Origin of the sequence: Virgibacillus sp. MSJ-26 (genome assembly GCF_018918075.1) — a bacterium.
Taxonomy (GTDB): domain Bacteria; phylum Bacillota; class Bacilli; order Bacillales; family Amphibacillaceae; genus MSJ-26.
Window position 1 is genome coordinate 1 of record NZ_JAHLPW010000024.1, and the last position, 53,589, is coordinate 53,589.

At 35.7% G+C, this 53,589-nt stretch carries 51 protein-coding genes; 32 read left to right on the top strand and 19 right to left on the bottom strand.

Going from position 1 to position 53,589, the window contains the following annotated elements:
* The first annotated feature begins 25 nt into the window (after positions 1 to 25).
* The 6 genes from KQI49_RS16615 to KQI49_RS16640 all read left to right on the top strand — a co-directional run bounded on the left by KQI49_RS16615 (position 26) and on the right by KQI49_RS16640 (position 6,463).
* Positions 26 to 676, top strand: a complete 651-nt coding sequence (locus KQI49_RS16615; protein ID WP_216490763.1) for a TetR/AcrR family transcriptional regulator — start codon at positions 26 to 28, stop codon at positions 674 to 676.
* Between the two features lie 36 nt (positions 677 to 712).
* Positions 713 to 1,399 (top strand): YqeB family protein, encoded by a 687-nt coding sequence (locus KQI49_RS16620; RefSeq protein WP_216490715.1) that lies wholly within the window; start codon positions 713 to 715, stop codon positions 1,397 to 1,399.
* A 563-nt stretch (positions 1,400 to 1,962) separates the two neighbouring features.
* A complete protein-coding gene (locus tag KQI49_RS16625) occupies positions 1,963 to 2,460 on the top strand; it encodes an MFS transporter (RefSeq protein ID WP_305852339.1) in 498 nt (165 codons plus the stop codon).
* A 250-nt stretch (positions 2,461 to 2,710) separates the two neighbouring features.
* A complete protein-coding gene (locus KQI49_RS16630; RefSeq protein ID WP_216490716.1) occupies positions 2,711 to 4,162 on the top strand; it encodes an Msr family ABC-F type ribosomal protection protein in 1,452 nt (483 codons plus the stop codon).
* A gap of 626 nt (positions 4,163 to 4,788) precedes the next feature.
* Complete coding sequence (locus KQI49_RS16635) at positions 4,789 to 5,817, top strand: alpha/beta fold hydrolase (protein WP_216490717.1); 1,029 nt, start codon at positions 4,789 to 4,791, stop codon at positions 5,815 to 5,817.
* Positions 5,818 to 5,875: 58 nt separating this feature from the next.
* Complete coding sequence (locus tag KQI49_RS16640) at positions 5,876 to 6,463, top strand: TetR/AcrR family transcriptional regulator (RefSeq protein WP_371817594.1); 588 nt, start codon at positions 5,876 to 5,878, stop codon at positions 6,461 to 6,463.
* Between the two features lie 389 nt (positions 6,464 to 6,852).
* Here KQI49_RS16640 and KQI49_RS16645 read toward each other — a convergent pair whose 3' ends face one another.
* On the bottom strand, positions 6,853 to 7,737 hold the full coding sequence (locus KQI49_RS16645; protein ID WP_216490719.1) for a helix-turn-helix domain-containing protein: 885 nt from the start codon (positions 7,735 to 7,737) through the stop codon (positions 6,853 to 6,855).
* Positions 7,738 to 7,839: 102 nt separating this feature from the next.
* On the opposite strand from KQI49_RS16645, the gene KQI49_RS16650 reads away from it, so the two are divergent.
* The 4 genes from KQI49_RS16650 to KQI49_RS16665 all read left to right on the top strand — a co-directional run bounded on the left by KQI49_RS16650 (position 7,840) and on the right by KQI49_RS16665 (position 11,795).
* Entirely contained in the window at positions 7,840 to 8,748 is a 909-nt protein-coding gene (locus KQI49_RS16650; RefSeq protein WP_216490720.1) for a DMT family transporter, read from the top strand.
* A 669-nt stretch (positions 8,749 to 9,417) separates the two neighbouring features.
* Positions 9,418 to 10,212, top strand: coding sequence for a nucleotidyltransferase domain-containing protein (locus KQI49_RS16655; protein WP_216490721.1), 795 nt, complete (start codon positions 9,418 to 9,420; stop codon positions 10,210 to 10,212).
* 33 nt (positions 10,213 to 10,245) lie between these two features.
* Positions 10,246 to 11,259, top strand: coding sequence for a S66 family peptidase (locus tag KQI49_RS16660; RefSeq protein ID WP_216490722.1), 1,014 nt, complete (start codon positions 10,246 to 10,248; stop codon positions 11,257 to 11,259).
* Between the two features lie 101 nt (positions 11,260 to 11,360).
* A complete protein-coding gene (locus tag KQI49_RS16665; RefSeq protein ID WP_216490723.1) occupies positions 11,361 to 11,795 on the top strand; it encodes an NUDIX hydrolase in 435 nt (144 codons plus the stop codon).
* A gap of 95 nt (positions 11,796 to 11,890) precedes the next feature.
* Here the strand turns inward: KQI49_RS16665 and KQI49_RS16670 are convergent, their stop codons facing one another.
* Positions 11,891 to 12,721: a CPBP family intramembrane glutamic endopeptidase gene (locus KQI49_RS16670; RefSeq protein WP_216490724.1), complete on the bottom strand. Its 831-nt coding sequence runs from the start codon at positions 12,719 to 12,721 to the stop codon at positions 11,891 to 11,893.
* A 174-nt stretch (positions 12,722 to 12,895) separates the two neighbouring features.
* Between KQI49_RS16670 and KQI49_RS16675 the strand changes: the two genes are divergently transcribed.
* The 3 genes from KQI49_RS16675 to KQI49_RS16685 all read left to right on the top strand — a co-directional run bounded on the left by KQI49_RS16675 (position 12,896) and on the right by KQI49_RS16685 (position 15,156).
* Positions 12,896 to 13,618: a response regulator transcription factor gene (locus tag KQI49_RS16675; RefSeq protein WP_216490725.1), complete on the top strand. Its 723-nt coding sequence runs from the start codon at positions 12,896 to 12,898 to the stop codon at positions 13,616 to 13,618.
* Positions 13,615 to 14,700 (top strand): sensor histidine kinase, encoded by a 1,086-nt coding sequence (locus tag KQI49_RS16680; RefSeq protein ID WP_216490726.1) that lies wholly within the window; start codon positions 13,615 to 13,617, stop codon positions 14,698 to 14,700. The genes KQI49_RS16675 and KQI49_RS16680 overlap by 4 nt, the downstream gene beginning before the upstream one ends.
* A 303-nt stretch (positions 14,701 to 15,003) precedes the next feature.
* Positions 15,004 to 15,156: a small acid-soluble spore protein P gene (locus KQI49_RS16685; RefSeq protein WP_216490727.1), complete on the top strand. Its 153-nt coding sequence runs from the start codon at positions 15,004 to 15,006 to the stop codon at positions 15,154 to 15,156.
* 97 nt (positions 15,157 to 15,253) lie between these two features.
* On the opposite strand, the gene KQI49_RS16690 is transcribed toward KQI49_RS16685, so the two are convergent.
* The gene (locus tag KQI49_RS16690) at positions 15,254 to 16,435 is read right to left on the bottom strand and encodes a DUF4317 domain-containing protein (protein ID WP_216490728.1); all 1,182 of its coding nucleotides are present in this window, start codon (positions 16,433 to 16,435) and stop codon (positions 15,254 to 15,256) included.
* A 138-nt stretch (positions 16,436 to 16,573) separates the two neighbouring features.
* Between KQI49_RS16690 and KQI49_RS16695 the strand changes: the two genes are divergently transcribed.
* The 6 genes from KQI49_RS16695 to KQI49_RS16720 all read left to right on the top strand — a co-directional run bounded on the left by KQI49_RS16695 (position 16,574) and on the right by KQI49_RS16720 (position 20,920).
* A complete protein-coding gene (locus tag KQI49_RS16695) occupies positions 16,574 to 17,614 on the top strand; it encodes an enoyl-CoA hydratase/isomerase family protein (RefSeq protein WP_216490729.1) in 1,041 nt (346 codons plus the stop codon).
* A gap of 164 nt (positions 17,615 to 17,778) precedes the next feature.
* Positions 17,779 to 18,705, top strand: a complete 927-nt coding sequence (locus KQI49_RS16700; protein ID WP_371817595.1) for an ABC transporter ATP-binding protein — start codon at positions 17,779 to 17,781, stop codon at positions 18,703 to 18,705.
* Positions 18,705 to 19,451, top strand: coding sequence for an ABC transporter permease (locus KQI49_RS16705; RefSeq protein ID WP_216490731.1), 747 nt, complete (start codon positions 18,705 to 18,707; stop codon positions 19,449 to 19,451). The genes KQI49_RS16700 and KQI49_RS16705 overlap by 1 nt, the downstream gene beginning before the upstream one ends.
* A gap of 23 nt (positions 19,452 to 19,474) precedes the next feature.
* Positions 19,475 to 19,933, top strand: a complete 459-nt coding sequence (locus KQI49_RS16710; RefSeq protein ID WP_216490732.1) for a LytTR family DNA-binding domain-containing protein — start codon at positions 19,475 to 19,477, stop codon at positions 19,931 to 19,933.
* A complete protein-coding gene (locus tag KQI49_RS16715; protein WP_216490733.1) occupies positions 19,926 to 20,336 on the top strand; it encodes a DUF3021 domain-containing protein in 411 nt (136 codons plus the stop codon). The genes KQI49_RS16710 and KQI49_RS16715 overlap by 8 nt, the downstream gene beginning before the upstream one ends.
* A gap of 80 nt (positions 20,337 to 20,416) precedes the next feature.
* A complete protein-coding gene (locus KQI49_RS16720) occupies positions 20,417 to 20,920 on the top strand; it encodes a type 1 glutamine amidotransferase domain-containing protein (protein WP_216490734.1) in 504 nt (167 codons plus the stop codon).
* A 471-nt stretch (positions 20,921 to 21,391) separates the two neighbouring features.
* On the opposite strand, the gene KQI49_RS16725 is transcribed toward KQI49_RS16720, so the two are convergent.
* Positions 21,392 to 21,631 (bottom strand): hexameric tyrosine-coordinated heme protein, encoded by a 240-nt coding sequence (locus KQI49_RS16725; protein ID WP_216490735.1) that lies wholly within the window; start codon positions 21,629 to 21,631, stop codon positions 21,392 to 21,394.
* 33 nt (positions 21,632 to 21,664) lie between these two features.
* Positions 21,665 to 22,228, bottom strand: coding sequence for a cupin domain-containing protein (locus KQI49_RS16730; RefSeq protein ID WP_216490736.1), 564 nt, complete (start codon positions 22,226 to 22,228; stop codon positions 21,665 to 21,667).
* A gap of 227 nt (positions 22,229 to 22,455) precedes the next feature.
* Between KQI49_RS16730 and KQI49_RS16735 the strand changes: the two genes are divergently transcribed.
* From KQI49_RS16735 to KQI49_RS16750, 4 genes are all read left to right on the top strand, one after another.
* Entirely contained in the window at positions 22,456 to 23,481 is a 1,026-nt protein-coding gene (locus KQI49_RS16735) for a DUF2332 domain-containing protein (RefSeq protein WP_216490737.1), read from the top strand.
* Positions 23,482 to 23,499: 18 nt separating this feature from the next.
* Positions 23,500 to 23,664: a hypothetical protein gene (locus KQI49_RS16740; protein ID WP_216490738.1), complete on the top strand. Its 165-nt coding sequence runs from the start codon at positions 23,500 to 23,502 to the stop codon at positions 23,662 to 23,664.
* A gap of 65 nt (positions 23,665 to 23,729) precedes the next feature.
* Positions 23,730 to 24,179: an NUDIX hydrolase gene (locus KQI49_RS16745; RefSeq protein WP_216490739.1), complete on the top strand. Its 450-nt coding sequence runs from the start codon at positions 23,730 to 23,732 to the stop codon at positions 24,177 to 24,179.
* A gap of 122 nt (positions 24,180 to 24,301) precedes the next feature.
* A complete protein-coding gene (locus KQI49_RS16750; RefSeq protein ID WP_216490740.1) occupies positions 24,302 to 26,113 on the top strand; it encodes a M3 family oligoendopeptidase in 1,812 nt (603 codons plus the stop codon).
* 45 nt (positions 26,114 to 26,158) lie between these two features.
* Here KQI49_RS16750 and KQI49_RS16755 read toward each other — a convergent pair whose 3' ends face one another.
* Both KQI49_RS16755 and KQI49_RS16760 read right to left on the bottom strand, forming a co-directional pair.
* On the bottom strand, positions 26,159 to 26,725 hold the full coding sequence (locus KQI49_RS16755; protein ID WP_216490741.1) for a Uma2 family endonuclease: 567 nt from the start codon (positions 26,723 to 26,725) through the stop codon (positions 26,159 to 26,161).
* 73 nt (positions 26,726 to 26,798) lie between these two features.
* Positions 26,799 to 27,425 (bottom strand): metal-dependent hydrolase, encoded by a 627-nt coding sequence (locus KQI49_RS16760; protein WP_216490742.1) that lies wholly within the window; start codon positions 27,423 to 27,425, stop codon positions 26,799 to 26,801.
* A gap of 201 nt (positions 27,426 to 27,626) precedes the next feature.
* Between KQI49_RS16760 and KQI49_RS16765 the strand changes: the two genes are divergently transcribed.
* The gene (locus KQI49_RS16765; RefSeq protein WP_216490743.1) at positions 27,627 to 28,796 is read left to right on the top strand and encodes a hypothetical protein; all 1,170 of its coding nucleotides are present in this window, start codon (positions 27,627 to 27,629) and stop codon (positions 28,794 to 28,796) included.
* Positions 28,797 to 28,877: 81 nt separating this feature from the next.
* Here the strand turns inward: KQI49_RS16765 and KQI49_RS16770 are convergent, their stop codons facing one another.
* On the bottom strand, positions 28,878 to 29,513 hold the full coding sequence (locus KQI49_RS16770; protein WP_216490744.1) for an NUDIX hydrolase: 636 nt from the start codon (positions 29,511 to 29,513) through the stop codon (positions 28,878 to 28,880).
* A gap of 172 nt (positions 29,514 to 29,685) precedes the next feature.
* Between KQI49_RS16770 and KQI49_RS16775 the strand changes: the two genes are divergently transcribed.
* Positions 29,686 to 30,066 (top strand): SLAP domain-containing protein, encoded by a 381-nt coding sequence (locus KQI49_RS16775; protein ID WP_216490745.1) that lies wholly within the window; start codon positions 29,686 to 29,688, stop codon positions 30,064 to 30,066.
* A gap of 203 nt (positions 30,067 to 30,269) precedes the next feature.
* On the opposite strand, the gene KQI49_RS16780 is transcribed toward KQI49_RS16775, so the two are convergent.
* The gene (locus tag KQI49_RS16780) at positions 30,270 to 30,632 is read right to left on the bottom strand and encodes a hypothetical protein (protein ID WP_216490746.1); all 363 of its coding nucleotides are present in this window, start codon (positions 30,630 to 30,632) and stop codon (positions 30,270 to 30,272) included.
* Between the two features lie 7 nt (positions 30,633 to 30,639).
* A complete protein-coding gene (locus tag KQI49_RS16785; RefSeq protein WP_216490747.1) occupies positions 30,640 to 31,167 on the bottom strand; it encodes an EndoU domain-containing protein in 528 nt (175 codons plus the stop codon).
* 177 nt (positions 31,168 to 31,344) lie between these two features.
* Between KQI49_RS16785 and KQI49_RS16790 the strand changes: the two genes are divergently transcribed.
* Both KQI49_RS16790 and KQI49_RS16795 read left to right on the top strand, forming a co-directional pair.
* On the top strand, positions 31,345 to 32,145 hold the full coding sequence (locus tag KQI49_RS16790) for a cytochrome c oxidase assembly protein (RefSeq protein WP_216490748.1): 801 nt from the start codon (positions 31,345 to 31,347) through the stop codon (positions 32,143 to 32,145).
* Between the two features lie 85 nt (positions 32,146 to 32,230).
* Positions 32,231 to 34,435 (top strand): heavy metal translocating P-type ATPase, encoded by a 2,205-nt coding sequence (locus KQI49_RS16795; RefSeq protein ID WP_253286903.1) that lies wholly within the window; start codon positions 32,231 to 32,233, stop codon positions 34,433 to 34,435.
* A 94-nt stretch (positions 34,436 to 34,529) separates the two neighbouring features.
* Here KQI49_RS16795 and tatA read toward each other — a convergent pair whose 3' ends face one another.
* The 3 genes from tatA to KQI49_RS16810 form a co-directional block, all read right to left on the bottom strand.
* Positions 34,530 to 34,709 carry a twin-arginine translocase TatA/TatE family subunit gene (tatA, locus tag KQI49_RS16800; RefSeq protein ID WP_216490750.1) on the bottom strand — a complete coding sequence of 60 codons (180 nt, stop codon included), beginning with the start codon at positions 34,707 to 34,709 and terminating at the stop codon, positions 34,530 to 34,532.
* Between the two features lie 62 nt (positions 34,710 to 34,771).
* On the bottom strand, positions 34,772 to 36,520 hold the full coding sequence (locus KQI49_RS16805; protein ID WP_216490751.1) for a GMC family oxidoreductase: 1,749 nt from the start codon (positions 36,518 to 36,520) through the stop codon (positions 34,772 to 34,774).
* A gap of 1 nt (position 36,521) precedes the next feature.
* The gene (locus tag KQI49_RS16810) at positions 36,522 to 37,355 is read right to left on the bottom strand and encodes a gluconate 2-dehydrogenase subunit 3 family protein (RefSeq protein ID WP_371817593.1); all 834 of its coding nucleotides are present in this window, start codon (positions 37,353 to 37,355) and stop codon (positions 36,522 to 36,524) included.
* A 186-nt stretch (positions 37,356 to 37,541) separates the two neighbouring features.
* On the opposite strand from KQI49_RS16810, the gene KQI49_RS16815 reads away from it, so the two are divergent.
* From KQI49_RS16815 to KQI49_RS16830, 4 genes are all read left to right on the top strand, one after another.
* On the top strand, positions 37,542 to 38,114 hold the full coding sequence (locus KQI49_RS16815) for a TetR/AcrR family transcriptional regulator (RefSeq protein WP_216490752.1): 573 nt from the start codon (positions 37,542 to 37,544) through the stop codon (positions 38,112 to 38,114).
* Between the two features lie 73 nt (positions 38,115 to 38,187).
* Positions 38,188 to 40,833, top strand: coding sequence for a YhgE/Pip domain-containing protein (locus tag KQI49_RS16820; RefSeq protein ID WP_216490753.1), 2,646 nt, complete (start codon positions 38,188 to 38,190; stop codon positions 40,831 to 40,833).
* Between the two features lie 252 nt (positions 40,834 to 41,085).
* Entirely contained in the window at positions 41,086 to 42,426 is a 1,341-nt protein-coding gene (locus KQI49_RS16825; protein ID WP_216490754.1) for a cyclic 2,3-diphosphoglycerate synthase, read from the top strand.
* A gap of 445 nt (positions 42,427 to 42,871) precedes the next feature.
* Entirely contained in the window at positions 42,872 to 44,587 is a 1,716-nt protein-coding gene (locus KQI49_RS16830; RefSeq protein WP_216490755.1) for a sulfate adenylyltransferase, read from the top strand.
* 187 nt (positions 44,588 to 44,774) lie between these two features.
* On the opposite strand, the gene KQI49_RS16835 is transcribed toward KQI49_RS16830, so the two are convergent.
* The 6 genes from KQI49_RS16835 to KQI49_RS16860 form a co-directional block, all read right to left on the bottom strand.
* Positions 44,775 to 45,167 carry a hypothetical protein gene (locus KQI49_RS16835; RefSeq protein WP_216490756.1) on the bottom strand — a complete coding sequence of 131 codons (393 nt, stop codon included), beginning with the start codon at positions 45,165 to 45,167 and terminating at the stop codon, positions 44,775 to 44,777.
* A 73-nt stretch (positions 45,168 to 45,240) separates the two neighbouring features.
* The gene (locus KQI49_RS16840; protein ID WP_216490757.1) at positions 45,241 to 45,630 is read right to left on the bottom strand and encodes a thiol-disulfide oxidoreductase DCC family protein; all 390 of its coding nucleotides are present in this window, start codon (positions 45,628 to 45,630) and stop codon (positions 45,241 to 45,243) included.
* 32 nt (positions 45,631 to 45,662) lie between these two features.
* The gene (locus KQI49_RS16845; RefSeq protein ID WP_216490758.1) at positions 45,663 to 46,571 is read right to left on the bottom strand and encodes an EamA family transporter; all 909 of its coding nucleotides are present in this window, start codon (positions 46,569 to 46,571) and stop codon (positions 45,663 to 45,665) included.
* Between the two features lie 716 nt (positions 46,572 to 47,287).
* Positions 47,288 to 47,836: a DUF488 domain-containing protein gene (locus tag KQI49_RS16850; protein WP_216490759.1), complete on the bottom strand. Its 549-nt coding sequence runs from the start codon at positions 47,834 to 47,836 to the stop codon at positions 47,288 to 47,290.
* Positions 47,837 to 47,961: 125 nt separating this feature from the next.
* On the bottom strand, positions 47,962 to 49,878 hold the full coding sequence (locus KQI49_RS16855) for a vWA domain-containing protein (RefSeq protein WP_216490760.1): 1,917 nt from the start codon (positions 49,876 to 49,878) through the stop codon (positions 47,962 to 47,964).
* An 11-nt stretch (positions 49,879 to 49,889) separates the two neighbouring features.
* Positions 49,890 to 50,768 (bottom strand): ATP-binding protein, encoded by an 879-nt coding sequence (locus tag KQI49_RS16860; RefSeq protein ID WP_216490761.1) that lies wholly within the window; start codon positions 50,766 to 50,768, stop codon positions 49,890 to 49,892.
* Positions 50,769 to 51,022: 254 nt separating this feature from the next.
* On the opposite strand from KQI49_RS16860, the gene helD reads away from it, so the two are divergent.
* The gene (gene helD / locus KQI49_RS16865) at positions 51,023 to 53,317 is read left to right on the top strand and encodes an RNA polymerase recycling motor HelD (RefSeq protein WP_216490762.1); all 2,295 of its coding nucleotides are present in this window, start codon (positions 51,023 to 51,025) and stop codon (positions 53,315 to 53,317) included.
* Positions 53,318 to 53,589: the final 272 nt, after the last annotated feature.

Here is a 53,589-nt window from a genome sequence, read left to right on the forward strand (position 1 = left end):
TCACTGCGTCCTCTCAACTAATAAAATGAAAGCCGAATTCCTTAGCGTAGGAAAAATCGGCTTTCTTTATGTCGAATTTTGCTTAGCGTATGTTTTCCGCGTTTTGTTGGTAGGACCCCGAGAACAAATAATAAAGGCTGCAATTGAGGTTTTGGGGGAAATTGGGTATGTAAGTACAAGTCTGGCTAAAATAGCAAAAAAGGCAAATATAAGTACCGGGCTCATTTCATATCATTTCTCTGGTAAAGAAGACTTGATGAACCATACATTAATGTATTTGGTTGAACAGGAGTGGGAATTTATTAATGAATGTGTGATACAAAAGGAGACTGCCACAGCAAAATTAAAAGCATTTATTGAAGCAAGTTTAGCCTATCAAATAACAAATAAAACAAATAATATTGCTTTGATTGAAATCATTTTCAATGCTCGTACACCTGATCACACACCCTATTATTTATTAGAGGATGAAGAAGAAGATTTAAAAACAAGTTTATTAGGAGAAATACTTCGCCAAGGGCAAGAGTTAAAGGAATTTGGAGATTTCCCACCTCTAGTAATTTCAACGATCATCCAGGGAGCTATTTCTGAATCTATGTTAACCTTTCAAAATAAATTAAGTGTAGAGGAATATAAAGAAGAATTGATAAAAAGTATATTAAAAGTAATTAAATAAGCCAGTAACTATTTGAAGGAAGAAAGGATAAACCGCATGAGAGAAAATGAAACAGTTCTTGGATTAAGTAAGTCAGAAAAAACACTAATCATAGTAGTCCCTATGGTATTAGGTGGTTTAATTGGTTGGTTTATACCTGTCATTGCAGATTGGTTATTAAAACTTCCTGTCGTTCCTTGGGAGGGATTAATCGAGTTTATAGCATCATTAAATAGTTTTTGGGTCTCTATCACAGCAACTATTATTGGAATCGTTGTTGGGATATTGCTAACATTGACTATTTTTGAAGAGAGTCTTGAAATTACAATAACCTATGATAACCTCCAATTAAAATTAGGTGATAAGGTAGATACCATAGATAAGAAAGATATTTCCGCTATTTATATAGAATATAAGCAATTAATTATTCTTGGGAAAAGTAGCAATGAATTATATAGAGAAACTTTTGAGACGAAAATAGATACTGTTCGGGAAACATTTAGGGCCTATAAATATCCATGGAAAGAGAAAGATCCATTTAAAAAAGAGTACCAAAGATGGGTGCTAGGTCATCCAGATTTTCCAGAAAAGCTAAATGCATTACTATACGCAAGGGAGCATGCTTTAAAAGAAGATATAAAGGAGGATGCTAAACATTTACGTGAGGATTTAGCAAAATTAGGGGTCGTCATTCGGGATGAAAAAAATAGTCAATATGTGAGGCTAGTTAAAGATACGAATTAAAAAAGGAAATGACTTTAATTTAAGGGTCATTTCCTTTTTGTTTAAGTAGTTCTATTAATTTGTATAAGTAATGTGCAACACGAAGCCGTTATTTACCTTTGACTTTTTCTGTAAGTCGGTCTACAATTAATAATGAATTTTAATCTAAAAGGAGGATTATTAAAAAATGATTCCTAGAATATGGTCCCTAACTTTGAACCAGTAATTGAATACGTTCAAAGGCTCTGTTTGTGTACACAGAGTAAATGGGATAAGTATGTCCTTTTTTAATAATCTTCATTCCATATAAGAAAAAGTCATTTGCCCCATACAGGCAGTTCGCCCACCGTTTTGAAGTGGTTCTTACTGTTAGGTTTATGCAGATGAAAATATGTAATGTTGAGAAAGGCTGATTGTTCTGCCTTTCTTTATTTATGTCTAATTTTCCTTCCAATGTAAATAATTTGGTAGCTTTATTTGTTAACGGCTCCTGATAGCTCCTATAAATAAGGATGGGTCTTTTTACCTTTACTCTTAATCGCAGGCAGATGCTTGTGATTTTTTATTTTATAGAGGTAAGGAAAATGGGAAATAAAAATTGGAAACGAAAATTTATTGCAATATATACAGGGCAGTTCTTTTCATTACTAAGTAGTGCGGCTGTTCAATTTAGTATTATTTGGTGGCTAACAGATACAACGGGTGGCTCGCCATTGGTACTGACGCTAGCAGGTTTAGCTGGTTTTTTACCACAAGCATTAGTTGGACCATTTGCAGGCACAATTACGGATCGTTACTCTAGGAAATTTATGATGATTCTGGCAGACATGACTGTCGCTCTTGGAAGCCTACTTTTATTTATAACAATGTATTTTAATGAGCCTAGTATTCCATTGGTGATCGTTATCTTAGTCATACGTTCTCTTGCAACTGCATTTCATATGCCGGCAATGCAAGCATCTATACCTTTACTTGCACCTGAAGAGCATCTTACAAAGGTAGTAGGTTGGGGGCAGACGATAAGTTCTATTTCAAATATTGCAGGACCGGCTCTTGGAATGTCTTTATTTGCAGTAAGCTAACTTGAAGGGTATTGCTGTTAGATGTTTTCGGTGCTGTTAGGAGAGGTTTCTAGCGGTATTATTACTGCAATGAAAGAAGGGTATAGGTATCTTGATTATTATAAATGCAGTTATAACAGTTAAAGCGGAATAGGAGGAGATATTCATGCAATTTTTATTATTTTTTTGATACGAGCTTGAACTTGGAATAGAAGCTCGTATCGGTCCTAGCTACCGGTACGAAATTATTAATTTTCGGGAGGTAGCAAACATGGAAAAAGTATGCTTTGAATTAGAAAATATAGAGTTGAATTATTTAGATAAAACGATATTAGAAATAGAACGTTTAGCTGTACATCAGTTTGACCGTATCGGAATTGTTGGAAAAAACGGAGCAGGAAAAAGCACATTATTAAAATTGCTTGCAGGTATAGTTCAACCGTCTAGTGGAATAGTCAAACGTCACGTAGATTTTGCTTATTTTGACCAATTAATAACACCTGAAGAATCAGAGATTGATTATGATTTAAAAGGGAAATTGGCTATTCCAGAAACAGAACTTGGGAACTTTAGTGGTGGCGAAGAAACACGGCTTAAATTGGCACAAGTTTTCTCCAACTATCATGAAGCTCGTTTGATTGACGAACCAACCACGCATCTTGATGCAGATGGTAGCCAGTTTTTTATCGAAGAATTGATGTACTATTATGGTGCACTCGTACTTGTAAGTCATGACCGGTACGTATTAGATCAATTGGTGACAAAAATTTGGGAAGTGGAAAAAGGAACTGTTACAGAATATCCAGGAAACTATACAGAATATGTCCGTCAAAAAGAGCTTGAGAAGAAACAACTACTAGAACAGCACGAAAAATATATAAAAGAAAAAACACGTCTAATGAAAGCTGCCGATGAAAAAATGCAAAAGGCGGAAAAAGTAACACAAGGAGATAAAAAAGTAACAAAAGTTAAAGGAAATCGAATGTTTGAAACGAAATCGAAAGGTACTAGTCAAAAATCCATGCAACGTGCAGCAAAAGCGATTGAACAGAGAGTGGAGCAACTCAAATCCGTAGAAGCTCCTAAAGAGGAACAAATCATTCGTTTTCATCAGTCAAATGCTCTTCAATTACACAATAAGTTCCCGATAATGGGGGAGAGTTTAACACTTAAAGTAGGGGATAAAACACTTCTCAAAGAAGCGAACTTTCAATTCCCTTTAGGAAAGACGATTGCTATAACAGGAAAAAATGGTTCAGGCAAAACAACATTGCTTCATCATATATTAAAACGTGGTGAAGGGATAGCAATTTCGCCAAAAGCTGTCATAGGAGCTTATCAACAAATGGATTATCAATTTTCAAAAGAAGAAACAGTATTTGAATTTGTAAAAAACCGAAGCGGCTACAAGGAAAGTAAAATCCGTGCTGTACTTCATGCCATGAATTTTATCGGTAATGATGTAAAAAAGAATGTCCAAAATTTAAGTGGTGGAGAGGCAACTCGTTTAGTATTATGTCAGCTGTTTTTAGGAAGGTACAATGTGTTGATGCTAGATGAACCAACAAACTTTTTGGATATTTTTTGTATGGAGGCATTGGAGCGATTTTTACATGGATACGAAGGGACTGTACTTCTAATATCACATGATCGTACGTTTGTTGAGACAGTGGCTGATTCTGTATATGCTATAGAAGAGCAGAAATTAGTGTTAAAAAGCTAATATAGATGGAGGGAAGGTATAAAAAGAGTAGGCGAACGAGAAATAATTTTGATTCAATCGTAAATTTATTAAAGAACTGAATTAATAGTGATTCAGTTCTTTTATCTTTCCTTATAGTCTTTTTAGTTAGGTCTTTCATTATATAAATCAACTGATATTATCTTTATGGGTATTTACTTTCTTTAAGTTGAATACAAAAAATTAAACCTTTTTTTGCCTTTTTTCTTATTTCTATAACTATTACATCTATTATTTCTAACTAGAAAAAACATCTGACAATCATAATAAACCCTTGCTAAACCCAACACCAATTCTGTAATAATAAAGATTTGCTTTTTCCATTCAGAATCCAATATACTCTCGTTTTTTCCACCATAGGACCCCAAGACTTTTCATGGCTGTAATAAAATTGTAAAGTTAACTTTAAACAACGATACAAAGAGGTACGATTGTATGTCTGCTAAAATTTTCCTTGGTCCAAATCCACAAATCTCATTTCCATTAGAAGGATTATATGGGTATGAATTGAGTAAATCAAAAACACCTTGACGGATATTTCCAATTGCAATATAATGAATGAGTGGCTCACTCAATAATTAAACCTTAATGAAGGTGGCGAATAAATAATGGCAAAAAGCAATGTTCTTAAAGATATTTTGCTTCGTAGCAGAAACAAGAAAATGAATGCACAAAAATTGAAGACTTATCCTGGTGGTATATATAGGGCTGAGTATGTTGAGATTGGGGGTATCCAACAATGGGTTATGGTTCGAGGGAAAAAAATGGGGAATCCTATTTTACTCTTTGTCCACGGGGGTCCTGGATCACCATATTCCATGTTTAATCCTCTAATTTCTTATTGGGAAGAGCATTTCACTGTTGTTCAATGGGACCAACGAGGCTCAGGGAAAACATACAGAAAAAATAAAAAGAATTATCAAGATACAATGACTTTTAATCAGATAGCCAATGATGGCATTGAATTGGTCGAATATTTATGCTCAACACTGAAGCAGAAAAAAATTGTCCTTATCGGAAGTTCATTAGGAAGCCTAATTGGTATGTTAATGATAAAAGAAAGGCCTGATTTGTTTTTTGCTTATGTAGGGACAGACCAGAATGGCCCAGATCCTGAATTTGAAACATTTGAAGTACAACGACAAGCGTTAATTGAAAAAAAGGATAAAAAAGGCGTTCTCTTATTAGAAAAAATGGGAAAAGATCCAAGGTATTGGAATCGTGAAGACTTTGATAAACTGAACCAACACCTTGTTCATTCTATTGAACAAGTGCCTAATATGATTATGGATTTAATGCTTCCATCGATGATCTCTTCTCCTGAGCATTCTATAAAAGAGATATTCGATATTTTTAAGGGCATGAATTATTCACTTAATCATTTGTATGCAGAACTCATGACGTTTGATTTTGAAGAAAAGATCGGATTTTATTTTGATATCCCGATATTTATTCTTCAAGGTGAACAAGATATTCTTACTCCTACAAAAATAGCAGAATCGTATTTTAACCAGATGCAATCACCCTATAAAGAGTTTGTTATTATACACGGTGCAGGACATTTGGCTTGTTTTGCCAATCCAGATCAATTTTATCAAGAGTTGTATCAGCGAGTGCTGCCATTCACAAAAATATGAGTGTTTATTTTCGATGGTATAATGAAAGAAAACGAATCAGGAGGAATCATAATTGTCTGTGCAAAAATCAAAAAAAGCTGATAAAATTCGTGAAGAAAGAATGATACAAATTGAAGCATCCGCTCTCGTTACTTTTGCTAAAAACGGTTATCAACGGACGAAGATGAGTATGATTGCACAAGAGGCGGGTGTTAGTGAAGGACTCATCTATCGTTATTATGAGTCGAAAGAACAGCTCTTTATAAAGATTGTAGAAGGATTGATGGAGGAATCAAGTAGAGAAATCCATTTGCTTAACAAAATAGATGGAACTCCACTTGAACAAATCAAATTCCTTACAGAGAAAATGTTAGATGAACAGAGTAAAATAGGGTTTATGTTCATTGAACAGGCAAAAAAAGAAGATGAAGTACCAAAGAGAGCTACAGAATTAATGATGAGTTATACAAATCAGAATTTAATTGATTACTTAGTTCCTATATTCAAAGAGGGACAGGAACAGGGAGAATTAATTGCTGATGATCCAAGAAAAGTTTTGAGTTGGTACTTTTACATCGTCAACTTAGTTGTCATAGATGAGCAGGGAGATTCCACATACGGATTCCCAAGTATTGATATGTTATTGCGTTTTATCAAGAATTCGTAATTTGACTTAAATATAAAGTGCTTTTTCTGACTGATAATCTGTCACTTATCTCTAGATTCTTTTTTCTACTATGTCTACTTAAAATAAACATTACCAACTCACGACCCAAATTCGTTAAAATAAATATTCCGATTTCCAGTCGAAACCAATATTATCCCGGTTTTTCCTCAATAGAAACCCGGGATTTTTTATCCTCTTTTCAATACAAATCAATATCTTTTCAATAATTTTTTCATAAATAAATAATGTATCTATCCCTTGTCAATAATGAGGTTTTCCAATATCCCACTCAACTTTAATATCAATAACAATCCAATATTGATTCAATACGGTCCATCCTTTTCTTTTAGTTCTTTTTTCTGAAACCCAGGATAATAGAGGGGAAGGAGTTAACGTTCCTTAACCTTTTTCTCATCTCTATACTTTTTTGGTGTGGTATGAAATGTTTCCTTGAACTTTTCAATAAAGTAACTGACACTAGAAAAACCGCATTCTAATGCAATTTCAGTAATGGTACTTCTGGTTCCGATTAGTAGACGAATGCTACGCTCCAGTCGATAATCAAGAATGTATTTGAAGGGGGTTCGCCCGACATGCCTGTTAAATACTCTGATTGTTTCAGATTCGCTTAAATGGGCTTTTTCAGCTAGTGTTTCTAATACAATTTTATTTTTGTAGTTAATGTGAATATAATCCAAAATACTTTTGATTCTTTGATCGTAAATAGAATAAGCATAGCTTGATTTAAGGACCATCCCATGAAGCAATTCGTTTAAGCATGTTAGAAATTGAATAGTTATGATTAATTCAAAACCGTTATCTTTTTTAATGTATGTTTCATAACTAGTCAATACAGCTTGAATAATACGATTATGTCGTTCTTTGAAAGGATTTAGAATAACAAAGGGAGTGTTCTTTTCTTGAATTAAAGGGAAGATGTATTTAGTTTGAATGTGCTCATCGAATAGTGAGATTCCTATATTCCAACAAATATATGAGGCATTTAATGTTTTTGCGCGAATTTCATGAACAACCCCGGAATTGATAAAAAAACCCGAACCTTCAGATAAACTTATTTTACTACCTAGAATATGAAGGACTATTGTGCCTTTCCTAACAACGACAAATTGTAACTCTTCATGCCAGTGTAATGGAATGTAACCTAAGAGGGTTTTTGAAATATTTGTAAATTCTATTGATTGTAACCAAGCTGGTTCTTTATAAGAAATAATTTCTTCGTTCAATGAATTTAAGATAATATCCCTATTCTTCACTGTATCACCTCAATATTTGTATGTTTTTTGACTGTATTTGGATATAATTACACGGTTTTATAAGTTATATTATTCATATATTAATATTATAGGTGATATCTTATGAAGAATACAAACAGTCGTATTGTAGGAATTATTTTTGTTCTTTTAGGGACAAGTTTTTGGGGAGTTGGAGGTACAGCTTCTGATTTTTTATTTGAAAGAGCTGGTATAAATATAAATTGGTTTGTAGCAACAAGACTCGTTATTAGCGGATTGTTATTATTGGGAGTACAAATGCTTCTGATAGGAAGACAAGCTATTTTCACAATTTGGAAGGATTCCAAAAGAAGGATTCCTCTAATTATCTTTAGTTTGTTCGGGATGCTATTAGTTCAATATTCATATATGGCTTCCATTGAAGCGGGGAATGCCGCAGTAGCCACTTTATTACAATATCTAGCCCCCATTTATATTCTTATATGGTTAATTTATAAAGGTCATCAGAAATTACAAATGTCAGACGTAATAGTCATTTTTCTAACTATTATAGGGACTCTACTTTTGCTAACAAATGGTTCATTTAAAGGATTGGCAGTTTCAAATATTGCACTCATTTGGGGATTTATCTCCGGGATATCATTGGCTTTTTATACACTTTATGCACGTAAGTTGCTCAATTTCTATTCGTCGGTAACTGTTGTTGGTTGGGCTATGCTAATTGCTGGATTATGTATGAATGTAGTCCATCCTATATGGGAAGTCGAAATACATGACTGGTCTTTATTAACCGTAATAGTATTGGGCTTTACTATTGTATTCGGAACAACACTAGCTTTTTGGATGTTTATTAAAAGTTTAGAGTATCTTGAAGCGAAGGAAACAACATTATTAGGCACTGTTGAACCTTTAACTGCAGTAGTCAGTAGTGTAATTTGGTTAAGTCTACCTTTTGGTTCTTGGCAAGTTGTAGGAATGATTTTAATTTTAGTTCTTGTTGTTTATTTATCGTTAGCAAAAAAAGAACAATAAACAAATCGTTCTATATTCAAAATTGCTTTATTGTAATACTACTATATAATTGTATTTCTTGTCTCTACAACTCTTTTTTACTGCTATGTCTAGTTAAAGTTAACATTACCGAATTAAAATAAACATTTCCGATTTCAGAGTAGGACCAATAACTTCTCGGGTAATCTTTTATAGGAACCCGAGATTTCTTTCTGACTAAAGCCTTGTCATTAAAAGGATTTGTCCCATATCAACTAAATATAATCAATAAGATATTAATATTTTAATCCAATATTTTATTTTCCTCTCTTTTTTTATATTCTTCCCCCTATTATGAAAATTTTTATTCCGACATTGGAAAAGATGAAGTAATTTTAAACTATAAAAGGAAGCTTTTTTATAGAATATTTTCTGAAAAATCACAATTGAATTTCATTTATATTTAGGCTGATAACCCAGGAAAGATGATTGAAGAATTAAAATCTAAAATGAAGTCATTAAGTAATGGCGAAAAAAATAATGCATGTTACTAGTTACACAATCTAACATTCCAGCTGTTTTAATATTGTTATGAGTGATTATTTCTCTAAAGTAAAAGTAAGTATGTCGTTTTATTGTTGTTAGTTGACTCTTCTAATTAAATACAATATAATGTCGTAATATTTATTTTGAAGTGGGGAGGGTCAAGTGATGAAGCAAGATGAGGCTGTTAAAATCATTTCAGAGAGCTTAATGAAGGATCAGCGGGTTAAGGCCATCTTTTTAAAAGGGTCAATGGGTAGAGGAGAATATGATGAGTATTCGGATGTAGATCTTTATTGCTTGGTTGATGAAGAAGATGAAGAGATATTTTTAACGCATCGATTAAGACATTTAGAGTCTTATAGGAAAATACTGTTTTATGAAGACTTTTTTATCATTGCGCCTCAAATCATAGCGGTCTTTGATAATCTTCTGCACGTAGATTTATTCACTGTTACTGAGGCAACATTTAAAGAAAAAGATTTTTTCCGTGTATTGTATGATCCAGAAGATCGTCTGTCTAAATTTCAATCTACTCAGAATTTGTTTCTTTCCACAGAAGAATTTACAGGCTGCGCCTATGATATTGCTTGGTATCTATTTCAATATAACAAGGCGAACCAAAGGGGAAATGATCTATGGGCTGTAGAAATGCTACAACATGTTATGGTGAATCTGTCAAAAGTATTATTACATAGATACAAACCTGAAAAAGCTCAATTAGGATTAAAAAGTCTAGAATCATTATTACCTTCTAGACAACTGGATAAAGTAAAAGCAATATTCATGTATATAACACCTGATACTCATAGAAAGTCAGTGTCTTTTATAATTAGTTTAATGAATGATGAAATCAACTGGATCGAATCCAATGTGGAAAAGAGTTCTCAAGCAGTACCGTTTATTAAAATGATGATCAGTCTACTTAGTAAATCACATGAAGATAGAAAAGGTGAAGTATAAATAACTTAATATTTAAAATAGGAGGGCATAAATTTGATACAATACCCATATTTAGAAAAAGGGATGACAATAGGAGTAACCGCCCCATCTTCAGGGGTTCCAAGTGAATTACATGAGTTGCTTCACTCTGCGTTTAAGAGTATGGAAAAGAAAGGCTTTAACATCACGTGTGGAGAAACTCCTTGGACTCAAGATAAAGCCAAATCTGCATCAGCTAGAAGGCGTGCAGAAGAATTTAATAATATGATGATTAATGAAAATATCGACCTAATCATTCCTCCTTGGGGTGGGGAGCTGCTCATCGAAGTATTAGAATTTATTGACTTTAAAAATATACAGAATAAATGGATTCTAGGTTATTCTGACACCAGTTTGTTAATGTTAGCTATTACATTAAACACAGGTGTAGCTACTGCACATGGAACAAATTTAATCGATTTAAGAGGTAAGTATTCTGATGAAACGACTGCAATGTGGCAATTAGTTTTGTCTACCCAAAGAGGTGAATCCATTCTTCAACACTCATCGGAAAAATATCAAAAAGAATGGCAATTTGATAAACCTACTCCCCATATTTTCAATTTAACTGAGAGTACTTACTGGAAGTCAACCGAAAATAAAAAAGTTAAAATTCATGGGAGATTACTTGGAGGATGTATCGATACGATACGCCATTTAGTAGGTACACCGTATGGTGACGTCCAATATTTTAGAAACAACTATATTGCAGGAAATTCAGTGGTTTGGTATCTCGAAAATTGTGAGTTAACAACAACCGACTTACGCAGGTCTCTTATACAAATGAAATTGGCTGGTTGGTTTGATAATTGTAGTGGTATTATGTTTGGAAGAAGTGCGGCTAATACTCCTGTCACAAATTATACTATAGACGATGTTTATAAAGACCTTTCTGAGGAACTTCAAATTCCTATCATATACGATATTGACTGTGGCCATGTTCCACCGCAAATCACATTTATTAATGGGGCTCTTGCTGAAGTAGAAGTCGATAATGGAAAAGGTGCTGTATTACAAACTTTTGACTAAAATAGATTATTAATTTCGAATGATAGCTAGACGAGCTCAGAGAGTGTGGATTAAATTGTCGTTTCATTTTTTAAAGAATATTATTTTATGGGGGTTAGAGAATGTTTATTATAAATGTAGAAGGCGCCATTTATCGAGATGATAAATGGTTGATCATTGAACGAAGTAAAAAAGAAGAACATGCAGGAGGATTACTTTCGCTTGTGGGTGGAAAAGTGGAACAGGAAGGAAACTCATCAAATATATTAGAAAGAACTGTAATCCGAGAAATTTATGAAGAAGTAGGTATAAAAGTTAAAGAGGATTTAAGATACATACACAGCACGTCTTTTGTAACTGATACGGGTTATCATGTTGTTGATATTGTGTTTTTATGTGAATATGCATCTGGTAAAGCATTTCCAAAAAGTCCGGATGAAGTCGAAACTGTAAATTGGATGACAGATCAAGAAGTATATGAACATCCGAATAGTCCTGATTATCTGCAAAGCAGTATTAAATATGCTGAAACATTGAAGAGAGTCAACAATACTTAAAGATTAGAAGGGCTTTTCCCTTCTATACCATGATAATTGTTGACTTTATTAAATTATGAAAAAAATCACTCTAGTTTTATATAGAAAGATTAGTCTTAACCTTCTTGAACTGGAAACCTCCTATAACACATATAAGCAAGGAAAAGTAGAATAGTGATACCGATCATCCCAGTCGCTCCATCAACAAAATATCTATATTCACTTTTTACAGAAAAGATGAAAATAAAAGAACCTGATATATTTAAAACTCCATGCATTAAGGCAACCGAATAAATTGAGCGACTTTTATAATAAATAAATTGCAAAATAATACCAGATAAAATACAGAAGATAATCATAAAAATTAATCCTAAATGATGATGAGGACCAAAATTCAAGTCATATAAGTAAATCATAGGTGTATGCCAAATACCCCAAATCAAGCCGCCATAGATAAGTCCTTTTTTTCCATAAACAGAGATTAAATATGGATATAAAAACCCTCTCCAACCGACTTCTTCACCTATAAAAATAAAAATATTTAAAAAAGGTGCTATTAATAATTGAAGCGCTCCAGCTATGAAGATGTTAGTCAAGAGTGAAAACTCTTCATTGAAAGTAAGCAAATCTTGTTGAATAGACATATAAGCCTGTTCAATTGAAAATAAATTCGGATTGAACATAAAAGAAATACTATAAACAATAATTATAAAAAGAAAACTAAACAATGGTGCGAGAAATAAATATCTTTTTTTACCAAGTTGGAACCCCAATCCATTTTTACCGAAGATAGGCCTTCTCAATACAAGTTTTTGTACTAGGAAACTCGTTATTAAAGGGACAATCATTAGAAATGGCGAAAACTGGTCGAGCTCTAATGCTAAAAATGCTAATCCTGATGTTAAAAAAAGAGTTGATGCAATAAATATAACTAATGTTTTTTTCAATTTTTTTAAGCTCCTTTCAAAAAAAGATTATCTCTTTTCTAATCTCTTATTCACATTGTAAAAAACGAAAGTAAAAACAAAGTAAATTAATAGATAACTGTAAGTAATATTTCCAATGAGAATAGTTAGAAGTGAAAAAATCTGCTAAGCTAGATTTGAAGAGAGGGAATTAACATGACCGATGATGCGAAGATTTTAATTGTCGACGATGAAGTCGGTATTTTAAACTTGTTAGAGATCACATTGCGAAAAGAACATTTCTCACATATAACGACTGCCTCCACGAAGGCGAATGCACTCCAAGCGCTTGATGAGCAGGACTTCGATATTATTTTGCTTGATGTTATGCTTCCTGATGGTGAAGGATTTGCCTTGTGCTCTGAAATACGTGTTCATGCGACAACGCCTATTTTGTTTATTAGTGCACGCTCAAGTGATTTTGACAAATTAACTGGTCTTAGTGTTGGTGGAGATGATTATATTACAAAACCATTTAATCCACTTGAGGTCGTTGCAAGAATACGGGCTATTTTGCGACGGCAACGCATGTATGAAGGGCAAAACTCACAGGAAAAGTCAAAAACTTTTATGTACGATACATTTACTTTTCTACCTGAAAAAGCGTTATTAACTGTTCAAGGTAGTAAAGTGAAAGTAACGGCAAAAGAATTAAAGCTTCTTCAATTCTTTTGCGAACATCCGAACCTTGTCTTTACAGCATCTGAAATCTATGAGTCTGTATGGGGTGAAGAGGCATTAGGCGAGGAAAAAACGGTAACGATTCATATTGCAAAGTTACGAAAAAAATTAGGAGATCATACGAGAGAGTCAAAGATCATCGTGAATTTGCGGGGGATTGGTTATAAATTTATTCCACCAATAGGTGACACATCATGAACGTCCGAAAGCGCTTTATAAAATATTTATTACTAGGATTTGGTATGTGGATAATCCTATTAAGTATTACCGTACCAATCTTTTTGGAAGTTGTTTTGCCAAAGTTAGGACTCGGAAGTACGCGCTATGAGTGGATGGTGCTCATCATTATAAGTCTTGTGACTATACTATGTTTATTTTTATTCGGTTGGTTTTTTGGAAGCCCATTATTACTTATGATGAAATGGATTAACCAACTCGCTCATGAAGATTTTTCTATCTTTAATGAGCGCCAACAAATGTATACAGCTCGAGGCAAATTAAAAATGCGGTACCGGTTATATCAAGAAGTATTCGGGCAGCTTTTGAATATGCGTATCCAGTTAGAAAAAGCGAATATTGAGCGTGCACAAATAGAAACTGCAAAACGTGATTGGATAGCAGGTATTTCACATGATTTATTTACACCATTAACGTATATCAAGGGCTATTCAACATTACTGTTAAATCCAGAATACAATTGGTCAAGAGAAGAACAGCGCCAATTCATTCAAGAAATTGATGATAAAAGCACACATATGGAACAGCTTGTACAGGATTTGAAATTAGCTACACGTTTTGATGCCTCAGAAAAAACTCCCATACATTCATCAAGAGAAAACATCGTCAAGGTCGTGCAACGAATACTAGCTGATGTGAGCAATGATTTGCGAGCGCAACACCATCAATTTGAATTAAAAACAGACAAAGATGATATCCCGATAACATTTGACGATAATTTATTAAAACGCGCTCTACAAAATATATACATGAACTCCATTCTACATAATAAATCTGCCGTCAATATTGTAACGACAATTAGGAAGGAGAAACAACACGTAGCCATCAGTATTAAAGATGACGGTATAGGTATGACTGAAGAAACAAAAAAGAATATATTTAATCGATATTATCGTGGTACAAAGACTAGTCAATCTTCAGAGGGGACAGGTTTAGGTATGGCCATTGTTAAACAATTGATTGAAGCTCATGATGGTGCTATTCGAGTAGATAGTAACAGGGGGAAAGGAACTGCTTTTATAATTAAATTACCGATTAAATGAGAGGCCGCATAGGACCCCATAACAGCGCATAGCCGATAAAGAAGCCGCATAGAATTCCATCACACCGCATAGTCGGTGAAGAGGCCGCATAGAACTCTACGACAACTCATAGCCGATGAAGAGGACGCATAGAGCATAATAACAGCGCATAGACCTGATATGGAAGCACACAGACCGACATTTCGGCACATACAGTTCGAAATGTCTTACAAAAGCCTGTTCGATTGACTTCGTTGTATCCTTATACTGAATAAAAACTTCCATCCTCCTAAAACTAAGACAAAGTGGAAAGGAGGATGTCCTATGGGAGACAGACCAAAAGGTCCAAAGCAACAAGAGCGCCCGAATTTACCCAAAAGCCCTAAACAACCGTATGGAGAACCTTTAAGTGGATCGAAAAAAGATAAAACCGGTAATCACTCAAGACAAAATTACAACCCAGGTCATGGTTTATAGAAAAGCAAAAAGAGCATAATCAATATGATTATTGCTCTTTTTTTAACCGAATTTAAAAAATACAGACTCCCAAAAAGGGGTCTGGCCTCCAATTATTTTAAGAGGTGTAATCCGTCGTCTCAGTCGTTTCCAATTGAAAACCTTCAATCTCCACATCGTCATTAATTTCAATTAACAAGCACCGTTTCCCCTGATAAGTAATATACTTAACATTTTTTAAATCTCTAGGGCTAAGCGAAAGATTCGCGACGTCTGTATTAATTTTAACAGCTTTGGGTATTAAATTATTCGCTTTAAACTCATGTTGTTCATCAGCAATAACCGTTTTGAAAGCATCTTTCACTTTTTCGGTATCGACTTCTTCAATACCGCTTGAAGTTAAAATCTGTTCGACATCCCGATAATCCAAACTAGGCATCTCTGCATCGTCATCATCATTCTCTTCATTTTCTTTTACAATATTATCTATTTTTTCGTAAATATTAGAGACCACGTTCGAGTCCACTTTGTCTCCAGCTACTTTGCTGACAATCAATTGAAAGGTATCTTTTTCTTCTGCTGCAGTTGAGATATCCTCGCAATTCAGTACGTCTTCAATAAACATTGGGTCTGGTTGATTAGGTTTACCTGCTCTGTAGAGAATATGGTTCACGTCCTGGGCGTTATCAGTAAAGGTCGGAAAAAGAAAACCTGATAACGGTGTTGACAGATTGATGATCGGATCGACATCGGCAGTGGATTTGAATTCTTTTTCAATATAATCAAAGACAAGTGAACTTTTCGGTTGACTCGTTTTATTAAGACTGCAAAGAATAAATTTATTGGCATAAACACTGTCAGTGCCACCCTCTTCTGATTCTGGATCACGCTTTTTCATTGGTTTGCGGTATTCTCCATAAATAAATGTCACCACTGTATCGAAATCGTATGCGGTATTGGCAAACATTTTATCAACAATATCCAGCATATAATCCTTCCATTCATCCGTATCTTCCGCCTGCAACCCGGCAAAAAGAATACTTTGTGTACTATCTTCTATATCACGCTTAAACTTTAGTTCAAATAGTCTTGAATCAAGCTGTCCTGTTAAAACCTTTTTGAAATTGACCAAAAATAATTCTTGTGATTCTTGTTCTAACATTTCAAATGGCTTACTAGCATAATGGTAAATATCTCCGGATTCTTTTTGAACATAAACATTAAAAATTTCTTTGATATCCATTAATTCATTTTCTAATTTAAATTGCTTTCGTATATTTGCTATATCTTTTTTATTCATTGACTTCAACTCCCTTTGTTGATTATACCTGTTTAATATTAAAAATGTAATCATAGATTCTGTCTTGAATATTTGTACTCATCTTGCGCATATAGTAGATTGATAGTAAGCGGATACAATATGGGGAAGGAGATTCTTATGGAAAATGAAATTTTATTTTCAACACATAAAAATGGTATAGCCGAAGTGACTTTAAATCGGCCACGAGCAATTAATTCATTAACTTATAAGATGTTAAAACCTTTCAAAGAAAAACTAAAGGAATGGGAAAAAAATTCGGACATAAAATTAGTCGTGTTAACGGGAGCAGGTGAAAAAGGTTTTTGTGCAGGTGGTGATATGAAAACCCTTTATGAAGCTGGACAAAAAGGAGAAGCTTTAGAGAAGGGACGTCAATTTTTCGAACTTGAGTATGAAGTCGATCAGTTGGTCGATGAATTTACTAAGCCAATCATCGCTGTTTTAGATGGAATCGTTATGGGTGGTGGAGTTGGTCTGGCTTACGGGGCAAGTCATCGCATTGTTACTGAACGTACAAAGTGGGCGATGCCGGAGATGAATATCGGCTTCTTTCCTGATGTCGGAGCGGCTTACTTTTTAAATAAAACTCCAGGCTACATTGGTCGTTATCTAGCCTTAACTTCCTCAGTTATTAACGGAGCTGAGTCGATCTATATAAACGCAGCAGACCATTTTATGGATAGTAACGACCTTGAAAAATTCCTGAATGAAGTAAAAAATATACATTGGCATGAATCATCAGTGGACCAAGTATTAGGAAAACTCGTTGATAAATACGTCATGCAGCCTTCTGAAAAAGAGAAAGTTAGAGATTATGAAGATGAAATCAATCAACATTTTAAATTTGAATCAATGGAGGACATTGGCATGTCTCTTCAAAAAGGTGAAAGTGAATTTTCTGCTGACACAGCGAAAATAATTCTCTCAAAATCCCCTGTTTCATTAAAAGTAACCTTGAAACAATTGGTGGATGGAAAAGGGAAGACTTTTGCAGAAGCACTTGCTACGGATTTAGTGATTGCACGGAATTTTATGACACATGCAGATTTCTTCGAAGGCGTACGTTCGGTTCTTGTTGACAAAGACAACTCACCTCAATATAAATATAAGAAATTAAACGATGTTTCAGATAGTTTAGTAGATCATTTTTTTGAATAAGGTGATGGCATGTAACGACCCTATTTTAGCCATCTTTTTTTCATTCATATATATTGATATGTTACACATCAAATACAACATGTTAACCATAAATTCGTAAACACACATAAAATCACTGCCATAATAGAGAAAAAGGCGGTGATTTTTTGTTGACATTAAGCCATGTGAAGAAAAGTTACGGAAAGCATGTTGCTCTTAGGGGAGTGGAACTAATGATTCCTTCAGGGAGTTGTTACGGACTAGTTGGACCGAATGGAGCGGGAAAATCCACTTTATTAAAAATCCTCGCGTCGGTTATCCAAGATTATGAAGGGAAGGTAGATTTAAATGGGAAGGGAGACTTTAAGGATATCATGGGCTATGTCCCACAGGAAATATGTTTAGAGCAAACATTTTCAGCGTTTAATAACCTATCTTTTTTTGGAAGGATTTATGGGTTGAAAGGAAAAAGACTCAAGAGAAGAGTGCAAGAAGTTTTAGAAGAGGTGGGACTGGCGGATCGAAGTCAGGATAAAGTAAAGGATTTTTCAGGTGGTATGAAACGACGTTTAAATATTGGGTGTGCTTTAATGCATAGACCGAGCCTAATCATCATGGATGAGCCAACTGTCGGGATTGATCCGCAATCAAGAAAATATATTTTTCAAATGATTCATCGTTTGCAAGAACAGGGGTGTACGATAATTTATGCCACTCATTATATGGAAGAAGTTGAGCAAATCTGTGACAACGTTGCGTTTATTGACCAAGGGAAAATGATTGAAGAAGGAGCGGTTGATGATTTGCTGCAAAAATATGCTGTTCCATCTGTCTTTGTAAAAGCAAGTAAGCCACTGCCGGAAAGTATGGGTATGGATACATTCGGAGAAATAGTAGATTATAACGGGGGGTTATTGGTAAAGACAGATAATCCACTTTTGGTTATGAAAAGTATTTCCACATTTTATCAATCCAATCACACAGAAGTGGAGCGGCTTGAACTAGTTCAACCTAAACTTGAGGATGTCTTTTTCTCCCTCACAGGCAGTACACTTCGAGATGTGAATCCACTTGCAAAAACAGGTTACACGTCCAAAAAGGAGGTTATCTGATGACAGCAATGTTTAAATTCGAAATGAAAAAGAACTTGCAAGATCGAGGACTGCTTTTTTGGATGATTATTTTACCGATTGCTTTTATAGTCTTGGCGGTTAGTGTCTTTGCTTCAGGAGAAGATGGAACTATGAAGCAGCAAATGATTTTATCCATTGTGCCTGGTTATGTCGTGACATTTGTATTTTTCATTATGATTTCCATGGTCACCGCGTTTTTGAAAGACCGGGACCTGGGGATGACAGCTAGAATTGCCAGTACACCACTCTCACCACAATTATATTTGCTAGGAAAATGGATACCGTATATGTTTATAGTATGGATTCAAATTATTATTTTAATAGCGTTTGGAAAAGTAGTTTATGATCTCCCCATTGTGCAGCCTTTATTTGTGTTTTTCCTATCGATTGCATTATCATTTATGGCGACAGGATTTGGACTAGTGCTTTCGTTATTTGTCAAAACAGAAAATATGGGGATAGCATTAACACAAGTCATTGCGTTAGGTGGAGCCATGTTAGGGGGATTGTGGATGCCGCTAGATTTACTTCCTGACATAATACAAAAGATAGCTCATTTACTTCCTCAATATTATGCACATCAAGCGTTACAAGACGCATTGAATGGGACATTAACTTATAAAGCCTTCTTCCAAGGGCTATTCACGATACTAGCATATGGCTGTGCCGGATTTATTTTAGGCATCATACGTTATCCGCACTTTTTGAAACAAGCGCGCGGTTAACATGTGATTAAAGGGGGATGAGAATGAAAGTAAACATTGATATTGACGAAAATCATGGAGAGCCAACAATTTCGATTAAAGCCAAAGAATGGACCGAAGAATTAGAAGAAATTATAAATATAATAAAAAAACAAAAGACAAAGAGGCTATTTGGTGTAGAAGAAGATCAAACAGTCTTACTTGATCCCCGGGAAGTCGACTTTGTCTATGCTGAGAAACGAAAAGTATTCGCAGCACTAGCAAGTAAAAGTGTTGAAATCAAGCTGAAGCTTTATGAAGTGGAGGAAATGCTAGCTCCCCATCATTTTATGCGGTTTTCCAAATCGGTGATTGGTAATTTAAATCAAATTCGACGCTTTGAATTATCATTTAATGGAACACTTTGTGTTTATTTTCATTCCGGTAATAAAGAATATATCTCACGTAACTATGTATCTAAAATTAAAGAAGAATTGACGATGGGAGGGCAATCAAATGATTAGAAAAATAGTCGAAAGATGCATTGCAGGTATTGCTTTCGGTGGAATAGCGACATTTATTGCCCTAACTATTATGAAGTTCGGTCATATTGAAGGATACGCCTCAGAAATATGGAATCATATGCTCGCGAGTTTCGGTTTAGGTATATATTTTGGCCTTGCATCCCTAATTTTTGAAATGGAAAAGGGAAGTCCGTTAAAGAAAACAGCCATTCATTATTGTTTATCTATTGTTATCTGGCTTATTATTGCTTTACCAGTTGGGTGGTTACCGTTTAATCTATTATCAGTTATTGTTGGAATTTTAATTTTCACCATAATATATAGCATTTATTGGACGGGGTTCTATTTATATTTCAAAAAAGTTGAAACGACAATGAATGAACATTTGCAGAAAAGGTATTAGTTGTAACCCTACTTGATTGAATGATTTCTGCTTATCATATAGAATCGAGATGAGAATTATACAAGGGGGAGTGTTAATTAATGGCAAAGGTTTGTTTTTTACTTGATAATAATTACGAAGACTCTGAGATGACCAGTCCATATGAAGCGGTAAAAGAAGCAGGTCATGAGGCTGTCATTGTCGGGATTGAACAAGGTGTGGCGTTAAAAGGAAAAAAAGGCACTACTTATCAATCAGACATGTCTATTGATAAGGTAGATGCTTCAGATTATGACGCTGTTATAATTCCAGGTGGATCGGCACCAGAAGCGCTCAGAGTAAATGATGCTATGGTCCATTTTGTCAAAGATGCCGATAGCCAAGGAAAGGTTATTGCAGGGATCTGTCATGGACCACAAGTGATGATCAGTGCCGATATTTTAAATGATAAACAACTTACTTGTTACGTTGGCATTCGTGATGATGTCAAAAATGCCGGAGGACAGTATAAAGATGAGGAAGTAGTTGTGGACGGAAATTTGATTACTTCACGTACCCCAAAAGATGAGCCCGCTTTTATTCGGGAGATTTTAAATAAATTATAATAGTTTAGATTCTAAAGTGTAATTTAAAGAGGATGGGACATAAGTATTTTAGTTAATGTAAAAGCGAACGTATTAAAGTATATTTTTTTTAATATACACTTTTAAAATCAGCGTAGGAAAAATACGTAGACTCCTTGAAAAAGAAAACCACTTTTTCTGCGTGCGATGAATCGCTGTCGAAGTATTCCTTGTCCAGCAGGATGAAAAGCTTAGATGAGACCCCGCAGAGCGTAGCACGAGGAGGCTCATCAGCGCCTGCGGAAAGCGAAGTATTTATCCGAAGCGAATAACGCTCGCTTAAAATTGTTCGTCTTTTAATTACTAATACTTAATTTTGTCCCAGCCTCCTTTTTTAAACCTATTTAATATGTATAAATAATAAGGGGAAAGGATTTCGGAAAGATATAAGTAAGATCTTATCCCAAATCCTGGTACAAATAGTTTTGTTTATCCCCATTTTTTAAAATACAACTAATAATTAACTTTCGTTTTCCAATAATTATTTGCAGCGGCCACAGTTTGATAGTGGATGGCGATGACTTGTGAAGCGGCTATTAAACTATCAGCGTTCTTAGAATACTTTGGACGTAGTTTTTTTCTGACACTGACGGATGGTTGCGTTGTTTCAACTCCTTTTTGTGCCAGCTTAACTGCTAAATCAAATCCTTCTTCAGGTGTTTTTGTCTGTAAACTTTTAAGTGACTTTTCCATTACATTCCCTTCCTTTATTGATTCAATTATTCATTAATGATGCTCCTCAGCAGCTATAGCTTCTGCTTTAGTTTGGTGGACAGTGCCAAAAGGATGTTCAGGCGGCGCATAAATTGAATAAAGCTTCAAAGGTTCATTCCCCGTGTTTATCAGATTATGCCACTTGCCAGCAGGCACCATGATAGCATAATCTTCAGCGACTGATTTTTGATAATACAAATTTTCTTTCGTATCTCCCATGCGCACTATCCCTTGCCCTTCTTCAATTCTTAAAAATTGATCTGTATCGGGATGTACTTCTAGTCCTACATCTTCGCCGACATCGATGCTCATTAATGTTACTTGTAAGTGCTCACCTGTCCATAAGGCAGTTCGAAAGGTATTATTTTTTTCAACTGCGCCTTCAATGTTAATGACGAATGGTTCTTTACCATGGTCTTTAAATGTAACTCTTTCTGGGGACATGGCTTGTGGGTAATAGGCCAGGTGATTGTATTCTAATCCAAAATGATGTGGTTGATATGCAAGCTGTCTTCCACATGTACATGTGGGTGCATGAATATAGTTTGGAGAGGAATGGTACGGAATATAGTACATACTTTCAACTCCTTTAATAATTTCTAACATCATCATATGCACAGGTGTCATGATATGTACTTTTGTAATGCTTTTACTACTATGTTAAGATTTTTCGCAAAAGTTATGAAATTAATGATAAGATAAAGGAAAATCTATACTTTAAAACTTTTTTATAAAAACATAGAATCCGGTGATGTAACTTTTCAATTGCTTTTGTGTTTTCATGGTGAATTAGGAGGTTAGAAATGAATAAAGTTCTATATGCATTACGCTTTGAAAAATTTGCAGAGGAAAGCAGAGGGCTTAATAGTAGACTCTATGAGCTTTTATCTCGTGAGATAGCAGAAGATGAGCAATTACTAGAATTATCTTCAAAAGCCCGTAGTGGTCAACCAATTCCAAATTTATTATTTGCTGCTGTTCATTACTTGTTATTAGAAGGCAAAGATCATCCACTAAGAGAGTTTTATCCGAGTATCACAGCAAACCCTTGGCCAGTAGATAAAGCATTTAATTACTTCAAAGATTTTTGTAGTACATATGAATATGAAATTATTCCTTTGCTTAAAAATAAGTTGGTCCAGACAAATGAAATTAGACGATGTGCTTATTTATACCCCGTGTATTGCTGGATATATAATAAGGTGAAAAAACCTTTATCTCTTATTGAAATTGGAACAAGTGCGGGCTTACAATTACTTTGGAATCAATATAGTTACTCTTATGGCAGTGAAAATGTATATGGAAATAAACTTTCAGACGTTCATTTACATGCCGAGATTAAGGGGAATCATCAACCGACATTATTACTTGATAGTCCACCTGTAGCGTCAAAAATAGGCGTAGACTTAAATATTAATGATCTGAGAAAAGCAGAAGATTATCTCTGGTTAAAAGCCCTTATTTGGCCTGAACATCACAATAGAAGAGAGATGTTCGATAAAGCAGTGTCACTTTTTAAAGAAAACCCAGTCGATCTTATTGAAGGAGATGGAGTGGATTTAATACCAACTATTGTAGCAGGTATTAAAGAAGACTCAGTTATTTGTATTTTTCATACGCATGTTGCTAATCAAATCCCGGAAGATTTAAAACATAAATTATTGGCTAATATAGATAAAATAGGGAAAACTCGAGATGTTTTCCATATATACAATAATATGTGGGATGAAAAATTACATGTGGATTCGATCGTCCAAGGTAAGAAGTCAATTCAAACAATCGGTATGACGGATGGTCACGGAAGATGGTTTGAATGGGATATAACATAAAAAAGAAGGAGGGTTTTCATGGGTGTAGCTAGTTTAATAGGAATACTCATTTACTTATTTCCTTTTATAGCGGCTGTCTTAGTTATGGTTTGGCTATACAGGATTAAACAAAATTCTGATGAGCAAGTAGAACAGAATAAGAAGATTATTAGATTGCTTGAAAAAGATAATTTAAAAGAATAATTTTAATCGCGCCGTTGTAGACAACTTTATATTGATGTAATAATGGTGATGTATGGAGGCTGTTGATGGGATATGTAATAAATTTAAGAAAGCTTGTAGGGAGTAGACCATTAGTTATCGTTGGCGCTAGTGTCATTTTAATAGATGAAAATAATAGACTGCTATTACAGTTACGGAAGGATAATAATTGCTGGGGGTTGGCAGGTGGTTCCCTTGAACCTGGTGAAACCTTAGAGGATGTGGCAAAAAGAGAGTTGATGGAAGAAACAGGATTGCTGGCAAAGCGCTTAACTTATTTTAAAACTTTTTCTGGTGAAGACTATTATTATAAGTATCCAAATGGTGATGAGGTTTATAATGTGATCACAGCGTATGTCTGTCGAGAGTACGCTGGAAGTTTAAGGGCAGAAGAAGCTGAAGTTCAAGCGTTAAGCTTTTTCCATTTAGATAACCTTCCTGAAAATATGAGTCCGCCAGATAAGATGGTCATCAAAGCATTTAAGGAAAACATTTAGATACTTAGATACTAAGAATTGAGTTAAATTGGGATATAAATAATATGTTGTATCGAATTTTCTTTATTGTTTCACATTTATCAAGAATCATTTAAAATAGAAAAAAAGGAGAGTGACATAAAGTGAAATATGTAGATACTTGGGATTTAGATAGCATTTTTCCTGGGGGTACAAATTCAGAGGATTTAAAAAGTAAATTAACAGAAGTTAAAGAGGCAATTGAAGAATACCAAAAACTATTAAGTAAGTCAGAACTTCAAGGTGGAGAATCATCGGTAAACACTCTAAAAACGATTCTTAAAGAAAAAGAATCTATTGGGAAAGGATTAGGCCAGGCAAGAACTTTTGTCCAAATGTGGCATGATGCTTATATGGATGATGAGCATGCTAGCGTTGTCATGGGCCAAATCATGGAATTGTACAGCGACGTTCAAAAGCTCTCTAATTCTTTTACAAAAAAACTTGTAGCTATCTCAGACAATGATTGGCAGCAATTATTAGAAGATAACGAATTAAAGGAAGTATCGTTTGTATTAAATGAAATACGTGAAGAAGGTAAACGTCTTTTATCTGAAGAAGAAGAAAGGCTTATTGCTGACTTAGATAAAGATGGATTGTCCGCGTGGAGTAGTTTGTATGATACAACTGTTTCCATTATGACTATCCCATTTACAGACGAAGAAGGAAAAACAACCGATTTATCTGTCGGTCAGGCGATGAACCGGATGTATGCTGATCCAGACCCTGAGGTGCGAAAGCAAATATTTGAAAATTGGGAAGCAGCTTGGACAAAATATGCTCCTATTTTTGCGGACACACTTAATCACTTAGATGGCTACAGGATTACATTGCAAAAGGCCCACCAATATAAGGATCATTTGGAGGAGCCGCTAGAATATAACCGGATGTCTAAAGAGACACTTGATGCGATGTGGTCAGCAGTATCTAATAATAAGCAGCCGTTTACAGATTTTCTACAGCATAAAGCAGGGTTGTTAGGTATGGAAAAACTAGGTTGGCAAGATGTTGATGCACCTGTTACTTTAGGAGATGAGGAACCGACTCGATTTACATATGATGAAGCATGTGATTTTGTCATTGAAAACTTCGAATCATTTGGTCCTAAATTGACTGATTTTGCCAAGCATGCTCTTGAAAATCGTTGGGTTGAAGCTGAAGACAGACCTAACAAACGACCAGGAGGCTATTGTACGAGCCTACCAGAATTTGAAGAATCCCGGATTTTCATGACATTTACTGGATCGCCAAGTGATACAAGCACATTGGCACATGAATTAGGTCATGCTTTCCATAGCCATGTGATGAAGGATCTACCGTCATTAAATCGAGGTTATGCTATGAATGTGGCAGAAACAGCCAGTACTTTTGCAGAGACGATTATCGGCAATGCAACGGTTGAAAATGCCAAGTCCAAAGAAGAAAAAGCAGCTCTTCTCGGTTCAAAACTAGAAGGCGCCACAGCTATGTTCTTAAATATTCATGCACGCTTCTTATTTGAAGATGCCTTTTATAAAGAACGTGCGCAAGGTATCGTTTCTGAGAAAAGATTAAATGAACTCATGGTAGAAGCTCAAAAAGAAGCATATGGTGATAGTTTAGCCAGCTACCACCCGCATTTCTGGTGTAGTAAATTACACTTCTTTATTGATAGTGTGCCGTTTTATAATTTCCCGTACACATTTGGTTATTTGTTTAGTTTAGGTGTTTACGCTGAGTACTTAAAGCATCCAGAAGGGTTTGAGGATAAATATATTGCGCTCTTAAAAGATACTGGATCGATGAAAGTAGAAGATCTTGCTCAAAAACATCTAGGCGTTGATTTAACAAAAGAAGAATTCTGGGCAGAAGGAATTGAGTTAATGGCGAAAGATGTGGAAGAGTTTATTCGATTGACAAATGAGATAGAAAAGTAATTATAGGACATGCCCACCATGAAATCGAACGTGATGGGCATGTTTTTAGTTAAAGATATTTTTCGTTTCAATTTGAAAATGATTAAATATCCTGGAAATAGCGGAATCTCCTTTGTTCACTAAGTCAAACTGAACTTCACCATTTTCATCGTGACTATAAATCAAGATACGGTTTTCCATTGGATCAATAATCCAGTATTCCTTAACGCCGTGTTCCATATAAAGATTTAACTTCCTTACAAGGTCATGAGATTTATTAGACCGGCTTAATATTTCAATAATAAACTCTGGTGCACCGGCATATTCATTTTTTGTAAAGTTTTCAGGCTGACAGGTTACAAATAAGTCAGGAACCACTCGTTTATGATCATTAGTATTTTGAGCGTTTCCAGCAAAAAGTACATCTGTTGGAGCAGAAAATACTTCACAGTGACTGGACTTTAAAATTTGATAAAGCTCTCCTTGTAGATAAGATGATATTCTCTGATGTTCTATACTTGGCGATGGAGACATATAAATAATCCCGTCGATATATTCCAGGATATTTTCAGTTCGCTTTCGTTTCTCCTCGAATTCCTCATAGGTGTTGAAGTTTTTATCGGTTAAACTCATTTCAATCACCATCCTTGTTTAAATTATATGTGATAGCGTGTGAGAAATAAATGTATATCCTTTGAAGAAAACTTCAAAATTCCTTTGATGATAGCGGAAGAAGTAATTTAATTCCACGCTTATTAAACGGGATGAGCTTGCTGTCGGCAACTAAATGACTTATATAGCCAATCAGACATGTGTAATAGACGCCAGGAATCCCAAGCGAAATTTCTAAATTATAAGCAATCACGGCAAAAAAGATCACCCCGATAATCGAGTGGGTATACGTACGGTGAGAAATTATTGATGCAATGATAATATATAGGCCCATGAACGTAATCCAAGACTCTTCTAACGTTAATCCACCAATCAGTACACCTATTCCCGTAATGGTTAACATATGTTTTTGTTTAATGGAGGAAGCAATTCCCATAACAAGTGCTCCAATACCCATCCCGATATATTTCTCTGTACCTGATCCCTTAAAAAAACTATAAAAGATCAACATAATGCCAATCAATTGTGCAACGATACGAATCATTGTATGTGAGAAGGTGATTCTGCCACTGAGCTTCCCATCGATATCTAGATCAGGCACTAACCCAGAAATACCTCCGAGTCCGATAAGAATTATTGTTGTACTAGGATCAGTATGGAGTGTATTTGCGACCATAAAACCGCTTGCTGCGCCAATTGTAGCGTGTGCTGTACCATTCAAATTTCATTCTCCTAAGCAATTAATTTCTTGTTTTATTATACAAGCCATTAGAGAAAATGGTTAGTATTTTTATTAATGAAATAAAAATCAAAACTAATTCCATTTCTTTTATGAATAATTTTAAACAATTTTCGTTTGTATGTATAATTTTAGAATTATTCAAACTATAATGGTGATAGAAGTATAGAAAGTAGGTATATGATGGATGCCGCCATTTCGCTAAAAGAGATTGCTTGGAAACGTATTTTGTTTTTTCTATTGCTGATATTGATTCCGAATTATCTTTTAATGCAGGTTCAAATCACTGGTTGGGTTAGTCACAGTCTTGGTTTAGCGACCGCCATTGACCTCACAATTTGTTTACCTTTAATTATTTATTTCTTTGGTTTTAGAAAGAGGGTTTCAATTCTAGTTTTAATAGGATGTATGTTTTGTGGGTTGCTTCTCGCTAATTGGATGATCCCAAATGAAGCTGATGGATATCTGTCCTACTTTAATAATTCCTTTATTGCATTAGAAGCTGGTATTATTGCCTTTGAAGTCTTCATATTTATTATTGTTTTAAAGAAATTACCTCTTTTTATAAAAAAAATAAAGAAAGAACAAAAGAATCATTTTCATTTTTTACTTAGTTTCTCGGCGGCCATTAGAGAAACATTCTCATTTGAAAATAAGAAGTTAAATAAATTTCAACTGGTCTTTCGTATTTTAGCGACCGATATTTCGGCCGTTTACTATAGTTTGTTTTCTTGGAAAAAAAAGCCACCGATTATGCAAAATGATGAAGGGAAAACTTTTACAATGCATAAAGATGGGGCATATTTAGGCGTATTTTTCATGCTTGTTCATGCTATGGCTATCGAAATAGTGGGTGTCCACATGATAATAGCACAATTTGATACAATACTCGCTTGGGTGGTTACAGTTTTAGACATTTATCTGTTGCTGTTTATCATAGCGGATTACCAAGCCATTCGGTTATCTCCAGTAGTTGTCGATTCAAAGGGTTTGCATTTTCAAAAAGGGATTCGCCAATATGGATTTGTTCCTTTGAATGTTATACAAGAGATTAACGAAAATACAAAAAGTATAGAGGAGATAAAACAAGATAAAAAAGGATTTTCACTAGCTATTCAGGGTATTGAAAAAGAAAGAATTCCTCATGTCATTGAGTTGAAGAAACCCATAAAAGTATATCAATTCTTTGGGTACAGTAAAAAGGTCGAGTCAATTTATATTAAAGTGGATGACGTTCACGAGTTTAATGTATATATGCAAAAAGTTGAGAACGCAGGAAATATAGAAAGAGAGTTCAACGGAACAGAAGGCGAGGGAGGAGCACAAGCTTCTTTAAAAAGTGAAAAAGATTAGTTCCTAAGATTTTAAGAAGGACTCTTTCTTAGCTGTAGCTGGAAAGAGTCCTTTCGTTTTGAAATTATTGTTGATCATGTCTCAAAAATAATCAGACGACCCATCTTTAATTAAAGACACAAAGTGTGTTAAAATTTTAGCGGTTAAGCCCCAAATTACTTTCCCATTATATTCATAGAAAAGCTCATCCAATTGGTGAGTTCGCCAGTCATAATTTTCTCCTCCCATAATCAGATCATAAGGAAAGTTATCTTCTGGCAAGACCTCATAGTTAACTTTATACTTTTTAGGCTTTGTATTAAGGAAAAAAGAAAGCGGAACAGTAAAAATTTCTGCAACCTCATCTTTATTTGGAGTAACTTTTTCAATATCTTTTAATCTACCAATATAAGGATATATTATTCTTCCGAAGTCAGAGACCATATAATCGAGCGGAAAGACATCATACACATCCACTTTAGGAATCCTTAACTCTTCAGACGTCTCCCGAATGGCAGTATAAGCTGTATTCCTATCCCCTTCGTCAACTTTACCACCAGGAAAACAAATATCACCCGGTTGAGTACGTAAATTCATCGAGCGGACTTCAAAGAGAATATGTGTTTCTTCCTGCATTTCAATAAGAGGGAGCAGTACAGCATATTTTTTAAAATATTCTTCGCCAAGAATGGACGGCTTTCGACTCTTCAACTTCGCAATAATACTTGATGCATTCAATTCATCCCCTCCAATACAATACCCAATAAATACTGTATACTATATATTATACAAGCCCACACACCTTAAAGACCAATAATTGAAAAAAAGCGGGACATGGGGACAGGCACCGCGTCCCATTGCTAGGTCTGGGACAGAGCACCTGTCCCCATGTCCCAGAGGAGGGGAAGTTATGCAGTGTCTTCGGTTTGAGGCAGCTTGGGATAAAACAATTGCGCCTCGGGACAGAAGGTTTCTTGAAAAGATATTTTCTGAAACCAACATGGAATATAGTGATGGTGTGCATTTTACATTTGTGCGGGAAGCGATAAATCACAGGAAAGATTTGCTTGTGACCGTATTAATTCATAATTGCTATGAGAGAAAGATTTCAATGGAGGAGGTAGCCATTGCTTATAGACGGGGAGAAAGAACGATAGCGATAGATACGTTTAATTTGCCCTTTGCAGTCAATGCAAAAACAACAATGCCATGGACGTTCATATATTCTCAGCCATATTCTATAGAAGGGACTCCGGACTTTGAAATTAATTCAGTGTCTTGTAGCCATTAAAAATATTAACGTGTCATGTAAAAAAGCATACATTTAAATGAATATATGTTATAATCAAAGAGCGATGAGCTGCTTTGCATAAGTCGAAGAATGCAATATATGTGGATGTGAACACATGATTTTTCGCCGCAAATGATAACTCGTAAATGACGAGTTAATAAAAAACGTCTGTAAACTTTACAGACGTTTTTTTTGATTATTTATCATTTTTCTTGCCGGAATTCTTCTAACTTCTTAAACCACGTCACAATCAGTTCGCGTAATTCTATTGTATCTATTTCATAAGCAGGGTACACGTCAACGTTTTCCATCCCTGCAAACAAATCTGAAATAACTGTAGTCTTGGATTTGATTGTAAGCGTGCTTCGATTTCCGTTTGATATGATTTCTCGCTTTTCTCCAGCCAAAACTTGATCAATCTCTTGTAATATTTTCCCGTGTAAGAGAGGAGCGTCGGCCATTAAAAATTCTCCAACAATTTTCATATCAGGTTTATCAAATTCAATAATTAATCGTTTTTTTTCGCTAGAGCCATTTTTTAAAGTCACTTCTCTAAAATAAAACATCTTGTCATCACCTCTCATAAACCGGAAATGCAGATATGATTTGTTCGTTATTATCAAGATACATTCGAATAACAACCCCATCAGAAGTAAGACCTTCAAAAGTGTTTCCAGTAATGAATGTTTTTGTTTCATAAGCTTCATTAATCGCATCTACTACATCTTGGGAATCCCATTCATCTGGAAAAAATGTTGACTTCCCACCGTTTGATGTTTTTTTCACGTCACTAACAATTACTTCTGCTTCATAGATACCAACTTCATTTGGTTTTGTTTCTGTGCCCTCGATAATTTCTCCTTTTTTGGTTGGCAATTGATTGTAATGATAGCCTACAGCTTGTCCATTCTTATTCAATTCACCTTCTAAAATATGCTCTAAAGCACCCCTTCTAAAATGTTCAACGTGATCCAAGTCGTTAATGTCCGTGACCTCGAAAGTTTGATTGTTATTATGACTATCAAGCCCATCCAAATCACAACCGACAAATAAAAGAATCATAAAAACAGTTAATAAAATAGCTGAAAATTTTTTCTTCATAACATTCACCTTTTGTCTCTCTATGTGTAGAATACAATTAATATTACTATGTTAGCTTTTGTTTTGTCTATTTTTTAGATGATCCTCAAAAGGCAATTTTCATATCCTAGTTATAACATATCAATATCCTTCATAAACATATAGATAGTTAAAAATGAACAGGGAGGGACTAATTATTTGATAAGAGCGCTTCTCGCTGGTCAGTTGACATGGAACATCCCCCTTTTATTTTTATTTGTTAGTCTTACGATTACGATACTATATATTTTTTATCTAAGAAGATATGGAACTACTTCGCGGAGACGGCCTCTCCTTTATCTGACGGGCATTTGGCTATTATATCTTGTAATAGGCAGTCCATTACTAGCACTAAGTCACCTTTCATTCAGCTTCCATATGATTCAAATGAGTTTTGTTTTTTTCATCATACCACCACTCGTCCTACTCGGTATTCCCCGTGAAATATATGAGAATCTCATTAAACGATCTTTTATTATAAAAATCCGCTTGATGTCCCCAACACCTAAAACAGCGTTAGTTATTTTTGCCATTCTATTTTTCCTTTATCATTTACCTTTTCTACTACAGATAATTACAGAGTACCCACTTGTTCAAAAAGCTTATCTCATATTGCTGTTTATGTTGACGGTTAGAATGTGGTGGCCAATTGCTTCGCCTAATCCCGAGCAACGTGTTAGAGCCTCTGAACGAAAAAAATATCTTCTTGAAAGCAGTTGGTACATTATGCCGGCCTGTCTGATGTTTATTATTAGTGCATTGTTTGATGGTATGAACAATCCTTTCTTAAGCGAGGCGGCAACGACTCTATGTCTTCCAGCCGACACGACAATTGACATCTTACCACCGCCTTTTAATACAAAGTATGACCAAGTGATTGCTGGTGTCTCAATGCTAGGGCTGCATAAGTTTAGTCTATTTGCCACAAATAGACTTGAAGATAGAATGAGGGAGTTTTAAAACCTCATTGCTCTCTATAACAAGGTTATAAATGTTTACTTTACGTAATAGACTTTATTAATATAATCAAAAGGTGGTAAATATGATGGAGACTATTCACCTTGATGTAGAGGGCATGTTTTGTTCAGCTTGCACGGCGCGTATTGAAAAAGTTGTATCCAAAATTGAAGGTGTCTCACATGTCACGGTCAACCTAACAACAGAAACAGGGAAAGTAACATTTGATAAAAAACGGACAAGCATCGATTATATTCTTAATAAAATTAGTCATCTTGGCTTCAAAGCAAAGGCAAAAACTGATGCGAATCGTCATCAAGATAAACGAAAAGAAATAAGCAATTTACAATGGAAGTTTTTTAGCTCGGTTATATTAACGATTCCTTTAGCGTGGGCGATGTTATCACATTTTGATTGGGCCACTTTCATCTATATTCCCGCAATATTTAAAAATCCTTTTTTTCAATTCTTAATTACGGTACCCATTCAATTCATTATCGGTTTTCAATTTTATGAACGAGCATGGAGTGCAGTAAAAAACGGAAGTACAAATATGGATGTTTTAGTCGTTTTAAGTACAAGTGCAGCATTCTTTTATAGTCATTATGTCACGTTCACAACACCTAACTTTTTGTATACAACAGAGTCAGACACTTTATTTTACGAAACGAGTGCTTTTATAATTACTTTTATTTTACTTGGAAGGCTGCTGGAACAAAAGTCAAAGTCTAAAACTAAGGAAGCGCTTGAAAAGCTTTATCAGATTCAAACTAAATTGGCGACCCTTTATGAAAATGGTCAAGAAGTGCGTGTTGATATTGAAGACTTAATGCCGGGGAATCAAATTGTCGTTAAACCTGGCGAAAAAGTCCCTATTGATGGACAAGTCAGTGAAGGCTACTCGATGATTGATGAATCTTTACTTACGGGAGAGAGTGTTCCCGTTGAGAAAGTAGCAGGGAGCCAAGTCTTCGCAGGAACCATAAATCAAAATGGTCTATTAATGGTTCAAGTGACTAAAACAACAGCTGACACAACATTATCTCATATTATTTCAATCGTGGAAGAGGCACAGACCTCAAAAGCACCCATTCAACATATTGCTGATAAGATAACAAGTATTTTTGTCCCGATTGTTATTATGATTGCCCTGATGACATTTGCCGGCTGGTATTTTTTATTAGAGCCAGGTTCTTTAAATGATGCGTTAGGTAAAGTCATAGCAGTCTTGATTATCGCTTGTCCGTGTGCCCTTGGTTTAGCTACCCCGACATCGATCATGGTGGGTAGTGGACGGGCAGCTCAATCAGGAATTTTATTTAAAGAAGGAAAGTTTTTAGAACTGCTTGGTAAAAGTGACTGTATCTTACTCGATAAAACTGGTACTGTTACGAAAGGGTTTCCTCAAGTGACTAATATTCATGTTGATGATCAGTTTGACTTTCAGTATTTTATTGAAATGATTGGAGCGGTGGAACAAACATCTGACCATCCTATTGCTCAAGCTATTTATAATTATGCTAAAAATGACAGAGGCAATCTACCCAAAGCTCATGCAGTTGAAAATGTGCCTGGTTACGGTATAAGAGCAGTCGTGAATGGTTTGAATGTGGTGATTGCAAGTCCTTTTTATTATCAAAATAAAGGCATATCACTTCCTGTTAAAGCAGTCAGACAAGAGACTTTTTTTAAAAATGAAGGAAAAACAACGATGCTAGTGTTTATTGACCAACGCTACGCCGGATTGATTGCCGTGTCTGATGAGATTAAACCGACTTCTCAACAGGCCATATCACGATTAAAGAAAAACGGTAAAAGAGTCATCTTATTAACAGGTGACCATGAGAGAGCGGGGCTCGCTACGGCAAAAGCAGCAGGGATTACAGAGGTATATACAGAGTGTACACCAGAAGATAAAGCAAGAATAATTGCGGAGTTGGAAAAAGACGGAAAGGATACGGTAATGGTAGGAGACGGTATTAATGATGCACCTGCTTTAGCAACTGCTAACGTAGGTGTGGCTATTGGAACTGGCTCTGATGTAGCGATTGAAACGGGTGATGTTACTATTATTAAAGGAGATTTAAATAAATTAGTCGATGCCATTAATATAAGCCAAAAAACAATGACGAATATTAAGCAGAATTTTGTTTGGGCTTTTTTATATAATATGATTATGATCCCGTTTGCAATGTTCGGTATTTTAGTTCCTTGGCTTGCTGGTGCAGCAATGGCATTCAGCTCCATTTCAGTTGTATTAAATTCTTTAAGATTGAAAAAAGTGAAAATCTAATTGACACTATACATCAGAGTTGCTGATTATAAGCAAAAACCCTCGGAGGAGATTTCCGAGGGTAAAACTTCTTCAAACAATAAAACTTTAATATTTATTTATGATCAGTCTTATCATCTTTATCAGTTATTAAATCGTTAGCGGATGTTTTAAATTCTTTTAAAGTTTCACCAGCGGCTTTACCGATTTCGGGTAATTTTTTAGGGCCAAAGATAATAAGAGCTAAAACGATAATTAGAATTAAACCAGGAATGCCTATATTAGCTAATCCCATTATTTCACCTTCTTATTAGTTTAGCCTTAGTTTGTCCAGATGCTCATAAGTGATTCACTAATTTAAGCAAAGTCTTTATTTTTTTGAGTTGCTTGTACCAATGGACCACCGTCTTTTAAATACTTTTCAATGCCTTCAGAAGCACGGTAAGCTAATGCACCAATGGTTGGGGTTGGGTGATGACCTGGAAATTGCGGGAACGAAGACCCACCAACGACAAATAGATTATCGACATCCCACATCTGTAAGTAATTATTAACTGCAGACGTTTTAGGATCTTCTCCCATAATCACACCACCTGCATAATGGCCTCCTTGATAAATGTGGTCAAACTCTTCTGGGACTTCATCGGTATCAACAATGTCAGCACCCATCTCTTCCATGATTTCTTTACATTTGTCTACACCGAATTGAGCGATATTTCGGTCTTGATCAGTGTATCTATTGGTTGCGCGTAAGAGCGGGTCACCAAAGTCATCTTTATAGGTTGGATCAAGATCATAATAATTATGATTCCAAGACATGACATTCGGTGTATACCAAACTTGCAAATTGCGATTGGCATAAAATAAGGAATTCTTTTTAAATTCTTTTCCCCATGCAGGTGTTCCTTTAGGGACGTGGTTACTAGCAATAGCTCCATCACCATATTGTCTATACTCGATTGCTCCACCACCTAGAAAATCTAGCTTGGAATGATCAAAGTTATCGGCAGCATAATCACTCATAGTTGCTCCAAGAGCGCCAGCTCCCATATAAAGATTAAACTTTTTCTTATCAAAGAAACCACGCGCGCCAAGGAATGTAATGTTAAACTGTCCGTTAAGATTTCGACCTATAACACCGTTTCCTGTCTTTGGATCATAGGGTTGGCCAAGTTCAGATAGCATCAACAGACGATTATTTGTAAATGTAAAGCCTGATAGGACAACAACATCAGCCGGTTGTTCAAATTCTTCACCTGTTTTTGTGTCAACATACATGACTCCAGTTGCTTTATTACCATCTTTTAAGACACGTCTTACATAAGATTGGGTTCTTAATTCAAAATTATCATGCTCCATAGCCGTTGGAATAACTGTTACAAGCGCATCAGATTTGGCACCAAAGTCACAACCATACTGAGTACAGAACGCACAGTATTGACACTGATTGATAACTTGGCCATCTGGGTTTTCATATTGCTCCGATAAATTCCCAGCAGCCACTTGGTAAGGGTGATAGCCCAAATTTTTTGCTGCTTTTTTAAATAATTTAATAGGCGGAGTCTCTTTTAATGGAGGCGTAGGCCAATCATTTTTCCGTTTAGGTCCAATCGGATCCTCTTCACCTGATATACCTGCTGTTTTTTCAAAGAGGTCATAGTACTTTTCCATATCATCGTATGTTAAACCCCAATCTTGAATAGTCATATCTTTAGGGATTTTATCTTTTCCATAACGTTCTACGGTTTTACTGTAAATTTCAAAATCGTAGGGCCAATAGCGATATGTGGAACCAGCCCAGTGGACGCTCCCACCACCTAAATCTGTTCCTGCCATCATTTCATCCCGCGTTCGTACTGGCAGAGCATCTTCATCCTGATAATTACGTGATGTAATTGTTTCATGAGATAAGTCTTGCATCATTTGGAAACGGTTGGTAAAGCGGAGTTCATCTTTCACTCCTGTATAGTCCGACTGCTCGGCGTGTTCTCCTCGTTCAAGTGCAACGACCTTTTTTCCTGCTTTGGCCATTTCAGCACTAATAATTCCGCCTGCCCAGCCAACTCCAACAATTACGACATCAACTTTATCTAACTTTTTTGCCAAATTATTGACCTCCTTGATAATCTCTTAAACTTTTTTGTTCCATAGTAATAAAATCATCTGCATCAATATCGTTAATATAAGCCATGCGAGGACCAGGATATTCTTTCATTTCCCATGCCATCATATTTTTATTACCTCCATATACGGGATCGGCGTAAACTCCCTCCAGAGTAGTCTGTAATAAAAAGTTGAAGAACGTGACCGAATTAATAGCTTTCATATCAACATCGCCATCTTCAAACATTGTTAAGATTTCGTCCTGATCATCTTCACTTAAGTTTGGGAATGGATCCCCAAACTTATCCCTGCTTACATTTTCTATTTTTCTTAAACCTTCTAAAAAGATTTCTCCACGATTTAGTCTTGTTTGGTATCGGGGAGTGGGTGTCGGGGCTTTTGTTGATGTATTGGGGCCTGATTTATCTTGGCGTGTATCTTTATGCTGATAGTCATGTACATGATTGTTTTGTCTAAACGGATCGTGCATGTATGATTTCGCATTGTTGCCCCAAAAACTAGCTAATTGCTTGTCAATAAAGTAAGGTACACCAAGTTCTATAGCACCAGGTCCATTGTCGTCTTCGGGATAGATGCGTTCTGTTACTGCGGATAAAGTGTTGAAATCTTCCTCACGACTGAAGAACATCCGAGCTTCCTGTAAATTTTGAGTTGCTGTATCTTTAGTTTTAGTATCTTCCTTCGTCTGAAATTGGTTTGTTAAGAGTCCACCAAGCAGTGAACCTCCCACAACTCCTCCAGCTACCATACCAGTGTTTTTAATAAAACGGCGCCGACTCACACCATCTTTAACATTTTGATCGTTGTTTTCTGCCACTTTCTTTACCTCCTGAAGTATTTTTAATTTATCATTTCCATTATTAATTAAAAAATGTATAAACAAGTAAAAAGTTTATAGAAAGAGTTATCTAAATAAATCTTTTGACATATTATTTTAGCTATGCTAATATACATTAATGTCAAAGTGACCAAATTAACCAATTGGTCAACAGGGGGTGAATAAGTGTCAATTGATCGCCGTAAAGAAATTTTAAAAGCTGCTTATGAATCTTTTTCTTTATTCGGTTATAAGGCAACAACGATTGATCAGGTAGCGCGACTTGCGAACGTTGGTAAAGGGACGATATATACTTATTTTAAGAATAAAGAAGAGCTCCTTGATGAAATTATTACAAATCTAATTAATGATATGGAACAAGCTGCTAGTGAAACGATTAATCCAGAAAAACCATTTCAGGAAAATGTTCATCAAGCATTATATAGGATGCTAGAATTTCGTCTTGAGCATCAATTAACAATTAAACTTGCACAGGAACAGCGTGATTTTGGAACTCCGGTCGTAGAAAATGTTATGAAAAAGTTAGAAAAATCCATCCTATTATTTATTCAAAGTAAAATTGAGCAAGCAATGAAACGGAATGTTATCAAGCCATGTGATCCAGAAATCATTTCTTTCATGTTGTTGAAAATGTATGTTGCGCTTATTTTTGATTGGGAAAAAGACCGAGAGCCATTATCAAAAGAGGAGATTGCAAATATATTTGATTTGTATATTTTTAAAGGATTATCACAATAGATAGTCCATTTATTTTTAAATCAATTGACCAAATGAATGAAATGGTCAGTCGTTATGAGAGGAGATTGTTTTTTTGAAATCTTTATTTAGTAAAGAATCACTAGCAACATTTAAAGATAAAAAGCTTGTTATTGCAATTTGTGCAGTTATCTTTGTACCGATACTTTATGCGGGCATGTTTTTATGGGCGTTTTGGGACCCATATGACCATCTCGAGGATGTACCAGTTGCCATTGTTAACGAAGATAGTGGCTACGAGTTTGAAGGGGAATATTTAACAATTGGTGATGAGCTGGTCGATAATTTGAAAGATGAGGCTGAATTTGATTTTCATTTTGTTAATCGTGAAGAAGGTTATGAAGGTCTAAACAATCAAGATTATTATATTATGATTCAAATTCCAGAGGATTTCTCGAAAAACTCGACAACAGTTATGGATGACATTCCAATAAAGTCAGAATTGGTATACGTTCCTAATGAGAGTTATAACTTTTTAGCAGCACAAATGGGTGAGACAGCCATGTTGCAAATAGAAATGGCTCTTGAAGAACAAATCACGGAGACGTATGCTGAAACGATATTCGATACAATCGGTGACGTTGCCGATGGTTTAGTTGAAGCAAGTGATGGAACGGAAGAATTAAACGACGGTGCTATTGAATTGAAAGATGGTTCAAAGAAAATTAAAGATAACTTAAAAACACTTGCCAGTAAGTCTATAGAGTTTTCTGATGGAGTGAATGACGCTTCTGAGGGGGCAAGTGAATTGGCTGAAGGAGCCAATACTTTATCTTCTGGTATTTCCGAGCTTTATGATAGTAGTAATAAACTAAGAGATGCTTCCGAAGATTTGGAATCAGGAGCCGGCCAGTTAGCAGAAGGAATATCTCAAGCTAACGGCGGTGTTAAGGAAATGAAAGAAAAAGTGCCGCAATTGGTGGAAGGCACGAATCAAGTCCAAGGTGGTTTAAATCAATTTTCTAATGAATTACCGAAAGAAATGTCGAGAACAATTGACAAAAAGATTGAAGAAGGCTCAAAAACCATCTTAGCTGGAACAGAAGAATTGCGAAGCGGTATTGTGGACGGCATGGAAAATAAGTTGGCTCCCGAATTATCTTCAGGATTGACAGATGGTTTATCACATGGTCTGTCAGAAGGCGTCGTATCTGAAGCTAATCAACTTATTAAGGATGCACCAACGAACGTATCCCATAAAATTGCTGAAGATATTGTAACGCTTTTAAAAGGTAAGGAATCTGACAGGAAACAGGAGCTGACTTCTATTTTAGAAGATTCCGAGGTTTCTGATGAAGTTATAAATCAAGTAGCAAGTACACTTGATGAATACACGCCAGACTACGATTATATAGAGCAAATGTTAGAAGAAAAGATTGCTGGTGTCTTAGAGCAAGCTCTGAAAGACGTCCAAATAACAGCTGAACAACAAAAGAAACTGGAAGGCATTATAGAAGCACAGATTAAAGAAGGTATTGAAGATGGTGTGAATGATGCGGTCGACCAGACAGTCGTCAGTGTTAATGCCGGATTTGATGAATATGAGCAAGCTATAGCAGGTGGTCTTGCAGATGCAACGGACGGACTTGAAGCGCAGATTAAGGATGCGATCAATGATCCGATTGGTCAGCTCCAAGGAGGACTATCCGAAATTAATAACGGTCAATCCTTGTTACGTAGCGGGGTAGATGAACTTGCAGATGGAACCGGACAACTACAACAAGGTTCATCAGATTTAATTGCTGGTCAACATGATTACGTCAACAACATGTATAAGTTTACGGATAGCTTTGCTCAAGCCAACGATGGTTCTGGAGAATTAGTTAATGGAGCAAATGATTTAAATAGTGGATTGCTTCAGCTAAAGGGTGGCTCATTGCAGCTTAGCGATGGAGCGGGAGAACTGTCAGACGGTTCCAATGATTTATATGATGGCATGATAACCTTAGCTGATGGAACAGAAGAATTTAATGATCAAATACATGAAGCAGCTGATGAAGCTGGTGATGTGGATGCTACGAACGATACGTATAATATGATGGCTAATCCCGTTGAAGTAGGTAACGAAAAAATTAATGAGGTTCCAAACTATGGAACAGGTTTCGCACCTTACTTTTTATCACTTGGGTTGTTTGTAGGGGCCTTACTCTTATCCATTGTATATCCGTTAAGGGAACCTTCTGTTGTTCCGTCAAGCGGTGTGAATTGGTTCTTAAGAAAATTCATCGGTTTATTTACAATAGGAATTTTACAGGCGCTCATTGCAAGTGGAATATTACTTTTAGGATTAAAAATAGAAGTACAGAGTGTCCCTTTATTTATTTTATTCGCGATTGTAACAAGTCTCGTATTTATTACGTTAATTCAGTTCTTTGTGACTTGTTTTAATGATCCAGGACGCTTTATAGCGATTATCATTTTAATTTTACAATTAACAACAAGTGCCGGAACGTTCCCATTAGAATTAATACCAAAAGTGCTACAGCCAATTAATACTTTATTGCCAATGACGTATTCTGTTGCTGGTTTTAAAGCGGTGGTGTCAAGCGGTGATTTTACAGTGATGTGGCAAAATACTGGTATACTAATTGGATATTCAGTTGTATTTATGTTGCTGACATTGTCATATTTTATTGTTATGTACAAAAGACGATTTGCAACAATGGATCCAGATGAGCCAGTAGTGGCAGAAGCGGAATAATGGGAGTCGAATGTTAATTAGAGTAACGCAACAAACTTAAAAGACGAACATTATACGGCTCTAACAATCGTTATGGAAAAGCATTTTGCTAATTGACTATTCAAGAAGAACTCGAACAATGAAGGAGATTATATCTTCTCATTGTTCGAGTTTTTTGTACTAGTTTAGGAAGCCCTAAAAAAACAAGAAGGAGAGCAAGAATATGTTAAACTAATAGACAGTATTTAATAAATGTAGGTAGGTGTTGTGTTTATGGTTAGGAAAAATGTGATTATTATCGGAGCTGCTGGACGTGACTTTCATAATTTTAATACATATTATCGTAATAATAAAGCGTATCAAGTGGTTGCTTTTACGGCTGCTCAAATACCTGATATTGAGGGGCGGGTCTATCCGCACGAATTAGCTGGAGAGCTTTATCCTAATGGCATACCGATTTTTGCTGAAGAGAAACTTCCAGATTTAATCAAAGAATTTAACGTGGATGAATGTGTGTTTGCGTATAGTGATTTGAACTATACAGATGTAATGCGGGTCAGTGCTATCGTGAATGCGGCAGGAGCAGATTTTAAACTACTCGGCCCCCGTCATACGATGTTAAAGAGTAATAAACCCGTTATTTCAGTATGCGCGGTACGAACCGGGACTGGAAAAAGCCAAACATCACGAAAGATTATTGAACTATTAATGGAGCATCATCTTAAAGTTATCGTGATTAGGCATCCCATGCCCTATGGCGATTTGGTAGCTCAACGTGTTCAACGCTTTGCTACTGTTGACGATTTAAAGAAACATGAGTGTACCATCGAAGAAATGGAAGAATATGAACCACATATCGAACGGGGAAATATTGTTTATGCGGGTGTAGATTATGCTGATATTTTAGAAGCGGCTGAGAATGATCCAGATGGATGTGACGTGATCATTTGGGACGGAGGGAATAATGACTTTTCATTCTATCAATCTAATTTGTCCATTACCGTGCTAGATCCTCACCGTCCAGGTCATGAGTTGAACTATTATCCGGGGGAGGTGAGCTTAAGAAACACGGATGTTGCAATCATCAATAAAATTGACAGTGCAGATTCCACGTCGATTCAAATGGTCGAAAATAATGTTAGAACTGTCAATTCAGATGCTGTTTTAATCAAAGCTAAATCTCCAATAACAGTAGAACAACCTGACATAATAGAAGGCAAAAGAGTTCTTGTAGTTGAAGACGGACCAACGCTAACCCATGGTGAAATGGCCCTTGGGGCTGGAACAGTTGCAGCAGAGCGTTTAAATGCAAAGGAATTGGTTGATCCCCGTCCATATACAGTTGGATCTTTAACAGAAACCTTTGCAACATATCAACATCTAGGAAATGTTTTACCAGCGATGGGTTATGGCAAACAACAATTGGAAGATCTGGAAAAAACAATAAATCAAACAGACTGTGATGCAGTTATAATTGGAACACCAATCGATTTATCGCGCGTCATTAAAATAAATAAACCAAACACGAGAATCCACTATGAACTAGATGAAGAAGGTAGTCCAAACTTAAATGATATTTTAGAAGAGTTTATTAAAAGTAATAAGTTAAAATAAAAAATATCTGATTGATTTAAAACCGAACAATGCTTCGTCTTGTGTAAGTGGGTTTTCAATGCACTTTAGATTCACACACGCTGTTAGAATAAGTTAAATTTAAAATTCAATAATAAAGATCATAATCCGAACAATATTCGAATTTTCATCGCATTTTTTCGAATAACCGTTCGGATTTTATTGTGCTTGAATAAGCAATAAAACGTTAATTGTGACAAAAGTTTGACTTATAATTGAATCATTAATATAATATTATTATTCAGAATTAATCATAAAATTACACAAAGTTCGTTTCCTTACCGAATTAATTTTAACACCACGATGAAAGCGATTGCATTAAACTTTTTAATATATGGATGAATATAGAGTAATGTCAATTAATATTTATATAAAAAGGTACTAGGTAAGAAAACGGACGATTATGTAAGAAGAGGTGAAGGTTATAATGAGTCAAGATGTATTGTCACCAGAAAAATTAGCAACTTATCCGCAGCAGCCACATGGTGGTAAATTAGTTGATAGAGTGTTGCGCGGTAAAGAACGAGAAGAAGGGCTTGAAAAAGCAAAAAACTTACCAATGATTATGGTTGATATGGAAGCTGTCATCACTTTAGAAATGATAGCGACTGGTGTATTGTCGCCTAATGAAGGCTTCATGAATGAGGAAGATTATAAATCAGTTCTTAGTGAAGGACGCCTTAAAGATGGATTAGTATGGCCTGTCCCATTAAGTTTTGCTCCTGTTGGTGAGCGGAATAAGCAGTTAATTCAATCGTTATCTGTTGGTGACGAGGTTGTTTTAATTGATGAACAAAAAGAGCCAGTAGCGTTGTTAGAATTAGAAGATATTTTTGATTATGATAGAGATTATCGTGCGACCCATTTATTTGGTACGACTGATCGTAATCATCCTGGGGTTGATGCGATATACCGACGTATGGGAGATACCGCACTCGGTGGACCAATAAAGCTATTAAACCGAATGCACTGGGGACCTTTTGAACCGCTCAGACTGGAACCGAAAGATACATGGCATCAATTTTATGAAGAAAAAGAAATGAGTTCAGTTGGCGGATTTATTACAGGTGCCAATCCATTGCATAGAGGACATGAATATATTCACCGAAATGCTCTCGAAGAGTTGGATGGCTTATTAATTCAGCCGCTCGTTGAAATGGCGAAAAGGGAATATACTAGACACGAGTTTAGAATGCTGTCTTATCGAAGTGTAATGGAGACCTATTATCCTGAGGGCAGGTCGGTTTTGGCACCGTTACGAGTCACTTATATTTTTGCGGGTCCACGTGAAACTGTTCTGCATGCACTAATTATGAAAAACTATGGTTGCACCCATGCCTTAATTGGTAGGGATCATGCTGGTATTGGTGACTACTATGACAAATATGAAAGTCATACAATCTTTGATAGATTTACACCAGAAGAACTAGGTATTGATGTGCGCTTGTATCGTGAGGTCTTCTTCTGTACTCGATGTGACAGTCTAGCTACCGGTCATACATGTCCACATGAAGACCAGTTCCACATTAATATTTCCGGAACAGGAATTCGTGAGTTATTGCGGCACGGAGTTCTACCACCCAAAGAAATTGTGCGACCTGAATCAGCACGCATTGCTATGCAAGGGGTTCAACCTAAAGGTAAGGACGGGAGTAATCAATCTATCGCACCAATAGGTAATACAATAAAAAGTCTTTTTCCTCATTATTTGAAAGCTTCACGACTAGGGGGACCTAAACGGGATATTCCCTTAAACGTTGAAGAATTGAATGTCCGCGATCTTGAAGCGGCCATGATGGATGTTCGTGCAAATGCTCATAAAATTTATGATGACATTGCCGACGAGTACAGTTATTTAACAGATGTCAATCGTTCTATCCAGCGCGAATGGCTATCAGATGCAAGGGATGATGTTCGTGAACATCAGCATATGGTTGTTGAATATTTAGAGGAAAAAGTTGAGCGAGCGCCAGAAACTGCATCCGATGAGTTTATGTATCAAGATAAAGAAGAAGCAGAAATAGAGCTTGAAGTAGCGAAGCAAATTTTAAATGAAACACCACCATCCTTAAGGGAAGAACAGTTAGAAAAAAGAGTGTGGAATCGCCTGCCTTATCACCGGTATCGTGGCAGTGACGAGTGAAGATAATCGAATGATATAAATCCCGCTATTAAATAAAGGCGGGATTTTTTGTTGTTTTAGGAAATGTTCATTGAGGATAATTTTTATGATGAATTTTTATACATGTAGGCATGCTTTAGTCACTGAGGCAGTGTAAGATGAAAAATATGAATGTAGATTAAGAAGTGTTATCTAGAAGTAACCGTGACTAACTTATGCCAATAATATTTTTCAATCGTTCGATGTCAACTTTATTATTCCAGACATCTTTTTGTAAAAGATCTTCCTTCGTTGAAACATTGCTTAATTGTTCTTTTACCTCTTTAAATTCACTCTTATTGCTTTTCTTCATACCTTCGAGTTCAGCTTTAAGATGTTCTTGTCCAGTTTGGAGAGCGGAAAGGATTTGTCCATGCTCTTTAAACTGTTCAGTGTGCTGATTATGTTTTTGACTGTGTTCATTAAGGATATTGCTTTGTTCCTTAAGGATGCTGGTGTGTTCATTAAGAATACTACGATGCTCATTAAGCATACCGCTATGTTCGTCTTGTTTACCTATAATTTGTTCCAACATGCTGATAATCTTTTCTTCTTGTCCCATTTTGTCACCTTCTCACTTAGACATATTATAGCATAGAGAATCATCATTGTGAGAAAGAGTTACAGCTTATTATCTATAATAAACGCTCTCGAACTTCAGAAGATGGGATAGGACAACTTGTTGTTTTACCAACTAATTGATAACGATGTTTAGCAATGAAGTTATAAATACAATCCCTAATTGGTTTAGGAAGTCCGAGAAACAGATAGCCTATTTTCCATATTCCTTTGAGATGTTTACATATTTGAAGGGCAGCAGAAGATTTTATATAAATTTTGTCTTCTTTGATTAATACTAAACTTGTCACGGATTGAGGCATTCCGTGTTCATGCAATAATCGTTTTCCTGTGCTACTTTGTAAAGACAAAAATTTAAATTTCTTTTTGGGGTCCCTCTTAATGATAAATTGAACACTGTGCTGGCAAAATAGACATTCATCGTCAAATAAAATCATATATGTCATAAGTCCGCTCCTTCATTACTTTACCTTATCAATTAAAATTCCTCTGTCATACCAAGAAGAATAATACCTGTCATCACAATGGCAATCATGACATACTGTTTCCTACTGAGGATTTCTTTTAAGAAAATACGAGATAAAATAACAGAAAAAATGCCGTGTGCTGCAATCAGTGGGGCGGCAATAATAGCATTTCCTGCCATAGCAAACACATAAAAGAATTGCCCTGTCGTTTCTAATATAGCTGCATAACCTTTATCATGTTCCTTAAAAATAGTGAATTTTTTCTTTTTGATCACGGTTATGTAAAGGTATGATAAAATAGCGCAAATGAGAAACGTAAACTCATAAGCTAAGAGAGCTGAATCTTCACTAAGTAACTCTAACTCATCAAGATAAATACCGTCAGCAAATGTTCCTAGCCCATCGATTAAACTATAAAGGATCGGGAATGTAATCGCGAGAACCCCAATTTGGTATTTTTTGTCGATTACTTCATTTTTTGCTTTTAACGCTTGTTCTTCCTCTTCCTTTTCTAGCATAGCTAAACCAATCACACCAAGAGTTACGACAACAATTCCAAGTATATCAAGCGGATGCATTTCCCTGGGAAAAAAAATGAATAACAGAATGGCACTAACCGCTCCAGAAGAATTTTGCACTGGTGCTGCAATGGACAGTTCAATATATCTTAGTCCGATATAACCAATGGTCATGGATAAGATATACATAGCGGAAACTGGTAGGTATCGGATCATATCAAAAGGGTCGAATGTAATATCTTTTATTACTAAATAGATAATAGCGTGAACTCCCATGACAAGCCCTACCATTGTCACTATTTTTAAATGACTATAAGGATCATCACTGTCTGTTCCTTTTTTATAAAAAAGATTGGCTCCTCCCCAAGCGAGAGCTGTAAGAATTGAAAAAATAAACCACATATGATTTCTCCACGTCCCTTTGCTACAATGACAATTTTTATTTCAAACGTCTTTCATTATACACCATGAGTCATGGAAATAAAATAGAGAAAGTGCTTAATAACGTATCCTGGCCACTATTCATGGATGAGAATAGTGGCCAGGGATGAGAAATTCTATATTTGTTTAGAAAAAAGCAGTTGAATAATAAGCTACTTTTGTTTTATATGCATTTAGCTGTGCATCAGCAACTTTATTAAGTTCCTTATTTCGAGTTAACCTATTAATGAATTGTGTGAAATCAAAGTTGTTTTTAAACATATATTTCCCCTCCGAATTGTTTTTGCGTGCGCCTATAAAGTGAAACTTCATTCAGTGTGGATTTTCATACTTCCCCCACTGATTGTTAGTTGAACGAATCTTTTTACTGGCCGTTGCCCCTGCTTATAATTCTTGATTCCTCTCGAATCCTTTGAAGTGGTAGTCTTAGAGCTAGTTAACCTGCGATAAAGTTTGTAAAATGGCGAGTGATTTCTATGATTGCTAGGGCTTTGAGATTTTGTCTATAAATGTAGAGGATAGAAAGGTACATCCACATGAAAAAATATGACTGTTTGGAAGTATCCATTTATTACCGAACTAATTTTGGCACACCCTATAACTATATGTGCAAAATTTAAAATTAGAACGGCTTTTTGAATAAGTTTTGATATTAACGATGATTATATTTTGAGGTTTTAATATTTGGGGTAAACCACTGTTCCATCTGATTCGATAATTGGCATCGCTCCCCATCTTCCTAGTTCGTGGATAATCATTTCAACATTGTCGTCTTTAATGTCAATGATATGTTTTACTTTCCAGTCGTTAGCAGTTAGCCAATTACTGATTAGCAATCGATGACAGCGTGACGGATGCCGTTCTGCACAACAGTATGCAACTTGGTTCTTTGTTGCTAAATCTTTTAATTCGTCAATCCCTTCTTGAAAGTCTGTGCTTAATGTATAGTCGGCATAGTTATGAAAAGATTGGTTTTGCCAAGCATTGTTTAACGCATCTTGAATATAAGGCGATCTCGGTCGACGTCCTCCTAATAATGGTAAATGTTGATAGTCAACACCTGATTGGGGAAGCCATTTCTCCATATTTTCTTTTTTGAAGTGAGGATATTTTCTGCTGGCCGGGATGGATCGGATATCTACTAGTGTATCGACACCGGCGTGATGCAGCATATGGAGAAACTCATCTTTTGTATGCATAGAATGCCCGATTGTAAAAATAGTCATGAAATGCCTCCTCTAGAGCACCCTCAACAGTGCTTCCAACATAACATATTTAATACCCTCTTTTTGCTTACTTAAACATAACTAGCGATACGTTTCTGCGGGGGGAGGCTAGGCGTTATACATGACTATAATGTTTTTAAAATTAATTTCTTTAACAACGGAGCAAACTGTTCAGGAAGTTCTTCTACATTTGGTACCATGGCGCGTTGCGTGCCATAAATATTTTTCATTGTTGCATCTTCATTTTCAGCAATTTCATTATTAGCTAGGAACATTCCGATGACGTCAATTCCTTTTTTACGTGCTTCTAAGACAGCCTGGTGTGTATCCACAATCCCGTTTTCTTCATAATCCATGGCTGCAGGTTCACCATCAGAAAAGATAAGCAAAAATTTATTGCTTTCTCGCCGTGCTTCAAGTTCTTTCGTCATCATGCGGATGCTAAATCCGTCTCTGTTATCTTCTTGGGGTTCGAGTTGCATAATTTTAGCTCCATTTTTTTGATAAAGAGAATCTGTAAAAGAATGGATGGTGTGAAAGTAATTAGGCTGGTAATTATCTTTTGTATGTGTCGCATCCTCCCAAAAACCTACAATCGAATGAGGAATGTTTAATTGGCTAAGAACTTCATGAAATAAGACGATGCCGCGTTTGGTTTGATCCATTTTATTATGCATTGAAGCAGAACAGTCGACGAGCAATGTAAATACCGCATCAATTTCCTTTGATTGATGATCTTTTTTGTAAAATATTCGCGGGTTATCTTCAAAAACAAGTGGTAAGAGGTTTTTTGATAGTCTTCCCATAGCTAAACCGTCTCGCGGTTCAGTCTGTTTATGTTCAAGGGTGTTTTCTATTGTCTTAGCAAGTTTCCGTCTCATTGAGTCAATATCTAAAACTACTTCATCATAATCATGTTTATCTTGCTCTGTAGGCACCTCCGCATGCTTAACAATGGCTACCGCATGTTTGTTTTCTTCACCAAAAGGACTTTCAGATTGATGGCCGGCTTGTTTGGACTCTTTTTTCTCGAGAGTATCGAGTTTGGAATAATCCTTTTGCTCACTTTCACCAGAGGCGCCTTGAATGGATGCCATAGCTTGGTCACCTTCTTCGGTCTCACGCGTTCCACCGCCGAGAAGATCGGTTTTCGTTCCTTGTTCGAGATCAAATTGAAGGAAAGTTTGTTTCCGGTCTTCATTTTTATTTTCCCGATGCCAAGTAGAAAAGGTTTCATCAATATAGTCGCTTTTCTCTTTATCCACTTCTTCTAAATCATCATTTGCTAATGGATCTGTTCGAGTTAATTCATCAAACAAATTATTTCGCGTATAAATATTAATATGAGCAATCGGGAATATGAAATAGTCATTCATAGAATCTTGATACGTATTTATTAACCGAGCGACAATTTGTTCGACAAGACGGAGGATATCTTCAGTTGCTTTTACTTCAAACAGAGAATAGATGGCTGGTTTCAATTGTTCAAGTTGATGAAGTTGTTTTTCATCAGCTTGCGGGAACTGAGGATCCGGCTGATCAGCTTGTACCAATAAAAAGATCAAACAAAATAATTCATCAATGGCATAACCTTTCGTAACGTTCGTTTTAAGTTGATTGGTAAAATAGAATTTCAGATATTCATTTCGTTTTTTAAATAAAGTGACGGTGCCAGGACGGTCTTTTTTAATAAGTTCCTCGAGACGAAAGTTTTCAAAGAAAGTTACAAGTTGACTAGTAAAGCGGGGGAGCGTTGATTCATTAAAATAGTCATCCATAAAATTACGCAACGGTTGGATGGCTGTGTAATGCAGGTTTCCTAAAGTGCGTAAATAAATATCAGTTTTATAACCAGCCACTTTAAGATTTGAGTCATTTTGATCCCAAAAAGTGCTGGCGGTTACTTTATTATCTGTCACATCGAGATAAGATCCATAACTAAAGTCAAAATGTAAGTCAGGTTCTCTAGACAAAACGGTTGTTAAGTCTTGTAACTGTAAAAAAAGATCTGTATCTATTTTTTTATCATGAAATCGGTACATGACACATTCTCCTATCCAAAAAGGGTTTCAGCCAAGTTTCGCACAAATTCTTTCTCTCGATCTTCTTCCAATTTATCGACAATCGCTCGCTGAATGGCTCGCTTTGGAGGGATATAGACACTTAAATCGCAAGCATCAAGCAACGCTCGGATGGATGCAGCGTCTTCTGACATTTTGCCTTGGATAGAGGCTTGAATGAGATCAGAAGATAGAGTGGTGAATAAGTCAATAGTAGTCTCATTTGTCAGTTTCGTGTTTGTTTTAATTAATGTCTTCAATTGCCCTCCTTGAATATACGGCACTTCGATGACAATGAATCTATTTTTTAAGGCTTCATTAAGCGGAACCGTCCCAATATAGCCTTCATTAATGGCTGCAATCACGTTAAAGCCTTCTTTTGCTGTAATCATTTCATTTGTAAAAGGATTGGTGACTGTTCGGCGATAATCAAGCACGCCGTTTATTAGTGGTAAAGTCTCAGGTTTTGCCATATTTATTTCATCAATATAAAGAAAAGTACCATGTTTCATAGCGTTTGTAACGGGGCCAGGGACAAAATCAATGATCTGTTTACCGTCTTCATAAGACAATGTTTTAAAGCCCATTAAGCTTTCTGCATCTAAATCAACGGACGAGTTAATACTAAACATTGGTTGGTTGAATAGATGAGAAAGTGTTTCAGCAAATTTTGTTTTTCCGGTGCCGGTTGGCCCTTTTAAAAGAATATTTTTACCCATGCTTAAAGCTGCGATGGCATCGTATAATAAAACAGGGCTCGGTGGCACATACCCGCTTTGTTTGATTAGTTCTGGGAAAGCATCACTTGATTTTTGTATTGTTTCATTCAGTATATCGTTTAGTTGGTTTGGTAAATCATAGTTTAATGGCATGTTGAACACCTCGAATTTTAATATCATATCATCGTATATAAACACCATAATAAAAAAGCAGCTGCCAAAGAGCTACTTTTTTGCTTAATATCGTGTTATTTATTTACATTAACATAGACGAAACCCCTTAAACATGGTATATTTAAAAGGTTAGTGCAATTAATTTCATAATATATAGTTATCCAATATATATTATACTAGTCTGTTTAAGAAAAGTCAATACATATCTTAATATCTTTATGGAGGCTGGTTTAATGAGCGAACTTTCTAAAGAACGTTACACGGAAGAACAGCGAATCAAAGGGGTCATCAAGGAAATTAAATTAAAAGAGAATGAGTTATTTGCGAAATCATCTGGTTTAAAAGAAAGTGTTATTGATTTACGAAAAGGTTTCTGGGAAGACGTGACAGTTAATATAGAAGACCCAGACGATGCCATCGAAACAGAGGCCAGCATTAAGCAACAAGCTGAACTATTAATAGAGCGAGAACGAACTCATGGACATATTTCAGAAGAACTGAAAACTCTCGACAGACTCAAAGAATCACCTTATTTTGCACGAATTGATTTCAAGGAAGATACGGGATCACTTAATGAGAAAATATATATCGGTATGGCATCTTTTATGGATCAAGATGAAGAAAATTTTTTAATTTATGATTGGCGTGCTCCAATCTCCAGTCTATATTATGATCACTCTCCTGGAAAAGCAGCGTATCAAACGACGGAAGATACAATTACGGGTGATATGACATTAAAAAGGCAATTCATTATCAAGCAGGGCGAGTTGAAAGGTATGTTTGATACAGGTGTAACGATTGGTGACAGTCTCTTGCAGCAAGCTCTTGGAAATAATGCCAGCACAACCATGAAAAGTATTGTCGCCACCATTCAAAAAGAGCAAAATAAAATTATTAGAAATGAACAAAGCAGACAGTTAATTGTCCAAGGGGTTGCCGGAAGTGGAAAAACGTCAGCAGTTATGCAACGTATCGCGTATTTAATGTATCGTTATCGAGGCGAACTTGAATCAAGTCAGATGATGATGTTTTCACCGAATCCTCTTTTTTCTAGTTATATCTCGAATGTCCTGCCAGAATTGGGGGAGGCAAATATCGAGCAATCAACGTTTGCAGATTTTTTACAAGAGCGGTTGGGTGAAGAGCTACAGATTGAATCCCCATTTAAGCAGACGGAGTATGTGCTATCAGAAAAAGAAGATAAAGAGTATTCCGCTCGTCGGGAAAATATCCAATATAAATCCAGTCTAGAATTCAAAACGTTAATCGACACCTTTGTTAAGAGTTTAACAAAGGAAGGCATTCAATTTAGAAACATTACCCTTCGTAAGCGTGTACTCATTTCTAAAGAAGACATCGCTCAATATTTTTATTCGATGGATGACATTGTGTCGTTGCCCAACCGAATGGAAAACACCTTAAAATGGCTACTAAAGCAAATTGAAAAACATCAAGAGATTGAAAAGAATAAGGACTGGGTGATGCGTCAGGTTGAATTGATGGATCGGGAAGATTATTTAGATGCTTATTACAAAAGTCAAGAAGGCGAAGAAGTTGATAGCAGTATAGAAGAAGAGGTACTAAGAGAAAAAGCCGTAAATAGAATTTTCTCCTCAATAAAAACACGTATAAGTGATTATGCATTTGTTAATGTCTTAGCCACATATCGAAAGCTATTCAAAGACTTAAAACTAGAGAAAGAACCGGCGTACTGGAAGAGTATTTGCCAATTGACAGAAGAAAATCTGGCGAGAAAAAAACTGTTGTGGGAAGATGCTACACCATTTTCATATTTTAAAGATCGGTTAATTGGCGCAACTGAAGACCGTTCGCTTCGATATCTATTTATCGATGAATCCCAGGATTATACGTTATTTCAGTTTGCGTATATTAATTTTTTGTTTCCGTATACACGGATGACGCTTCTCGGAGATATTAATCAAGCAATATATTCTTATGCCTCTAAAGAGAATCCATTACTATCAAGTAACTTGGAAAATGCGGAAAGAATCACGCTCAATAAAAGCTATCGATCAACAAAGCAGATTGTTGAGTTCACGCGTTATTTTGCTCCTGGCAAAGAAAAAATTATCCCGTTTAATCGAAAGGGATCTAAGCCGCAATTAATTACCCGCGCGGAGGAAAATTTATTAGGGGCCATTCAACATCAAATTGACACACTAACAAAAAATGGACATGAATCAATAGCCATCATATGTAAGACAATGGAAGAAACTAATAAACTATATAACGGATTAAAAGGAAACAAGCCAATTCATTTAATCCATGAAGAGACCTATATGTTTCAAAAAGGCGTGGTAATTTTACCGGTTTATTTGGCAAAAGGGATTGAATTCGATGCGGTTATTATACCTGATGCTTCCAATGACATGTACGGGGAAGATACAGATCAAACATTATTCTATACGGCATGTACAAGAGCAATGCATGAATTGGTAATAGTGATTGATGGAGAAAAGAGCCGGTTTATTGAGATGGTCCCTCATGAGAAGTATATAGAAGTTTAGTCCGTTTAAAGGTTCCAGTGGAATTATATTAAAGAAGAAGGTGAAGGGAGCCCTTTATTAGGGGTGAACTAGAAGAAGTGAAGATGCAGGAAGATGAGTTGAATTATAATCTTTGATGTTTGATATAGAAAAACCTTGAGTGATTATGCTCAAGGGCTTGTCAAATAAAGTGTGTAAGTTCTAATTTATTCAAGATATTTTAACACCCTATCTTTTAGATCATCATGGATTAAAAGTTGGTTCATAACCATCGCCCAGTTTGGTATACGACC

Excerpts from the sequence above, each read along its gene's own strand:
- KQI49_RS16780 (WP_216490746.1), bottom strand. The coding sequence starts at position 30,632 with ATGTTTTATTTTAGAGAAGTGACTTTAAAAAATGGCTCTAGCGAAAAA.
- KQI49_RS16680 (WP_216490726.1), top strand. The coding sequence starts at position 13,615 with ATGAACGTCCGAAAGCGCTTTATAAAATATTTATTACTAGGATTTGGT.
- KQI49_RS16765 (WP_216490743.1), top strand. The coding sequence starts at position 27,627 with ATGGATGCCGCCATTTCGCTAAAAGAGATTGCTTGGAAACGTATTTTG.
- KQI49_RS16630 (WP_216490716.1), top strand. The coding sequence starts at position 2,711 with ATGGAAAAAGTATGCTTTGAATTAGAAAATATAGAGTTGAATTATTTA.
- KQI49_RS16715 (WP_216490733.1), top strand. The coding sequence starts at position 19,926 with ATGATTAGAAAAATAGTCGAAAGATGCATTGCAGGTATTGCTTTCGGT.
- KQI49_RS16615 (WP_216490763.1), top strand. The coding sequence starts at position 26 with ATGAAAGCCGAATTCCTTAGCGTAGGAAAAATCGGCTTTCTTTATGTC.
- KQI49_RS16650 (WP_216490720.1), top strand. The coding sequence starts at position 7,840 with ATGAAGAATACAAACAGTCGTATTGTAGGAATTATTTTTGTTCTTTTA.
- helD (WP_216490762.1), top strand. The coding sequence starts at position 51,023 with ATGAGCGAACTTTCTAAAGAACGTTACACGGAAGAACAGCGAATCAAA.
- KQI49_RS16735 (WP_216490737.1), top strand. The coding sequence starts at position 22,456 with ATGAATAAAGTTCTATATGCATTACGCTTTGAAAAATTTGCAGAGGAA.
- KQI49_RS16665 (WP_216490723.1), top strand. The coding sequence starts at position 11,361 with ATGTTTATTATAAATGTAGAAGGCGCCATTTATCGAGATGATAAATGG.
- KQI49_RS16830 (WP_216490755.1), top strand. The coding sequence starts at position 42,872 with ATGAGTCAAGATGTATTGTCACCAGAAAAATTAGCAACTTATCCGCAG.
- KQI49_RS16755 (WP_216490741.1), bottom strand. The coding sequence starts at position 26,725 with ATGAGTTTAACCGATAAAAACTTCAACACCTATGAGGAATTCGAGGAG.
- KQI49_RS16775 (WP_216490745.1), top strand. The coding sequence starts at position 29,686 with ATGCAGTGTCTTCGGTTTGAGGCAGCTTGGGATAAAACAATTGCGCCT.
- KQI49_RS16655 (WP_216490721.1), top strand. The coding sequence starts at position 9,418 with ATGAAGCAAGATGAGGCTGTTAAAATCATTTCAGAGAGCTTAATGAAG.
- KQI49_RS16685 (WP_216490727.1), top strand. The coding sequence starts at position 15,004 with ATGGGAGACAGACCAAAAGGTCCAAAGCAACAAGAGCGCCCGAATTTA.
- KQI49_RS16625 (WP_305852339.1), top strand. The coding sequence starts at position 1,963 with ATGGGAAATAAAAATTGGAAACGAAAATTTATTGCAATATATACAGGG.
- KQI49_RS16635 (WP_216490717.1), top strand. The coding sequence starts at position 4,789 with ATGGCAAAAAGCAATGTTCTTAAAGATATTTTGCTTCGTAGCAGAAAC.
- KQI49_RS16745 (WP_216490739.1), top strand. The coding sequence starts at position 23,730 with ATGGGATATGTAATAAATTTAAGAAAGCTTGTAGGGAGTAGACCATTA.
- KQI49_RS16690 (WP_216490728.1), bottom strand. The coding sequence starts at position 16,435 with ATGAATAAAAAAGATATAGCAAATATACGAAAGCAATTTAAATTAGAA.
- KQI49_RS16695 (WP_216490729.1), top strand. The coding sequence starts at position 16,574 with ATGGAAAATGAAATTTTATTTTCAACACATAAAAATGGTATAGCCGAA.
- KQI49_RS16795 (WP_253286903.1), top strand. The coding sequence starts at position 32,231 with ATGGAGACTATTCACCTTGATGTAGAGGGCATGTTTTGTTCAGCTTGC.
- KQI49_RS16710 (WP_216490732.1), top strand. The coding sequence starts at position 19,475 with ATGAAAGTAAACATTGATATTGACGAAAATCATGGAGAGCCAACAATT.
- KQI49_RS16835 (WP_216490756.1), bottom strand. The coding sequence starts at position 45,167 with ATGGGACAAGAAGAAAAGATTATCAGCATGTTGGAACAAATTATAGGT.
- KQI49_RS16840 (WP_216490757.1), bottom strand. The coding sequence starts at position 45,630 with ATGACATATATGATTTTATTTGACGATGAATGTCTATTTTGCCAGCAC.
- KQI49_RS16860 (WP_216490761.1), bottom strand. The coding sequence starts at position 50,768 with ATGCCATTAAACTATGATTTACCAAACCAACTAAACGATATACTGAAT.
- KQI49_RS16705 (WP_216490731.1), top strand. The coding sequence starts at position 18,705 with ATGACAGCAATGTTTAAATTCGAAATGAAAAAGAACTTGCAAGATCGA.
- KQI49_RS16845 (WP_216490758.1), bottom strand. The coding sequence starts at position 46,571 with ATGTGGTTTATTTTTTCAATTCTTACAGCTCTCGCTTGGGGAGGAGCC.
- KQI49_RS16850 (WP_216490759.1), bottom strand. The coding sequence starts at position 47,836 with ATGACTATTTTTACAATCGGGCATTCTATGCATACAAAAGATGAGTTT.
- KQI49_RS16620 (WP_216490715.1), top strand. The coding sequence starts at position 713 with ATGAGAGAAAATGAAACAGTTCTTGGATTAAGTAAGTCAGAAAAAACA.
- KQI49_RS16720 (WP_216490734.1), top strand. The coding sequence starts at position 20,417 with ATGGCAAAGGTTTGTTTTTTACTTGATAATAATTACGAAGACTCTGAG.
- KQI49_RS16675 (WP_216490725.1), top strand. The coding sequence starts at position 12,896 with ATGACCGATGATGCGAAGATTTTAATTGTCGACGATGAAGTCGGTATT.
- KQI49_RS16725 (WP_216490735.1), bottom strand. The coding sequence starts at position 21,631 with ATGGAAAAGTCACTTAAAAGTTTACAGACAAAAACACCTGAAGAAGGA.
- KQI49_RS16730 (WP_216490736.1), bottom strand. The coding sequence starts at position 22,228 with ATGTACTATATTCCGTACCATTCCTCTCCAAACTATATTCATGCACCC.
- KQI49_RS16785 (WP_216490747.1), bottom strand. The coding sequence starts at position 31,167 with ATGAAGAAAAAATTTTCAGCTATTTTATTAACTGTTTTTATGATTCTT.
- KQI49_RS16855 (WP_216490760.1), bottom strand. The coding sequence starts at position 49,878 with ATGTACCGATTTCATGATAAAAAAATAGATACAGATCTTTTTTTACAG.
- KQI49_RS16740 (WP_216490738.1), top strand. The coding sequence starts at position 23,500 with ATGGGTGTAGCTAGTTTAATAGGAATACTCATTTACTTATTTCCTTTT.
- tatA (WP_216490750.1), bottom strand. The coding sequence starts at position 34,709 with ATGGGATTAGCTAATATAGGCATTCCTGGTTTAATTCTAATTATCGTT.
- KQI49_RS16825 (WP_216490754.1), top strand. The coding sequence starts at position 41,086 with ATGGTTAGGAAAAATGTGATTATTATCGGAGCTGCTGGACGTGACTTT.